Source organism: Colwellia sp. MB02u-6, assembly GCF_014077095.1.
In the GTDB taxonomy this organism is placed as follows: domain Bacteria; phylum Pseudomonadota; class Gammaproteobacteria; order Enterobacterales; family Alteromonadaceae; genus Cognaticolwellia.
In genome coordinates this window covers 173,015-230,685 of record NZ_JACGVG010000034.1, presented here as the reverse complement: position 1 = coordinate 230,685, position 57,671 = coordinate 173,015, and the positions used below count along the sequence as shown (strand labels likewise).

Here is a 57,671-nt window from a genome sequence, read left to right as displayed (position 1 = left end):
AACTCACTTAAAAGAACGCCCCGTAGCTGATGTCGAAGTCTGCATTAATCGCATGAAGTGAAAGATCAACGAAATCTTTGGTCGAACCGTTATTTTAAACTCAAACTAAGTTAACTCGAGTTAAGTAAGACTAACTCAAGTCAAATTAAGTTACTAAGCCTCAATACCCCAACCATCGTTGAAGCCTTTGAATTTTTTTGCTAGCAGCTCAAATTCAGCTTCTTGCGCGACAATAGCGTCATAACTTGGTGTCATGGTTACTGTGCAGTTTAAATCCCATACATTGGGTAACTCGTCGGGTTCTAGCGTTACAACCATGTCTGGCGCTTTTTCAGCTAAATGCGCGATCATGGCTTGCGCCTGTATTTCTTTTTCAAATAAGTGGAAAAATACTACTGGGTGCATTTCATTTAAGTTAATGCCAGCAGCTTGCATTTCAGTTAATACTTGGCCGGTTTCATCGTCGGGGAAGGTCATATCACATACAATTTATTAAAAACAATACGTTATTATATACCCAAAGCCATTCAAGATGCTCGTTTGGCTGACAATTAAAAGCGCTTTGGGCAAGACAATTATTTTTAGCGCTGGTTATATACCCGTTGCGCTATCAAAAATAATTAACGCCGCTTAAATAGCCTTTTAAGCGACGGGTGAGATGATCATCAACACTAATTGAGCGTATTTACTAGCGTGCAAATATTTTGCTGACAAGCGAGTTGGCTTTGTGGATTTACCGTTGGGCAAGTGTTCATAGTTATACGCTGCGTGGCTATTTTTTTAAGTTGTGATGCTCCTATAAGATTACTGGCTAACTTGCAGTCGATATTTTTGAATTTAACGGTAACGACTTGGCACTGTGCTAACGTGATGCAAGTTAAGTTGTTGATTAACGTGTTTTCAAACTTATTCATAATGTTAGCGTCAGTTTCTGGTTTAACAACGTCGGTAATACTGTTACGTAAAAGCGGTTTTTTTTGCTGTAGCTGAGTCTGTTGCGCCAATGGGTACTTAGCCGGCATGGTGGCTTTTTCATTTTCCGATAGAAAATAGCCCAAGCCGAGTAGAATGACCATGAAACAGGTCAAGGTAAATAATGTAATAACTAGCCACTTAATCGTCATGTAAGCTGCTCCTTTAAGTTAAAAATTTGGCTTATATTTTTGCCACGAGGATAATCGCGCAACATGCTATCAACCGCTTTACTAATTTTTTCCTGCATTTCGCGGCTATTATCTTCAGGTTTAAAACCTAACGGATAGATACTGCGCCAGACCGAACGTTGATTTTTTGGGTCGATAATATCGATAATCAAACTACCGGGGTCTAGCTTTTTTTCTAACTCTAAGCGCGTGTTTTTGCCTGCTCTTAAACAATAACCACAATATTTTACCTGCTGATCATATTTTTTAAGTTCGGCAAAATTGTTATCAAGCAGGTGATAAGCAATAAGTATATCGGCCTGAGTAAAAATTTTATAACGAAAGCCATTTTCATTAAAGCTCTGCTCAATAGCAAGTTCAATAGTGTTGCGGATAGTGTCGTTGAGGTTTTGTAAATCACCAAAGGCGGAGTTACGACCATAAGTGCTATAGCTTTCAACGGCTGAAAAATCAAAGCCATCACGAAATGACGTGGTAGCATTGTTCATAGATGAACAAGCAACAAGGTTGATTATTAACGCCAAGCAGCTAAGTAATCTAAAATTTGTCATGTTAGCTTCAAACAATAAATAATCCCCTAGGTTACCAAGCTAGTTGTAAATTACAACTTTTCCTATAATATCGCTCCCCTTTCACATCTTCATACATGGAGATGTGAATCTCGTAAGACCCTGTTCTTAAATGGATGTAAGTCATCAGAGTAATGCGGAAGCAATTATCAAGATGACTAGAAACGGCCATGTAATCTGGCATTGCCTACATGGATGAAAGTACTTGGGCTATGCCAGAAACTAATTATCAGTGCCTGCATCGATGTCAGTACTTATTTTTATTTGGAAAAACTGACTGTACTTCCTGTTGTTAAAAAACCAGTAGCAGCTACTAGCTTCTGAACAACAGGTTAATTTGAGAGAGTTTACTTAACCGTAACCTTAGCAAATTTACGTTTACCGACTTGGTATATTGCCGTTGAACCAAGGCTGATCATCAGCTTATTGTCGACAACTTTTTCGCCTTCGATTTTCGCCGCACCTTGCTTTATCATTCGCATAGCTTCAGAGGTACTAGCGACTAAACCGGCTTCTTTTAACAAGTTAGTAATGGCAATTTCACCATTTTGGGCCATCACGTCTATATCTGATATGTCGTCAGGCACAGCACCTTTTTGAAAACGGTTAATAAATTCTTGATGAGCCGCTTCAGCTGCTGCCTTGTCATGAAAACGCTCAATTAACTCTTTGGCTAAGTCAATTTTCACATCGCGAGGGTTAGAGCCTGCGGCAATATTTTCTTTATAACCATTAATCACATCAATCGGTTTAAAGCTAAGTAGCTCATAGTAGCGCCACATTAAATCATCAGAAATCGACATGATTTTACCAAACATATCATTCGGTGCGTCAGTAATGCCAATATAATTATTTAGTGACTTAGACATTTTTTGCACGCCGTCTAAGCCTTCAAGTAAGGGCATCATAAGCACAGTTTGTGGACGTTGCCCTTCTGCCTTTTGCAGTTCACGGCCCATTAATAAATTAAATTTCTGGTCGGTACCACCTAATTCAACATCAGCCTCTAAAGCAACTGAGTCCCAACCTTGCACTAACGGATACATAAACTCATGAATGGCAATGGCTTGGCCGCCGTTATAACGTTTTTTAAAATCATCGCGTTCCATCATACGCGCAACGGTTTGGCGTGAAGCTAGCTTTAACATACCTGCAGCGCCAAGTTTTTCCATCCACGTTGAGTTAAAGGCAACAGTGGTTTTTGCTGGGTCTAGAATTTTAAATACTTGTTCTTTATATGTTTCAGCATTTGCTAAAACATCTTCTTTCGTTAACGCCTTGCGCGTAACATTTTTACCGGTGGGATCACCAATCATGCCAGTAAAGTCACCAATTAAGAAAATAACCTCATGACCTAACTGCTGAAACTGCCGTAACTTATTTATTAATACGGTATGACCCAAATGTAAATCTGGTGCTGTTGGATCAAAACCAGCCTTAATTTTTAATGGTTTTCCTAGTTTTAACTTGGCCAACAATTCATCTTCTAGCAGAATTTCTTCTGCACCGCGTTTTATTTCTGCAAACGCTTGGTTTACATCTGACATTACTAGGCTCCACAAGGGCTATATACACTTTCCACTTCAAGGTGCAGGTATATAACAAATAAATTAATTAACTAATTGCCGAATTCTACTGTAATTTTAACTGTGGTGAAAACCCTATCATTGTTTAGCATGATATTATTTTGTTATAATGAAAGACAGTTGTCGCATTAGAATTCAATTTATAGGCCTTATCTTTTTGAAAAATATCAAAAATTTATATTTTGCCCTGCCCAAACAGCATCAAATAATTATTACTGCATGTGCTGTTGTAGTGTTATTTTTATTAATAATGCCGTTAAAGAGCAGTGATCAAGCAACGTTCAGTAACGATGTTGAATTTAAAGTGGGCCAGCGCTATCAAATCGCTATACCTGAGCAGACAGGTCATGTTGATCCGCCCGTTAGTATTCAACTACCTGTTCAACCCATCGAGGCGTTACAAATTACACAAGAGCCTATTAGGGATCTGCCGAGTAATATTGAAGAAGACGCGGCACAATTGCAGTGGCAATCGGTCAAGGTCAGAAATGGCGATTCGCTAGCAAAAATATTTAAACGCAATGGCTTAGATGCTACCACAACTTACAAAGTAATCATCGCAGAAGGTGAAGGTAGTAAATTGCTGAAAAAACTCAGTGTTGACGACATCATGCGCATAGGTAAAGACGCTGAAGGTAACTTAGTCTCACTTGAGTATCCGTTATCAAAAAATGAGACCTTATTCGTTAATTTACAAAATCAGCAATATCACGCTTATAAAGAGAGAAAAAGTGTTGAGATACGTGAAGCTATTGCTCATGGCGTGATTAAAGCAAATTTTTGGCTTACTGCCGCCTCTGCGGGTCTAAATGATGGGCAGATTATCAACTTAGCAAATGTTTTTGGCTGGGATATTGATTTTGCTTTGGATATTCGTGAAGGCGATAGCTTTAATGTGGTTTATGAAAACCAATATGTTGAAGGTGAATTTATTGGCACTGGCAATATAGTAGCGGCAGAATTTATTAATCAAGGTGAGACTTTTCAAGCCATTCGTTACACTGACGGTGTGTATTACTCTGCAGAAGGCAGAAGTATGCGCAAAGCGTTTTTACGGGCGCCGGTAAGCTTTAAATATATTAGTTCTAATTTTAAACTCAAACGTTTCCATCCAGTACAAAAGCGTTGGAAAGCCCACCGTGGAACCGACTATGCGGCTAAAACAGGTACACCGGTTGTTGCCGCAGGTGATGGTAAAGTCGTACAAGCGGGTTACGACAAATATAATGGCCATCACGTCTTTCTACAGCATGGCAACGGCATTGAGACCAAATATATTCACTTTTCAAAACGGGCTGTTAAAAAAGGCGCACGAGTCAAACAAGGACAGGTCATTGGTTATGTCGGCTCAACAGGCTTAGCAGCAGGGCCACATTTACATTATGAATTTTTACTTAATGGTGTACATCGCAATCCTAGAACGGTGAAGCTGCCAGACGCTGAACCTATTAGCAGTAAATATCGACAAGCATTTGACGTAATAGCGAAACAGCGATTAGCCGAGCTGATGGGTTCACGACGCATAATGCTTAGTATGCAGACAAGCGCAGAATAATATGACCAACAAAATGCGATATATTGGTCTAATGTCAGGCACTAGCGCCGATGGCATTGATCTCGCGCTAGTCGAATTTGATGGTGTTCAACCACAACAAGCCAATGGTGCAAGTTTGCTTGCAAGCTATTATCAGGCTTACGATAACAACACTCAACAAAAAATAATGAGTTTATATAACGCTAGCGCTAATGAAATTGATCGCGCTGGTAGCCTCAACATCGAATTAGCTCAGCAATTTTCTCAAGCCATTATAAAATTTTTACAGCAAGAGAAACTCTCTTCAGCAGATATCACCGCCATCGGTTGTCATGGGCAAACCATTCGACACCGCCCGATGAAAAACTCACAGATAACAACGCCTTTTACCCTGCAAATAGGCTGTTTACAAACCTTAGCCTTATTGACTGGCATTCGTGTGGTGGGTGACTTTAGAACCAAAGATATTGCTCTAGGTGGCCAAGGAGCGCCATTAGTACCTGCTTTTCACCAAGCTATTTTTGGCTCAACTGAAAAAGACGTTTTTGTGGTCAATATTGGCGGTATTGCTAATATTACCTTTCTACCAAAAAATGCCCCCCATAAAACCACGGGTTTTGATACCGGTCCAGGCAATGCCCTAATGGATTATTGGTTTGAACTGCACCAGTCAGGACGCTATGACGCTAAAGGCCAGTGGGCCAATTCAGGTCAAGTTTGCCATAAATTACTGCACGCGATGTTAAGTGAACCCTACTTCTCACAAGCTGCCCCTAAAAGTACTGGACGAGAGTATTTTAATGCCCAATGGTTAGCAAAATTTACCAACCAAAGCCGATTACAACCTGCCGATATTCAAGCAACATTAACCGCATTAACTGCCGAAACAGTCGCACAAGAAATCAACCAACTAAGTACGAAGTCTGACGTATACCTTTGTGGTGGCGGCATTGAAAATAACTACTTAGTTTCACTATTAAATCAAAAACTTAACAACCATTCAGTCGTAAATACTCAAACCAAAAATATTAATAGTGATTCATTAGAGGCCATGGCATTTGCTTGGCTAGCCTTGGCATTTGATAAAAATATTTTTGGTAACATTCCCGCGGTAACAGGGGCTAACAAGCCGGCTGTTTTAGGTATCAGTGTTAAGCCTTAAAAATAACTAGATATGAATATTTTTCTCTTTATAATAACTCGCTCCTGTCGAAAAAAAGCACATTAACTGCAGAATATTTGAACTATTTTGGCGATAGTTATTCTAACTAAATTGTAGCGTTTGCTTAATCGAATGCCCAGTTCGATATTCGACAACAAACGAGGAGAAAACACAGTGGAATTTAAAGACCTACATATTGGTATGAAATGCGGTAGTAAAAAAGGTAGCGGCACGGTGACTTGGATTGATGGTTCAACCCGCACTATTTATTTGGCAAATACCGATCACAACGACAGTTTTGCCGTTGGCTTTGAAGAGATTATTGAAGATCCTCAAGCGCACAACAAAGAAGACATCTACTACTAAATTTTTTACTTTACTTATCTAATGATAAACTTATTGATAAATTAGCTCCTATGGGAGCTTTTTTTATTGCCTGTATTACATTGCTAACCCACTGTGCTGCTATAGTTTATTGCTATCTTATATCGTTATACAGTGATCCATAAACTAAATTTTTTGGTATAACTACTATATAAAACTAATATGTCTGAGTAGGAAACAACTTATTTAGATAAGCGTTAACTCAAGGAACAATGATGAATATTCTTATTACCGGAGGTAGCGGCCTGATAGGTCGAGCACTGATCCAGCACCTAAGTGCCGAACGCATTATTGTTTTAACCCGTAATCCTACAAAAACCGCTAACATACTGCCTGATAATATTGAATTTATCAGTACACTGGACGAAATTGACTTTAATGAACTTGATGTGATTATTAATTTAGCTGGTGAAGCCATTGTTGACAAAAGATGGTCAAATGCACAAAAAAATACTATCTGCCAAAGTCGCTGGAAAATAACCCAAAACCTAGTTGAAAAAATACAAACCGCGACTAATCCGCCACATAGTTTAATTTCCGGCAGTGCTATTGGCTTTTATGGCCGCCAAGGCGCATTAGCGATAGATGAGAGCTACCAAGAGATACATGATGAGTTTAGTCATAAGGTTTGCCAAAAGTGGGAAGCAATAGCCCAAACTGCCGAGTCAGATAAAACCCGCGTTTGTATTATAAGAACCGGAATTGTCTTGGCTGAGAACGGTGGTGCGTTACAAAAAATGTTACCACCATTCAAATTTGGCCTTGGTGGACCTATTGCTAGCGGTGAGCAATTTATGTCATGGATACATATTGATGACATGGTTGCTGTTTTGTTAGCGGCAGTCTACCAAACTTCACTCACAGGTATTATCAATGCTACAGCGCCTATGCCAGTGAGTAATCAAGAATTTTCAGAAACCTTAAGTGCTGTACTCAATCGCCCGTGTCTGTTCAGAGTTCCAGCTTTCCTATTACGTGCATTAATGGGCGAGTCAGCCGATTTAGTCCTATATGGCCAAAACGTTTTACCGAGAAAACTACTCAATAATAACTTTAAGTTTCAATACCCTTCATTGGAGGTGGCACTAAAACAACTCTTAGTTGAGCCATAAAGTGACCTAAAAAACTTGGTTGTAGCTCAAAAGAAAATTTTGCTACACAGTAAGTACCTTAATATTGTTGCCAGTGAACTTTTCGCTGGTAATATTTTCCCTGAAAATACCTTCGCTTGTATGCTTTTTACTCGCGAAAATGTTGACGCTAATGCCACCGCGACAAGTACTTAATCACTATTGAGTATGGTGTTATTTAATCTGATGCCCGCCACTTTACCAACCTAATTTTAAGCAACACTCACTAACATCAAACAGATTAATCAATATATTGATTTGTATCAAAATGCTTGCGAATTCAACTTGAACGAACAGCACATTTTTACTATCGTAATAACAAATAACTTAATGGCACTGGGATCAACCCATAGCGTTTGGTATAAAACCGCAATATCAAAAGTGATGGTATAAGCGGGGATTACTTTCAGGAGAATAAAATGAAAAAACCTTTATACCTTGTTGCTGTCGATGGCAGTCAGTGGAGTTTACGAGCCGTTGAGCGAGCCATTGATTTAGCCAGTAAAACCGGAGCTAAGGTAATGTTATTAATTGTAAAAGATTGGTCATATTTGCAACCTGTGCTACTAGAAGGTACCTCGCCAATAATATTAGATCAAACCGCGGAAGAAAACGATACCAGAGCTAAAGTGTTAGTACCATTAGTTGAAAAATACCACAATATAAACGTAGAGATCACCACAGATCTAATTTGGGGTGATCCTGCCACCGTAATAAAAGAGCAAATTAAAGCATTACATGTGAATATGCTCTTTGTCGGCCGCCAAGGTCGATCTCAGATTGTGGACATATTACTCGGTAGTGTTGCTAATAAATTAGCTCATCATGTCGGTATACCCATTGTGCTAGTGCCATAGTCAATGAGTGAGTTATACCCAGTTAATTAATTATTTTTAATGCTTAAAGTAAAAAGTATCACACTTAATTAGTCAAATTGCTGTTAAACAGTCATTTTATCTAGCACTTTGGTTTTAAAATAGAAAAGGTGAGCATCAGCTCACCTTTTTTATATTCTAAACCTACTTTTATATTATTTAGAACGGAATGTCGTCATCAAAATCAATAGTTGGTTCTTGTGGATTCACTTTAGGTGCATTCTGTTGAGAGCCACCTTGTTGCTGCTGAAAACCACCAGAATGTTGCGGTGTCGACTGTTGTTGGAAGCCACCCGACTGTTGTGAAGATGATTGCTGAGTTGGTTGCTGTTGAAAGCCACCACTTTGCTGTGCAGGTTTATTATAGGCTTGCTGAGGTGCAGCTTGCTGGTTAAAACCACCGCTTTGTTGTGGTGCTTGTTGTTGCTGTTGAAAGCCACCTGATTGTTGAGAATTTTGCTGGTTAAAGTCGCCTGCACCAGCACCGCTGCCACCACGAGAATCTAACATTTGTAGTGTACCGTTAAAGCCTTGAACAACAATTTCAGTCGTATATTGATCTTGGCCTTGTTGGTTTTGCCACTTACGTGTTTGCAAAGCGCCTTCAATGTAAACTTTAGAACCTTTCTTTAAATATTCACCGGCAATTTCAGCTAGCTTGCCAAACATCACCACACGGTGCCATTCAGTTTTTTCTTTTTGTTCACCCGTTTGCTTGTCTTTCCAACTTTCAGAAGTTGCAATAGTAAGGTTAGCAACCCCGCCACCATTAGGCATAAAACGTACTTCAGGGTCTTTACCTAAATTACCTAAAATTATTACTTTATTGACACCAGCCATGAACAAAATCCTATATTTGCAGTAAAGTATTACTTTACTAATTTAGTACTTTCCAAACGTCAACTCGCTCAGAATATTTATTTTTAATAACAATAGCTAGATTCTAACACTACGAGTAAAAAATTACGCTAGGTTTGCACTATTTTTGTAAAATATTTTATTGCTAATAACCTAATCACGACCCAACAGAATATAACGCTTTTACGTTAGTAAACTGGTCTCAGATAAAAATTTTAAAGCACTTTGATTTTCATCATAAAATACTCTATAGCACCAATACCTGTGGCTTTTGTTATTTTACTTTGTCTTCACTCACAATTAATCTTATATAATAAACCTACAATACTAGGGTTCTCAGTGCCAACTTAGGCTCCTTGCCCTGATCTTTTTTTTATAAAAATCGAACGAAAGCTAGCTAAAGTCACTACCGAGATAAAAGTAAATTTTAGTCTTGATCATGCAAAAAGATGCTCATCCATCATCATGATTGTTGCGGCTAATATCTTTTGTGATTTTTTAGTTTGATGGTCAAAATGCACCATTACAGCGGTACCTGATGCGCATTTTTTATCTTTCTGCCAAGCTTCTTGATAGACATCAAACGAGCTATTACCAATGCGGCTAATATAGGTTTTTAATTCGACATCAGCGCCATATTGCAGCTCAGCATGGAACTCAACCGTCGTTTTAGCTAAAATTAATTTCCAATCTGTTAGGTTTAAATCCGGTGAGAACCATTTAAAAACTGGATCGCGCGCGCCCTCAAACCATTGTGCAACCACGGTATTATTAATGTGACCTAGCCCATCCGTTTCACAAAATCTTGGTCTTATACATTCTTTAATCATAATGACTCTCTACATCGCTTTATTATATAAATACTTAACTATTTAAATTGCTGCTATCAACACTTGAGTAGATCGATATCTCGGTATTGGGTGATTGTCATTTCATTAAGCTGAATACCCATGGCAAAAACAAGGCTTAGTAAATAAACATTGCGACACATACTACAGAGATTTTTCAGCAAGGTAATTAAATTAACAGCGCTTTGTTGTACACTAAAACCAGATGAGTAATCAGAAAATAGCTATGACAGGCTTTATTAAAGTATCCCCTAACGCACTCAGTCCAGAATTTTATCAAAAATTTGTGCTCGATTTTTACAATAGCCCACATCAAGTACCTGGCAGAACGGGTCACAGCGTTGATACCACTAAAAGCTCAGCCACGATATTTATCTCGGTCAACATGCAAAGTTTCAACCGGTATTACAAACAATATTAAAGGCCTGTAGCGAACAAATAATCGATTGTATTGGCAAATATTTTTTTAGCTTAATTGGGGGTATATCGCTAACAGTACAGCATGCTAAAACCGAGAAGGCCGTAGTATTGACTGTTGATAACTTTGAAGAATTGGACAAACCTAACTTATGTAATTTGATAAAGTATTTGTTTAACTTAGCCCCACAACGTTATGAGCAAGGTCAGGGTAATTATGGCTATTGGCACTCGGACATATTTCTGCAACTGGTTGAGAACAAAGCACTGCATCAGGTATTACTGTTTTTAATCTATTTAAATGATATGGAAGAAGGCGGTGAAACTGATTTTTATTATCAAAATAAAAGCATTAAACTTAAAGCGGGTAGTATGGTTATTGCCCCATGTAGCTTTACTCATACACAGAGGCAACATTCCTATTTCTTCCAATAAGTATGTATTAACGTCTTGGGTGAGCTTTAACCCAGCAAAGCAGGCTTATACTCCAAGTTAGCAAAAAAGTACCCACCACTAGGCTTGTACTTAACGGCCTTGTCAAAGAAAAGTCATTGTGGGAGTTATTCTAAGCCAACAATTAACGCACTACGCCCTTAGCTATAGAGGGTATCAGCTGGCTCAATTTCATCGTTTATTAGCCTCTTAGTCACTTTCACTAAAGTCAGCATTATTAATGTCACTTAGATTCAAATAATAAAAGCATAATGTTGTCATTATGCTTTTTATTCAATGAGATGAAAATTGTTAACAAAACTCAACATTCACCACTAAAGAAAGCGTTTTAGTAAGCGATCAACTTGTGTCATACGTAATCTTTTCAGTAGTTTACGAGGTTTTTCTGGATAGCTTTGTGCGCTTTCAATATCAGCTGACTTACCTACTATTTTGGTGTGATGACTAATACGTTGAAATTCAGCATTAAATTTATCCATTAGCTGACCTTTTTCGTCATCAAGTAAAATGCCATTTTCCAAATCTAAAGCCCATGCTCTTGGGTTCAAATTGCTGCCAGTTAACAAATGATAGCGTTCATCAACCACTAAGCCCTTCAAATGAAAACTGTTATTGTCGTGCTGCCATAACCTTAGCGATAAGGTGCCATTATCCAAATATTTTTGACGTCGTGATAAGAAAGTGGCTAATAAACGTTCATAAATATAAGGCACAACCTCAACCGTTGAAAATGTTGCTTCATTAGCATTATAGAAGTCATTGGCTTTTTTATCACCCACAATCAAGGTGACTTTAACACCACGTTTTAGTGCGGCGTCTAAGTCTCTTAATAAAGGTTTAGGTAAATTAAAATAAGGGGTAAAAATAACTAAAGTATCGCGACTACTGCGAACTAAGTCTCTAATGACGCGATTAAGTTGGTTGCCTCTCCGACCGCAACCAACAAACATAGACGCTTGAATATCATCAGCTTTATAGTCGCGTTGATCGACACTAAATGGACGATATGTTGATGACTTTAATAATCGCGTTAAACGAAGAATATTGCGTTTTACTATTTTGCTGTCTGGCAACTCGCCATGATTTAATCGTGGCGCCAAACTTGAGTCAATAAAGTAATCTTGCAGGTACTGGCAAAAATTATCCGCTAACACTTGGCTGTCTAAGCGATAATAGCGGTCGAGACGATAACGCCCCGCTTGTTGTAAATACACATCATTAATACTAGCCCCCGTGTAAAGCAGTACGTTATCAATCACCATGCCTTTTAAATGTAAGACGCCAAGTAATTCCTTACGTTTAACCGGCACACCGTAAATATTAATCGATACTTGATGTTGCTGTTCAAGTGCTAAATAGAGATCTCGATTACCACCAGACTCTTTTTCACCAATCAAACCGCGTTGTGCGCGATGAAAATCAACAAACAAACAAATATCTAATGTGGGGTCCTGCTGTTTTGCTTGATATAAAGCAGCTAGCACTTCTCTGCCCGCTGCATCGTCTTGAATATAAAGCGCAGAAATATAAATACGTGATTTTGCTTGGACAATTTCAGCCAAAAGCATTTGCTTAAAATCAGCAGCGCAATGGGCAATATCTATATCGGTATTTGCGATCCCAACGTTAGAATTAACGATAACCATATTAGCGGTTGCCCGCTTGAGTAGTAGCTAAATTAAGTGTTTTATTATGAGTCATTCAATCTAAGTATTATTTTTCAAGGTAAACTAGCCTGATTGTACCGCAAGATCTTCTGCGAGTTGAGACATATTAATGCCTATATGTGTAACACGCTGACTTGATAGTGATAAAATGTCGATATTTACAGCAATATCGAGCATGTTTGATGTTCAAAACCACACTAACAACGAGTGGTTTTGAACATAGAGCAAGGCTATATTTTATTTCATAAACTGAGCGATTAGCCTTTGTTGCACAGTCATGAGCCATTTTAATTAGATTTTAGCCGCCAATTCTGCTGCTTGTCTAATGGCCTGTTTTGCATCAAGTTCAGCAGCAATGCTCGCTCCACCAATTAAATGTGCCGTAACGCCTTGTACTTGCAACTCTTGATAAAGACCGCGTTCAGATTCTTGCCCTGCACAGATAATAATATGGTCTACTGTTAGCGTTTGCTGTTCACCATCAATAGAAATAACTAAACCTTCATCATTAACCTCTTGATAAGTAACACCCGCTAACATTTTCACACCATTTTTTTTCAAGGTAGAGCGATGGATCCAACCGGAAGTTTTACCTAAACCGCCGCCCACTTTACTAGCTTTACGTTGGAGTAAATAAACTTCACGGGCAGGGGCTTCTTGAACAGGTTTGCCGGATAAACCACCGTTTTCTTGATACTCTTTATCGATACCCCAGCTTTTTAACCATTTGTCAGGGTTTGTCGTCAACGACTCTTCTTCTACTAAAAATTCAGCGACATCAAACCCGATACCACCTGCACCAATAATGGCAACACGCTTACCTATCGGTGCTTTATCGCGTAATACTTGAATATAAGATTTAACTTTCTCATGTTCAATCCCTTTAATGTCCAGCGCTCTGGGCACAATGCCTGTTGCTAACACTATTTCGTCAAAGCCAGCCGCGATTAACTGTTCTGCGCTTTGTTCTTGATTTAAATGTAAGCCAATACCTAACAGTTCAATTTGCTTGTTAAAATAGCGTAAGGTTTCAAAAAACTCTTCTTTACCTGGTATTTGCTTGGCGTAGTTAAACTGGCCACCAATTTCATTACCCCGGTCAAATATCTCTACACTGTGACCACGTTGAGCCGCATAAACACTAAATGCTAAACCGGCAGGCCCTGAGCCAACCACGGCAATTTTTTTCTTGGCGGTAGTTTTTTCAAAGGTCAATTCAGTTTCATAACAGGCTGTTGGGTTGACCAGACATGACGCACGTTGCTGATTAAACACGTGGTCTAAACACGCTTGGTTACAGCCAATGCAGGTATTAATTTCATCACTTTTATTGGCCGCGGCTTTAGCAACAAAATTTTCGTCGGCTAAAAATGGTCGCGCCATTGACACCATATCAGCTTGGCCTGACGACAATATTTTTTCTGCCACTTCAGGAGTATTAATACGATTTGTGGTAATTAAAGGGATCTTGATCTCTTTTTTCATTCGCTCGGTGATCCAAGTAAATGCGGCGCGTGGCACTGAGGTTGTAATAGTTGGAACACGTGCTTCGTGCCAACCAATACCCGTATTAATTAAGGTCGCGCCTGCTGCCTCAACCGCTTTAGCCATAGTAACAACATCTTGCCAACTATTGCCGCCATCAACTAAGTCGAGCATAGATAAACGAAATATAACAATAAAATCATCACCAGCGCTTGCTCGCACCGCACGAATAGTTTCAATCGCTAAACGCATTCTGTTTTCAATGCTGCCACCCCATTCGTCGGTGCGTTTATTGACTTTTACACAGCTAAATTGATTAATCAGGTAGCCTTCAGAACCCATAATTTCAACACCGTCATAGCCCGCTCTTTTTGCGAGTTTTGCCGAATAGGCGAAGTCTTTAATCGTACCTTTGATTTGACGTACTGACATAGCTTTTGGGGTGAAGGGATTAATCGGCGACTTTACTTTACTGGCTGACACACTAAACGGGTGATATGAATATCTGCCGGCATGTAATAACTGCAAACAAATTTTTGTTGGGTATTTATGCACAGCTGTGGTAATTTTTTTGTGTTTACTCACGTGCCAAAATCTACTTAACTCACAACCAAAAGGTGTTAATCGGCCTCGGGTGTTAGGACTAATACCACCGGTAACAATCAAGCCAACACCGCCTTTTGCGCGTGCTTGATAAAATGCTGCGAGTTTATCAAAACCACCCTTTTCTTCTTCAAGGCCAGTATGCATTGAGCCCATTAATGTTCGATTAGCTAAGGAGGTAAAGCCTAAATCTAATGGCGCTAATAAGTGTGGAAAGGCAGCATTATTATTCATATTAAGTCACTTTTGTGGTTGTCATATTAATTTATCACCATTGAAATAAAGTATCGATCATTCTAAGATGGCCTAAATAATCCATACCTGCTTTGCCTGCAAAGATGCCAGTACTTATGTTTAGTCTACAACAATAAACATCTGCTTTTAATCACACACGATAGCTATTGCCACTGACTTATTTCGATGGGTATTATATCTAAAGCTAGTTCATGTTTTTTGCTCGAACCAGCGAGTGTATAAAATATCTGCTACTCAGGCAAAACTCAAGCTTTATTTTGACACCTGTCAGATAGGGATTGTTACTGCCTAAATTTACTGTCGTAAAACGTGCCCGTTTACTTTTGATATAAACTTAGTATGCTGCGCTGTAAACATTGCTATGCTGGGCTGTAATTCATAAGGAGAGCGTATTATTAACATCGACAAAAATAGCATCATTGATCAAATTACTGCGCAACTGCAACAGGAATTAGATTTGGCATTAGTGGCAGCAAATAATGCCCACAAGGCGGCGACCGACGACCAGTCGGTCGCAGAAACACAATATGACACATTGGCAATAGAGCAAAGTTACCTAGCCGAAGGCCAGTCAAGACGTGTGGACGAGATTCGCTATGCGATTAAACGCTTACAAAGTATTCCTCTAGCCGCATTACAGAAAAAACCACAAATAAACATTGGCTCAGTTGTCCAGTTGGAAAAAGACATTGATAAACAACAGTGGTTTTTTCTTGCGCCTGCTGCTGGTGGTTATCGCTGCAAGTTAGCTCTGCAGAGTAATACCATTAATATTGTTGTTATTACGCCACAGTCGCCTATAGGCGCTGCCATGATAGGAAAAGTGCTTGATGATGAAATCAATATACAAATAGCCGGAAAAAATATCGCTGATTTCATCACTATGGTAAATTAAAAGCCTTTGAGCTTGGCTTAATAACCTTGGAGATTAATGATAAAAGTACAAACTCACTATGGATTGAGCAGTGCTTTGATACCAGCAAGATCAGCGGTTTTATCATCCACTTTCAAATAAGCCACAGCCTCGTCATGCATGATAGTAATTTCAATTACGCCCGGCATTTCACTTAGTTGTTGTGCTATGTCACGCGCTTTTTCATCACTAATAATATTGGTTGCAAAACTATAAGCTTTAGATTTTTTCAACGGCTTCATACCCAAACTTAATAGCAACCAAACCAGCGCAAATAAACCTGTGACTAAAAATATAGTTTGCTCACCAAATTCACCAGCAATAAAGCCGCCAAGAATACCGCCAGCAAAAGCGCCTAAAAACTGGCTACTAGAATAAATGCCCATCACACTGCCTTTTACGCCGGCAGGAGCAATACGCGACAATATTGATGGCATGGTCGCTTCTAAGTAATTAAAGGCGGTAAAAAACATCATTACCAATACAATTAATGTCGTTATACTGGTGGGTAGGTACCAGAGTAATAATAAGGCTATCGCTAGCAAGGCCACTGCGGCGCTAAACATTTGCGTCTCTTTTTGTTTTTTCAATCCGATAATCATAAAGGGCACCATCAGAAAAAACGAGCCAATTAAGGTCGGTAAATAAAGCTGCCAATGTTGTTCCAGCGCTAAACCATTCTCAACAAACTGCTTTGGTAGAGTGACAAAACACGCGGTTAAGGCCATATGTAAAATGAATACACCCCAATTTAAACGTGACAATTGCCCGTCACGAATCAAGCGGCCAAGTTTTGAAGGTAATGCAACATTGTCACCTTTAGGAGCGGTATTAATTGAATTAGGGACAATAAATTGAATAGTTAGCATGGCGAATAGGGTTAATATCGCAATAAACCAGAACAAGCCACTCAAACCAAACGCTTGAGCGACTATTGGGCCAATAATCATAGCAACAGTAAATGAAAGTCCAATAAACATACCTATTGTCGCCATGACTTTTGGCCGTTGTTCTTCACGACTTAAATCTGCTGCTAATGCCAATATAGCACTGGCTATCGCACCCATACCTTGCAATGCACGACCTAGTACCACGCCATAAATAGTTTCTGACATCGCCGCAACAATACTACCGAGAAGAAATATCAACAATCCTACTAAAATAACGGGTTTTCGACCAAATTTATCCGATAAAATACCCATAGGAATTTGTAACAATGCCTGTGTTAATCCATAAGCACCAATCGCTAAGCCAAGCCAAATAGGACTATAACCAATAAGTTCTTCACCATAAATGGCAAAAACAGGTAAGATCATAAACAAGCCAAGCATTCGTAAGCCGAATACGGATGCTAACGATATGGCGGCCTTCTTCTCAATACTATTTAAACCAGATGCACTCATGAAGGTGTTAACTCTTAATTTGTAGGGGATATAGCTATACTCTTTCTCGGCTTACTAAAATCTGCATCTTGAAGTCGAGCGAGTATATATAAACGCACATATCTTAACACGGGTTTTGAATGAACAAAAACAGAGATTTTAGCTGAATTTGGATTAAAAAACTGTGCGATAATATTCGATTCTAACTTTATGTTCAGGTAAAACAAGGTTTAGAATAGTTTACTGTAAAAATAGCCTTGCTCGGGTCGTATTCTGTTGTGAATAATTATTTAAATCTTGCTCGAACCTAAGGTAATTTACAATCAGTCTGATCTTTGCATACAGGTATTTCGTACAATAAATCTCGGGCGCTAAACTGGTCACCATGTCATTATGAAGAAAATTGAAGTCAGGGGTGCTCGCACTCATAACTTGAAAAATATTAATGTAGATATTCCTCGCGACAAATTAATTGTTATCACCGGTCTTTCCGGCTCAGGTAAATCTTCCTTAGCCTTTGATACCTTGTACGCTGAAGGACAAAGACGTTATGTAGAATCACTTTCTGCTTATGCGCGCCAATTTTTATCCTTAATGGAAAAGCCTGATGTCGATCACATTGAAGGTTTATCTCCGGCCATCTCAATTGAGCAAAAGTCGACTTCGCACAACCCGCGTTCAACGGTTGGCACTATCACCGAAATATATGATTATTTACGCCTGCTTTATGCCCGTGTTGGTGAACCTCGTTGCCCAACACATCACCAACCGCTAGCTGCACAAACCATTTCACAAATGGTTGACCGGGTATTAGCGCTTGAAGAAGGTACTAAGGTCATGGTGTTAGCACCCGTGCTACAAGACCGTAAAGGCGAACATGTTAAGTTACTCGATAATCTTGCCGCTCAAGGCTATATTCGTGCTCGAATAGATGGCGAAATTTGTGATTTATCCGATCCTCCAAGCTTAGAATTACAGAAAAAACATACTATTGAGGTCGTCGTGGACCGTCTTAAAGTGCGTGAAGATATTCAATTGCGCCTTGCTGAATCTTTTGAAACCGCGCTTTCACTGACCTCAGGTACGGTTAAAATTGGCTTTATGGATGAGCCAAAAAGAGAGGAATTAGTGTTTTCAGCTAATTTCGCCTGCGCAAAATGTGGCTATAGCATGCAAGAATTAGAACCACGCTTGTTCTCTTTCAACAACCCCGCAGGCGCATGTCAAACCTGTGATGGCTTAGGTAATCAGCAGTTTTTTGACCAGGGTCGTGTTATTGCCAATCCTGCGTTAAGCTTGGCTGGTGGCGCTATTCGTGGTTGGGATAAGCGTAATTTCTATTATTATCAAATGTTGCAAGCATTAGCTGAGCATTATCAATTTCCCTTAGATTTAGCGTTCAATGAGTTGGATGAAAAAACTCAGCAACTGATTTTAACCGGCAGTGGTAAACAAAAAATTGAATTTAAATACATGAATGACCGTGGTGACATTGTGATTCGCAAACATCCGTTTGAAGGTATTTTAAATAATATGGATCGCCGCTACCGCGAAACAGAATCTAACGCAGTACGTGAAGAGTTAGCTAAATATCTTAATAGCCAAAGTTGCCCAGACTGTAACGGTAGTCGACTGCGCTTAGAAGCGCGTAATGTTTTTGTTGGTAATACCCCATTAACTGATGTGGCAGAATATGCCATTGCGGATGCCTTGGCGTTTTTCCAGAACCTAGAGTTAACGGGACAAAAAGGACAAATTGCTGAAAAAATTCTTAAAGAAGTCTGTGACCGCTTAGGCTTTTTGGTCAATGTAGGCTTAAATTACCTTAACTTGTCACGCGCCGCAGGCACTTTATCCGGTGGTGAGGCGCAACGTATTCGTTTAGCGAGCCAAATAGGGGCCGGTTTAGTCGGAGTGATGTACGTTTTAGATGAGCCATCGATTGGTTTGCATCAACGTGATAATGAACGCTTATTAGAGACCTTGATCCATTTACGTGATTTAGGCAATACCGTTATAGTGGTAGAGCATGACGAAGATGCGATTCGCGCTGCTGACTACGTTATTGATATTGGCCCTGGCGCTGGTGTTCATGGCGGTCATATTATTGCTGAAGGCAATGTAGATGATATTTTATCATGTGAAGAGTCACTTACCGGCAGATATTTATCAGGTAAAGAACGCATTGAAATACCTAAGATTAGAGTGCCTTTTGATAAAAATAATGTTCTTGAACTTAAAGGCGCAACAGGTAATAACTTAAAAAATGTTGATGTAGTTATTCCTAATGGTTTAATGACTTGTGTTACTGGCGTTTCAGGCTCAGGCAAATCAACGCTGATTAACGATACCTTGTATAAACTTGCTCATATTGAATTAAATGGTGCAACCACACAAGAACCTGCACCCCATAAAGAAGTTATTGGTTTACATTTACTTGATAAAGTCATCGATATTGACCAAAGCCCGATTGGCAGAACACCACGTTCTAACCCCGCTACTTACACAGGTATGTTTACCGCTATTCGTGATATTTTTGCCGCCACACAAGAGTCGCGTTCACGGGGTTATAAAGCTGGTCGCTTTAGCTTTAATGTTAAGGGTGGACGCTGTGAAGCTTGTCAGGGTGATGGTTTAATTAAAGTTGAAATGCATTTTTTACCTGATGTTTATGTACCCTGTGACGTGTGTAAATGTAAACGTTATAACCGTGAAACCTTAGAAGTAAAATACAAAGGCAAAAGCATTCATGAAGTGCTTGATATGACCATTGAAGATGCTTGTGATTTTTTCTCACCCATTCCAGCCATAAAACGTAAGTTACAAACCTTGATGGATGTTGGCCTCACTTATATAAAGCTGGGTCAGTCAGCCACCACACTTTCGGGTGGTGAAGCACAACGGGTAAAATTGTCGAAAGAATTATCAAAACGCGATACCGGTAAAACGCTTTACATTTTAGATGAACCCACCACTGGCTTGCATTTTCACGATATTAAACAGTTATTGCAGGTCATTCATCGTTTACGTGACCATGGTAATACTATTGTAGTGATTGAGCATAATTTAGATGTCATAAAAACTGCAGATTGGGTGATAGATTTAGGTCCAGAAGGAGGTTCAGGTGGTGGCGAAATATTGGTCACCGGCACGCCAGAGCAAGTGGCTCAACATAAAGACTCTCATACTGCGAGATTTTTAAAGCCCTTACTCGCTAAAGAAAAAGCAGCTAAAAAATCACGCGCTAAATAAAACATGACATCAGCATCACTATTGATGTTTTCTTAAAGGCTTGTTTTTATCACAAGCCTTTTTTGTGCCTAGTATCTCAACGCCGTTATGTTTAAGATAAATGAGTAAGCTGACAAAAACAGCGCTAATAATTAAAGTAGTGAACTAAATGACAAATGAGAATAACAATACTATAGCCTGGCAAAACCCAATGATTTATTTACTGGCCTTCTCTAGTGGCTTTTGCATTATGGGTATTGAACTATTAGGTGGCAGAATTTTAGCGCCATTTTTTGGCAGTAGTGTCCATATTTGGGGCAGCATAATCACAGTATTTATGCTGAGTTTATCTTTTGGCTATTTAGCCGGTGGTAAGTTATCGACTAAAGCAGCTTCTTTACACCGTTACGGATTAATTTTCATCTGTGCGGGTATCGCTATTTTACCCGTAGCATTTTCTTCACAAGGGATAATGGAAGCTATATTTCTTGCCATTGAAGATACCCGTTATGGTTCATTATTAGCATCAATGGCCTTGTTCTTTATACCCACCGTGATACTGGGCATGATTTCACCTTACTCGGTGCGCTTGTTAGTAACCGATAAAAACAAAAGCGGCCAAGTCGCTGGCTTTCTCTACTTTGTCTCAACACTTGGCAGTGCTTTGGGTACCATTATAACCTCGTTTTACTTGGTGTTACTGTTTGAGGTTGACGATATCATTATGGTGTTTAGCAGCGCACTTATTATGCTAGGTATTACCGCTATGATCTTTCATCGTGTCAATCAGTCTAAAAATAGCCTTAATAACCATACTAGCAATCAGCAAGGAGCTGCAGATGAATAAATTAATCACTACCCTCCTAATCGCCATCATCAGCAACGCTCTGATTAGTTCAGCCTTAAGTACACAAGCGATGGGCAAAACTATTCACAGTGAGCGTTCATTATATCGAAACATATTAGTTGAAGAAGATAGCGGTTTACGCTGCTTAAAATTCAATGTTAAAAGTGCTAAAACCCAACAAAGTTGTATGTTAGTCGACGATCCGCAACGCTTGGTTTTTAACTATACAAAAATGTTATTTTCGAGTTTATTAATTAACCCTAACCCTGAAGGTATTTTAATTATTGGTTTAGGCGGCGGCACAATGTCAAATGTCTTACACCAAATTTATCCAAAGGCGAGCATTACTAACGTGGAAATAGATCCGGCAGTCATTAAAGTTGCTCGAAACTATTTTGACTTTTTTGAAAATAAAAATATTACCGCGGTGGCACAAGATGGGCGCATTTTTGTTAAACGAGCGGTGATCAAAAAACAGCAATACGATTGGATAATTCTCGACGCCTTTAACGGTGACTACATACCCGAACATTTAATGACCCAAGAATTCTTACAAGAAGTTAAAAGCTTACTGAGCGATAACGGTGTGTTAGCAGCAAATACCTTCTCGGTGAGTAAGTTATACAATTATGAATCAGCGACTTATAAAGCCGTTTTTGGCGACTTTTTCAATGTTAAAAATGCCAACAACAGTAATCGGATTATATTAGCCAGTGTTAAGGCTTTACCTAAACCTGATATTATCGCCCAGCACGCTAAAGCGTTAAAAGAAAAGTTATCGCCATTTAATGTCGATATTACCAAAATTAGCCATAAAATGATCTCAACAGCAACGACGCAGGATTGGCCGCCAGCATCGCCACTATTGACCGATCAGTATTCGCCGGCAAACTTATTAAATTTAAAAAACTAAGTGTAAAGCGCTAAGATGATAATCAGCACATTAAAATAATAACTCAGCTTAATTTTTGTGCCTGAACTAACTTTTCTTTTTTAAACTTAAACGCTTTTTGCCTAAAGATGTTGTTGTGGGTTTTTTCACATCGATGCGGGTTAATGTCCGTGAAGCAGCCGGTGATTTCGACACTATGGTTTTACTGGCATGTTTGACATCTGTTATAACCACTTTTTCAACTTCAACATTGACCCCTACTGGAACAAGGTCATCGTCAATAACTTCTGCTTCAGTGACTTCTGCTGCAGTAAAGTTATCACCCAGTGCGGTTTTACGAGAGCCAGCCACTGCGGTGTTTATCTCCGCCATTTCACTTGTAGTTAAGTCGCGCCAATCTCCCGAACGTAAATTGCCCAGTTCAACATTCATAATACGCGAGCGTTGTAGTTCAATAACTTCATAATCAAGGTATTCACACATACGGCGAATTTGTCGATTCAAACCTTGGGTCAGAATAATACGAAAAACATATTTACTCTCATGTTTGACAATACAGGGTTTTGTAATAGTGCCTAAAATAGGGACACCTTTTGACATACGCTCAACAAAGCGCTCACTGATCGGCTTATCAACTTTGACGATATATTCTTTGTCGTGAGCATTTTCTGCCCGTAATATTTTATTAACAATATCACCGTCACTGGTCAAAAATATCAGTCCTTCTGAGGGTTTGTCTAATCTACCGATAGGAAATATGCGTTTAGTATGACCAATAGCATCAATAATATTACCTTTTACTTGCCGCTCAGTAGTACAGGTAATACCAATGGGTTTATTATAAGCAATGTAAACTCGGTCGGTATGATTACTCGCGCTGGCTTTAATCTCGTTACCGTCAATACACACCGTATCACCGGACACAACTTTAGTGCCAAGCTCTGGTACTTTGCCATTAATGGTCACACGATTGTTTTCGATCAATTTATCGGCAAATCGACGCGAACAATAGCCCGAGTCACTAATATATTTGTTTAAACGTTTTTCGTAACTTGACACTGGCTATCCTAAATAAGATCAGTAAATAACTGTAAATTCTAAATTTGATAGGTGGTATTTTACCTAAATTTTGTCACACTGTAGAGCAATGTTACAAAAAGCTGTAAAAAACTCGATAAATAAGGAATAAATATGAAAATAATCGCATTTGGTGCAAGTTCAAGCAGTAAATCAATCAACAAACAACTTGCCACGTATGCCGCTAACTTAGTCGCTGAAGTTCAGGCAAATGTTGACATTGAAATACTCGATTTAAACGACTTTGAATTACCGCTTTTTAGCCAAGATAAGGAAATAGCATTGGGTCAACCTAAAGCCGCGAAAGCCTTCTTCAATAAACTTGGTGAAAGTGACGCCATTATTATTTCATTTGCTGAGCATAACGGCAATTACAGTGCCGCCTATAAAAACTTATTTGATTGGGCCTCGCGCATTGATAAAAAAGTTTATCAAAATAAAGCCATGCTATTATTAGCCACATCTCCTGGCCCAGGCGGTGCCGGCAGTGTGTTAGCAGTAGCGACAGATTCAGCGCCTTACTTCGATGGCCAAGTAAAAGCATCGTTATCTGTGCCAAACTTTTTTGATAACTTTGACGTAGAAAATACTAAGTTAACTAATGATGAATTACATCAGCAATTGTTCAATGCCGTGAAACTTTTAATGGCATAATTTTCAGTAAAGACCTAAAATTACGCTATGATTTTTAGGTCTTACCACTGTCTTTAACTTGAGTATTAACAATAACACTCGGTTGTTTGGCCTTAGTCTCCACTTTGATTGTTCCCCCTCTATTGCCAATAGAAAAAGAACTACACCCAGAGACAGTGAATATAATGATTGATAGCCATAATAGCGCCTGATTTACTGTCATATGTTACTCATTAATTTTCTGCGATTACGCTCATTTTAGCCAGTTGACGATCATGATATTTAGCTAAGACACTAATGGCGATAATCGCCCCTATCAACGCTAATGCCATATCTGACTGGGTATCCCAAATATAACCTTGTGTACCCAAAAATGCTTCAGCATTTTCGCCTGTGGCAATAGCAACCCACCATTCTATTAATTCATAAAAGGCGCTAAAGGCCAAGCAAATAGCAACAATAATGACATTTAACCAAGCTTTGCCATTGACAATTTTTTGGCGAATAAGGATCTCACGGGCAAGTAAAGCGGGCACAAAACCTTGAAAAAAATGCCCGACTTTATCGTAGTTATTTCGCTCAGAACCCATCCAATGTTCGATCTTGTCGAATAAGGGGACTTCTGCATAAGTATAATGACCGCCCACCATTAACACGATGCAATGCAGTAATATCAAATTATAAAGTAAACACGTTAGCTTGAAACGCTGAAAACTTATCATTATCAGCACTAAACCTATCAGCGCCGGCAATACTTCTAAAAACCAAGTGAATTGATCTTTTGCCCCAATACCTGACCAAATCAAGACAACAAAAAAGCACACTAACCAGAGAACCTTCAACATTTTATTCACTCTTTAATAAATGGCTTGCTCAATAGGCCAAATAAACTTAGTAGCCATATTTGAGCTTAATCTTCTGCTAACCAAAAAAATGTTATCGCCAAACGCTTAGTTCTTTTTTCATTGCCAAAATAGCCACTGGCGCTATGAGCAATATTACCTTTAAATAAAATTAGCCGATTAAATTTATTCTCTATGGCGACATCTTCATACCAAGCATCTTTTGGTAAACTATCAGTTTTAAGCGCATCAACTAAATTTAAGTAAGGTGCTTGCACCAAGTTGCCACCCGCAGCACCATTGCCATATTTTAATCGATAAAAGCTAGTGCCTGAATGCACTGGTGGATTTTGGCTCAAATACAATACCGCGCCATAACGACATAACTTTCGATTATCAACATGTGGTCTTGCTTCACCCTCTTCAGCTCCCACCAAAATGGCCGTATTACTGTCAACCACAACACTGTCTGATTCAGCAACCCAAAAATTAGCTTTATTAACTTGTGATTTAGCCCAATCTTCAATAAATTGTAAATCACTTTTACTTAAAGCGTTTTTTGAACGCATTCCTGGCCAAAGTTCTTTAGTGTAGGGTGAGCCTAACTTCCATTTCTTTTTGTTATAGCATTTATTCGCTAATTCAACGGCCTTCTTTGCTGGGAAAAGGTCATCTTGAATCCAATAATTCACCCCCAGTTCAGGTTTTTCATAAGGTAGTGTTGGCGAGTTATACGGAATTGCTGATAGCACCATATTTTCATCATATTTTTTATACATACTAATTACTTTCTATACCCTTATCTAAATTCAACTATATCAAAATATTAACCTAAACTCATAGCCTATAATAATTACCTTTGGCAACGCTAAATATACTCATTGCTGCTTCATCTCTTCTTGTCGGTAATGGGTAATGCTAGGCTGATGACTTTCGATACAATCCCAGCGCTCAATCATCATAAATTGCTCTCCATGCTCATGATGCTTTACAAGCTCACAGGAAAGACATCCTTTAGCTGCGATATACAGGGCATAAGTATTTGTAAAAAGTATAAAGTACAGCTGACGTTTTTGCTGCAGCAGTGAATTCATTAACACGTACTATACTTATAATAAGCTCTTGACCTGATTGTTCATTATCATTAATGGCTTATGGTTAGTTTATTATAAGTCTGACTTTTTTCTAGATATACTGTCATTAAAGTGCAGTCCTCACTTTTTAAACACCCTATTTTTTAGTAATAACACTGAGCAATTCTACTATTTCATTCGGCTCATACAATGCGCCAAAACATTGGGTAAAGGCCGTAATTTGTTTAGTGCTTGGAAAAGTAAAATAATGACCTTGTCCCGCTTGAACAAGCGTTGTGATTTCACCACCCTGTTCAAGCGTCTTAATCGCTTGCTCAATCAATTGACACCCCCCGACATACAAAGACAACACATGCCACAGATAAGACTTATCCTGTTGCACTAACAATGTTGAATTAGCAATAATACCACCCGTATCTATCGTGCTGTCATCAATAAGGTGCAAACTTGTCGCCAACTGCTTATCGCCATTTAACAGCGCCCAAAACGTTGCCATAACGCCACGATAATTTGGCAATAATCCAGAATGTAAATTAATCACACCGTGTTTTGACAGCGCAATAATGGGTGGTTTTAAAATCACCCCATAACGAATTGAAATCATTAAATCAGCTGAAAATGCTTGAATTTTTGCCATACCCTCAGCTGAATTTATCTGATTTAAGGTTTCTATCTCAATAGCGTATTGCAGAGTAATTTCAGCATAACTTTTAAAATTCACTGATAGCTCGGTACTTGCCTGCACTTGCTCAAGCGTGCGATAAACCTCGTGCTGCTCAAATTGCGCTAACGCCTGCAAGGCTTGTGGACGTGTGCTATTGCCACCGACTTTACTGGATAAAAACACCTTGATATTATGCAGCTGTAATGATGGCAATAATAAATTTAACGCTACGTTACTGGCAATATCATTATTGAGCAATAAAACAATGTTCATCGTGGTCATTCCTATTGTGTTGCTATTGCATAAGACGGTTCGACTGAAGCATTAGATAATAGAATAAATCTACATTCAACTTTATTTTTATTACAGTCATAACCTTATGCACTTAACTGTTTCATCATATAATATCTGCAACCTGTTTTAGGGTAGCCTTGCTGCGTCCATTGCACTTGATAACCATGTTTTTCATAAAATGGCATGGCTTGAAAGTTAAGGGTGTCGAGTAAAGCCTTATTACAACCTCTAGCGAGCGCCGCCTGCTCTATTTGCTGTAATATTTTGCTACCCACTTGTTGGCCTCTGAGTGCATCTGATACCCATAAGGTATTAATCATTAACCAATCACCAAAGGTTCGTCCCGCAGCGCCAGCAATAACATCACCTTTGTCATCGTTTAACTTCACTGCAATAGCTTTACGTTCGCTGACTTCCCAATGCGCCCAGTTAAATTCAGCAATTTTTTCATCTAAAAAAGCGATCAACCCTGCTTCAGGATTTTCAATAACCTCAATCTTCATGTTTAATTCCTCTCAATTATATCAATTTTTTAACGCACTTTTCCTCAAGGTTAATGCCATAGTTATAGATAAATTGGTTTATAAACTATTTAATAATATTAGCTCTTTTGGCTGTGGCTTCATATCATAAGATAATCGTTTAAATAAGGTTTTAGCTATATGTCATGCTTTTATCTGAGCTGAATATGCGAACCGTGACTGTTGTTGATTAGCGTAATTCAGACGCAAGGAGCAAAATGCACTAATGCCTTGAAAGACAGAATGTCTGAGAGAGGCCTGAACATAAAAAACCCGGATATTTCCGGGTTTTTTTTATTAAAGGTTAACAAACAACGCTATTTTTCAAAATAAAATTTATCACGTTTATTATCGTAATTTCCTACTTCATTCATGGTATCGGCATTATACAAACGGCCATTAATCATGGTGTAAATCACTTTGTCAGATAAACGAATATCTTTACTGACATCGCCATCAACCACTAAAATATCGGCAAGCTTTCCAACTTTAAGTGAACCTAATTGGCTGTCTAAACCTAAGGTATGCGCCGGTGCAATGGTTGCAGTGCGAATAGCATTCAATGGCGACATGCCACCTTGTGCCATCATCCACATTTCCCAGTGCATGGCTAAACCTTCACGTTGACCGTGACCACCAGCATTAACCACAACGCCTAAATCTTGAAGCTCTTTTGCTACTTTGGCAACATTAATATGGTTGTAATGATGAAGCGGCGCTTTGGTACGACGCATTGAACGCGGATCTAAAAACTCGCTCGGTACATACTGGCTCAAACGTGGATGCTGCCATACGTCTGTCGTGTCATACCAATAATGTTCACCTGAAATACCACCATAAGCCACACCCATAGTTGGTGTGTAGGCCATTTCAGATTGTGACCATAACTGCTTGATATCGTCATAAATTTTCGCAGTCGAAATTGAATGCTCTAACGTCGTATGGCCATCAATAATCATAGATAAGTTATGTTGTAGCAGTGACCCCCCTTCTGGTACCACTAATATTTCTGCTTCACGCGCGGCTTGGATCATTTGTTGACGTTGATTACGACGCGGTTGGTTGTAGCTTTTAACACTAAACACACCGGCTTTTTTCAAACGTTCAATATGAAATTTAGCATCGGCTAAGCTATCAACATGCGAGGTATAACCCGCAACTGTGGCCCCGTATAAAATACTACCGGTAGAAAATAAACGTGGGCCAACAATATCACCAGCCTTTTGCATTTCACTCGCCGCAAAAAACTCAGTGGTGTCGTTTGACGGATCGTGAATCGTAGTTACACCTAACGCTAAACCTGCGTAATTTTTCCAGTTTTGCTGTGGAATAATTTCATTACTGCCTTGTGGCCCATGCGCATGCGCATCAATCAAGCCCGGCATAATCGACTTACCCCTAATATTAATCACCTTAGCATTTGACGGAATATCTACTTGGCCATTTTTACCCACCGCAATAATTTTATTACCCTCAACAAGCACTACACCGTTTTCTATAACTTGCTCGCCTTCCATAGTGATCACTTTACCACCAACAAAAGCGACACGGCCAGAAGGTTTATCTGCTTTTTCTTTAAAGCCTAAATAGGTTTTAAGCGGCGCGGATGTTGATGATTCTGTGGCCTGCTCTTCGTGGCTATTAGCCTCATCTTTAGCAACAGTTTTTTTATCACTTATATCAAATAAACCTGCGACACTTGCTTGATATAAATCTGGACCTAAGCTCCAATAAAGCTCATTAGACTCGCCATTCCAGTTGATACCTTCGCCAGCACGTAACGACAACTTTTTCACCGGTAAGTTTTTCGCCTTTGGACCAATATCTATCACTTGACCACGTTCAACAAATGGCGTTACAAAAACCTTAAAGCGTTCAGCAAAAGCTAAATATTGACCATCAGGTGACACCTTATATTCGGTAGCAAACTTACCCTGATAAAGCGCTTGTTCTTTGCTAGAGTTTGATAAATTATCTAAATTAATTCTCACCAGTTGCGGTATTTCACCTTTACGTAAGACATAAATACGATCATTTTTAGCACCAAAATGTGGCAGCAAACCTGATTCTGTTATCATTTTTGGCGCACCACCCTTGGCACTTACTGTATAAACGCCTGGGTTTAGGCCCCAAGTTGGATCGGTAATATAACCACCAGCCACTTTACGAAATACCACAGTTTTACCATTAGGAGAAAAACTTGGCTCTATGTACTTGCCCGGCTCTTGGGTTAGAACACTGCTTCTACCGCCACGTGATGATACTGAGCGAATTTCACCCAGCTTTTTATCATCCCAAGTGCTATAAACCACTGTTCTGCCATCACGCGAAAAACTAGGATTCAGTTCAAAGTGTGATGTTTGTTTGGTTAAACGCTTAGCTTGACCTTTAACTTGCCCATCGGCAATGGGGCGAATATAAATGTGTCCCATTGACTCGTAAACGACTTTTCGGCCATTAGGGGATATTTCAACATCACGCAACATTTTTATGTCAAAGTTGTCTTGATCAATATCTTGTTGAAAACGTAACGCTGTTTGGATTTTTTTCTCGGTTTTTACATGAAAAGGAATAATCGTGCTGGTATTACTTTCAAGATCGAGTTTATTAATTTGACCACCTGACCAAAACACCATGCCAGTGCTATTAGGTAGCCACGCCATATTAGGGTAAACACCGTGAATCGCCCACGTTTCTTGCATATCGCGATCTAAGTTTTCAAAAATCAGCTTTTCTTCGCCGCTTTTTAAGTCATACAAATATAAATTAGATTGAAAGTCGTCTCGGCTGATATAAGCTAAATATTGACCATCAGGTGACGGCACTGGCCTTATTGCTCCGCCTTTACCTGAAATAACTACTTTAATTTCACCGCTTTCAAGTGCTAAGCGTTTAATCTTATAAATGCCCTTCTCGGAGTCTTTACTGTAATGAAAAGTTTTACCCGGTGTGGCGTCTTGCGAGAAGTAAACGTATTTACCGTCAGCTGAAAATGCCGGTTCACCTAAATCTTTTTGCTCATTAGGTCGCTTGGTTAACATCACACCGTTGCCACCCGTTTTGTGATACATCCATACTTCGCCAGCACCTAGAGAACGAGAGCCCGTAAAGTGTTTACGGCCAACAATATAGTTACCATCAGGCGACCATGCCGGGCTATTTAATAAACGAAAAGTTTCACTACTGATCGCTTTACCCGCACTGCCATCGGTTTTCATGACCCATAAATTATCACCACCGTCTTCATCAGAGGTAAAAGCAATGTGCTTTCCGTCCGGACTAAAGCGTGGCTGCATTTGCCAAGCAATATCGGTCATCAAAGCGCTTGCTTCACCACCTTCAATCGGTAAAGTATAAATATCACCCAGCAGATCAAAGACTAAGATTTTACCATCTGGGCTAATATCAACATTCATCCAAGTACCTTGGCGAACGTCAATTTTGACGCTGGTAAATTCACCTTGGGGGCTGTTGACCGACCACTTTTCAGCGGCGGATTTTTTGGGTGTTTTAGCCACATCATTGTCAGCAAACGCCTGTTGGCCAGCGCCTAAAACTAAGGTAACACTAAGTGCTAGTGAAGAAATTCGAGTAGTAAATTTAGACATTAAATTCCACCTAATTATTGTTATTTGCCTACTACAACACATCAGCATTGAAAATTTAAGTCGAATGCGATAAATAGTCGCTATTTACCGTTAAACACCCATTATTAGCGTGTGGTGAATATAAATATTTATGATGATTAGCATGCATAAAAAATAGACAACTTTTTTATTTTTCAGTATGATATCTAAGCAATTCGCAACATAACAATAAACGATAAAAACAAGGAATGATTTTATGGAAAGATTAAAACAAGCACAGGCGAGCTTAGTGACTACTTATTCACTTTACAATGTCGCCAGTGAACAAAAGTTACCCCCCATTGATGCTGATGATACTAATACCCTAAAAGCGCTATTAGACGTTATTCAAAAACGTGAAGCGATTGCTTACGTACAAAAAATAAAAAAGAGCATTCCCACTGAAGTCACTGAACTAAAAAGATTACTTGCTGATGTTATGCTACTACTTGATGGTGTCGATATTAAAGTCCTGAAAGCAAAAAGCAAAATTACAGCGAATGCTGATTAGTTTATTGTCGGAAATTAATACCGTTCAAGAAGTACCTTTAACTTAAAGATATTCATTAAAAACCATTAGTGTAGAGCTATGTTATGCAGATTTATTAATTCCTACTTAGGTTAATAAATCTGCATAAGTAATTCTGCATGAGTAATATTAATCAGTTAATTAATATCTGTTCTTTCTACTAGCAAGTCTAACTTTGCAACCACTAATGGCGATTGCTAAAGTAAAATTTTTATACATAATTTCTGCTGGTATTACTATCGGTGTTGCTTGATAACCCCAGCGTAGCATAATTTTTTGTACCATATTTAACTGACAATTATAGCTCAGAAAGTGCTAACAATAGTTTTTCATGAATACCAGCAAATCCACCATTGCTCATAACGACTAGCGTATCACCTGCTTGGGCATTCGCCACAATATTGGCCACCAACTGACTAATATCTTGACTGACAAAACATGGCTGAACACAGTCAGTAATTAATGTCTCTACAGACCACTTAACTTGCTCGCCTTGATAAACAAACACCATGTCCGCATTGGATAACGATTTTGCCAAGGTGTCTTTATGCACACCTGATTTCATGGTGTTTGAGCGTGGCTCTAATATCGCCATCACCCGTCTAGTACCAACATTGGCTCGCACACCCGCTAATGTTTTGGCAATAGCTGTTGGGTGATGGGCAAAATCGTCAAAAACTCTAATCTGATTCACCTCACCTTTAAGCTCTAGTCGGCGCTTAGTATTAATAAAGCTTGTTAACGCTTCGATAGCTACTTTACTTGGCACCCCGGCATGACGCGCAGCGGCGATAGCCATTAAACCGTTGTCGATATTAAAATCGCCGATTAACGCCCAATTCACTCGCCCTTGTATTACCCCTTTAAAGCTGACAATAAATTCACTGCCATCAGCAATACATTTTTCTGCATGCCAACCCAGGAGTTTATCTGCTTCAACGACACTATATTCAGTAGGTGTCCAACAGCCCATAGCCAGTGTTTCGGTAATGGCAGGTTCATTTTTTGGTGATAAAATAAGACCATTGCTCGGCACCATACGAATAAGGTGGTGAAATTGACGTTGAATATCACTGATATCATGAAAAATATCAGCATGATCAAATTCCATATTATTGATGACGAGGGTATTCGGGCGATAATGAACAAATTTAGAACGTTTATCAAAAAATGCCGTATCGTATTCATCTGCTTCGATAACAAAAAATGGTGCATTACCTAAGCGTGCAGAACAATCAAAATTTTGTGGCACACCACCAATTAAAAAACCTGGCTCCATTCCAGCGTATTGCAATATCCAAGTTAACATCGAACTGGTAGTGGTTTTACCGTGGGTACCGGAAACAGCTAACACCCAACGATCTTTTAAAACATGCTCTAATAACCACTGCGGGCCTGAGGTATAAGCAATTTTTCTATCCAGAATGTACTCCACCATCACATTACCACGCGCCATAGCATTGCCAACAATCACTAAATCAGGCTCATCGTCTAAATGTTCAATTAAGTAACCTGATTTTAATTCGACACCCAGTTGTGCTAGCTGGGTGCTCATAGGTGGGTAAACATTGGCGTCACAGCCAGAAACTCGAAAGCCCATTTGCTTAGCAATAGCGGCAATGCCACCCATAAACGTACCACAAATGCCTAATATATGAAGATGCATAAAAACCTATTTAGATAACTCTGACGCGCGTATGCTAGTTTGAGCTAAAATTTAAATCACAATGAGGTCAATATACCTTAATCCACCAAAAATACATATTGCAAAGTCGATGCATTTTCCCCACTATCACAACGATTAACCCTAACGGAGTAATTAATTATCTACTGTAAATAATTACTCCGTCAGCATCACCATTAGTTACATCTGAGAGCGTTCATGAGCCAGGCTATGCTACAAAATATCTATGTTTATCCGATAAAGTCTAGCGCTAGTATTGAGCTATCAAATAGCTGGGTTGAAGAACTTGGCTTAGCCTTTGATCGTCGTTTTGTTGTTGCCAGCCCTGATGGGCAGTTTATCACCGCGCGTACGCAACCCACTTTATGCTTAATTCAAGCAAGTTTAACCGCAACAGGCCTAACCATTGTCGCGCCTAACATGCCAGCTTTAGTGATTGAATATCATCACCTTTGCCAAGGGTATATTGCTGTTAACCTGTGGAATGACACCATTAACGCCCAACAATGTCGAAAAAACATTAATCAATGGTTTAGTCACTATCTTCAAAAACCTTGCCTGTTACTCTTTTTTGGCTCAGATTCTCAACGTTTTGTTAAAAACAAAAATAGCCAAGTTGGCTTTGCTGACGCCTACCCTTTACTGCTTATTTCGCAAGCATCACTTGATAACTTAAATAAGCAATATAAAGCTGACACCACCACCATTTCCATGACACAATTTCGGCCAAATATAGTCGTGAATAACTGTGATGCTTTTGCAGAAGATAATTGGCAGCACATTCGCATTGGTGAAGTGGAGTTTGAAATAACCACCCCTTGCACACGCTGTATTTTCACCACTATTAATCCGAAGACTAGTGAAAAACATCAACAGCAAGAGCCTTTAAATACTTTGAAAAGCTATCGCCAATTAGCTAATGGTGACATTTTATTTGGCCAAAACTTAGTAGCGCTTAATCAAGGCCATATTAAACGTGGCGATAGCCTTGAAGTATTAAAGCGCCAAACAGCACCGGTATTTACCGTTAAAAGTAAGTCCGTTATTCATGCGACAAAAACCACCCAAGTAAAAAAGGATTCAACATTGACCGTTAAAACAAAAAAACCCGTACTCACCTTTACCAGCTTTAATAAAACCATTACCGGTAATAATAAGCAAACCCTACTTGAACAAGGCGAAGATGCCGGTTTAGTATTGCCTTATTCATGCCGCGGTGGCATGTGTGGTAGTTGCAAAGTAAAATTAGAACAGGGTGAAGTAGAACAAATTTGCCAAGATGGTTTATCCGACGAAGAACAGCAACAAGGCTATATATTAAGTTGTAGTTGTACGCCGCTTACCGACGTGGTTATTAGTCATCCCGTACGTAAACGACGTAACATCAGTGATGAATAAATAGAGCATAAAATATGAAGTTGAACTGTGATTTAGGTGAGTTTAAACATAATAACGATGCCGATATTATGCCATTGATTGATATGGCGAATATTGCCTGTGGCTTTCATGGTTCAGATCCCCTCACCATAAAAAAAACCATTAGACTTGCTCAGCAACATCAAGTGATTATTGGGGCGCATCCGAGCTACCCCGATAAAGAAAATTTTGGTCGTCAGTCTATCCAGCAATCGCAAGATGAATTAATCGCAAATATACAATATCAAATTGGTGCGTTGCAGGCACTGTGCGCGATTGAAAATGCTCAGCTTGTCTACGTAAAGCCGCATGGCGCGTTATACAACGATATGATGACCAGCTTAAGCCTATTTGATGATGTCTGTTTGGCTATTTCACAACTTAATCCTAATTATAACAAGCCACTATCTTTGATGATACAAGCTTTAGACAACAGTGATAAATTTCAGCAAATAGCGAAAAAACATCATCTTTCGCTTTATTTTGAGGCTTTTGCTGACCGAGCTTATTTGGATAACGGTTTTTTAGTGCCACGAAGTGCAGCCGGTGCGTTGTTAACCAACAATATTGATGTCGTCAGTCGTTGCCAAGATATACTTAATCAACAACCCTTACTCAGCATCAATCAACAAGCCTTGCAATTTCACATTGATACCTTATGCGTTCATGGTGACACGCCAAACGCCTTGGCAATGATTAAAGCGTTGCGCCAAACCATTAATCAGCAAAGGTCACGTTAATACGATGAGTAATAATCGAGAGAGTATTAACGCCAAGGTGAGCAATAGTACTCAAGGTTGTGTAAATTTCACCCTTGACCTAGTCGCAGAAAACGCTTTATTACTGAGCTGGCAAGCCAAAATATCGCTCACACAACACAATGAAATTATTGCCTTACAAGCTATGATTACCCAGCAGTTGGGTGAGTTAATTATAGAAACAGTGGCAAGCTATCATTGTTTAATGGTTTATTATTGCCCGCAACTTAGCTCAAGCCTGCAAGTGATCGACAAAATTAACCGCGTCGCCAAAAACGCTAGCCATAAACACAGTAATGGCTATCACCAAGATAATAATCCAAACAATAAATTAACCCATCAAGCTGACCATGGCCATCACATTAAAATACCGGTTTACTACGACCGTGAGCAACAGTGGGATTTAGCCGACGTTGCCAAGCGCTGTAATATGTCAATCGATGAGGTGATCAAACAGCACAGTGCTCACACTTACCACGGCTATGCTTTAGGTTTTACGCCAGGATTTTGTTACTTGGCCAGTTTACCTAAAAGTTTACAGCTGCCTCGCAAGTCTTCACCGCGCATAAAAGTACCTAAGGGCGCTGTGGCGATTGCTGAGCAGCAAAGTGCTATTTATCCAATTGAAAGTCCCGGTGGCTGGCATATTATCGGCCAAACCCCGTTAGCTATGTATGAAAGTCACAATGGTCAGTTCAATGCCAGCATTCAGGTTGGGCAAAATGTGCAGTTTTATGCTATTTCAAAAGCTGAATTTCTTGCACTACAACAAGGTGTAGCGGAATGAAGCAAAATTTTCTTGAAATTATCACCATGAATGGTCAAGCAAGTATTCAAGATCTTGGCCGCCTTAATGCTCAACATCTTGGTTTTAGTGCCAGTGGCGCCGCCGACGAATTTGCTTTCCTTAGTGGCAATAAAATTATCACTAAGGAAATCAGCATTAAACCTCAGCATCATATTGCCAAGATAAATAATAAACTAGGCAATGATGCAGCAATAGAAATAACCTTAGGGCAAATCAGTTTCAAAGCTAATGCCGCTTGTAACATAGCTATAACCGGCGCTGACTGCCAAGCTAAAATCAATAATATGACTATCAATAACTGGCAATGCCATCAACTACACGCCGGCGATATTATTGATTTTGCTATGCCAAAAACCCAGTTACATAGTTATCTGACCATACTGGGTGGCTTTACTTGCCAAACAGCACAACAACCCTGGTTAGGCAGCTTAGCTCAAACCGTTAATGAAATGGCCTTAGGCTTCACTGGCGAAGCGTTAAGGGTCGGGAGTAAACTTTATTTTTCAACACAAAATCAGCCAGTAGCTGAGGCCACGCCAGCACAAACAACTCAGCTAGCGTCATTAAAAGCAAATAGGCCGACAACAGCGCCAGCCTTATTTTACCCACAGCAAAAACTGACCTTACGTGTTATGCCCAGTCGCTTATTTTTACAAATGAGTAGCGCGCAACAGCAACAATTTCTAGCCACTGAATATATTATTTCACCTGATAGCAATCGCATGGGTTATCGCCTACACGTTAAGCCCACAAAAACGTCATCGCCTGATAAAAAAATACTGACTCAGCAGTTACGCAGCCAGTATTTATTATCCATGCCAGTGACTTACGGCATGGTGCAGTTTCCTGACAACGAACAACCAATTATCTTAATGAAAGAGCGACAAACCATGGGGGGTTATCCAGTACTTGGCACTGTAATGCAAACTGACTTATTTCGTTTAAGCCAAATGCGTCCTGGGGGGGAAGTGGCATTTTCCTTAATTACTCACCCACAAGCCCAGCAGCAATTACAGGCATTTTACCAAAAACTATACTGATACCTTTTTTAGCGAGAGCTAAAAATAACCTAAAGGTAGAATGGCGATCGATAAAAGCTTAGAATAGCGACCGCTTTACGATTTGGTCTTACGCAGGTACTGCTTTGTTATTAATGATCGACAATTATGACTCTTTTACTTTTAACCTAGTGCATTATTTTCAAGCGCTGGGACAAGAAGTTAAAGTCTGTAGAAACGATGAAATCAGCTTAGAGGAAATTGCCGCGTTAGCACCGCAATATATTGTTATTTCCCCTGGACCTTGTGACCCTAACGCGGCGGGTTTATCGCTAGCGATAATCGAGAGGTTTAAAGGCCAAATTGCCATATTAGGCGTATGCTTAGGACATCAATGCATTGCCCAGCACTTCGGCGCTAAAGTAGTTAAAGCTAGCAAAGTTATGCACGGTAAAACCAGCGTTATTAGTCATAATGAGCTAGGATTATTTAGCACATTAAAACAGCCATTAACCGTCACACGCTATCACTCCTTGATTGTTGATAAACAATCTTTACCTGATGAGCTAGAAATAACCGCTTGGATAACTGAAAATGGACAGCAAGATATCATGGCTTTGCAACATAAATATTTGGCCATTGCCAGTGTACAATTTCATCCTGAATCTGTGTTAACTGAACAGGGTCACCAATTATTGCAAAATTTTATTGATCAATATTCAAATAAAATAGATGATGATGCTGAGCCCAGTTAAGCTTTAAGATAAAAATATAAACCTCTAAAAATCAATAGCTCCTAATGAAATAGCTTAATAGGCCGATAACCTAGCGAGCACAAAATATTATAAATTGATAACGAATACTGATAATGAAGTCCTGATGCAAATATTTGAAAATAATAAATTAGTTTACGCTATCTATAGTCGAGCACTGAGTCTGACGATTAGTAAAGACTTTGCCAACCTAAAAAGTGGCAAAATAAATATGACTAAGCAACAAGACAGTGAGCAGTTTCACCGTCGACGTGAGTTACTGGCGGTAGAAGAAGAAGCTAACAAAAAAAAGATCATTCAAGCACATGGCCAAGAACATTTTAAAACACAAGTAAAGACTCAATTTTTTAAGCGGGTTAATGCCCAAGTTGATAAAGAGTTTAATAATAAAGCAAACCTCTACATGAATGTTTTAAAAATAGAAGATGCTGCACCTTCTATTATGGAAATATTAGCAGTAAAAGCCGCAAGTATTAATCGCATCACACCACTGGCGAAAAAATTACCTTGGTTATGTAGTGAATTAATCAATTTGGTCAACAAACCTCAGTACCGTAAACGCTCAGACATACAAGTAACAGAACCCCATTTAGCCTTAAGTTATGTTGGTTTAGACAACCTTAAATTGGTCATGCCAATATTTATGCTCAAGCATTGGTTACCCACCCACACAACACCTTACCCTTTAATGAAAAGGAAACTATGGAACGATAGTTTATCGGTCGCTTTAGCAGCACAGGTATTAGCGAAGGAGCAAGGCTTAGATGAATTCACCGCCTTCACCGCTGGTATGTTAAGTAACTTAGGCTTATTAGCGGTTACCCGTGGGTTTTTAAATACCTATAGTGAGCTTTATAATCAAGAGCTGCGCAGCGCTTATGAAAGTAAGGATAAAAAACTCCATGATGCTTTATTAACACTCGACGTGGCGCCCGAATTATTACTTGAGCAGTTACTTCAACGCAGCAGTAAAGTGGCGGCAGACATGGTTGAACTCATGCGCTTTGATCGTTTACAAATTACTGAACCGTTATTCGATCTAGCCTACGCGATTAATATCGATCACATGTGCCCAATTGCTAAGCTAGTCACCAAGGCCAAAGCTTATGTCACTTTTAGAAGCTTGGCAAAAGAAGATCTCATCAACACCGATGAAGCAAAAATACTGCTCGCAGCGGGTAAACTAACAAAAAATGACATTACCTTACTCAAGAAAAGTGATATCAACCATATAAAATTAACCTTTAATTAGCGCCTATTGACCTTTTAATGCAGTGTTTGTATAAATTTATTCTACCCTTCTAGTCACTAGTAACAGCTTATTTCCTTGCGCTTACTTTAAAATAAATGGCTATAAAGTCAGCTAAAAGCTAAATTGTGCTAATTTATTTTTGATTAATTATGAAACATTGCCAGTAATTGCAGTTCACCGTAAGTGACATAAGCCGTTAGCCACACCCATTAAATTAATGAACTCGACCATTTTCGTGAAAAAAAACAGCAAACATAGTTATGCAGTAATAATGAATAAAAACGGCTAAACCTTTACTTTACAAGGGCTTCAGCGCATTTCGACAAGACACTGTCTGTTTTTTCTGTCATAATACGTGCCTATTTTAATTAGTCCTGCGATTAAATATTGCATACTAGTTAATTCATTTAGTTTTGCTAGCGTTGATGCCCAAAGCTAATAAACAACTATTGATTACACTATCCTAAATATAAGAGGAATTTACAATGTCTAACCACTTCCCAGTAAATCGTGAGTTATTTGATGATGTTATGGTACCTAACTATGCACCGTCTGCTGTCATACCTGTTCGCGGTCTAGGTTCACGTGTTTGGGATCAACAAGATCGTGAGTTTATCGATTTTGCTGGCGGCATTGCCGTTAACTGTTTAGGACATTGTCATCCTGCATTAGTTGCCGCGTTAACCGAACAAGCTAATAAAATTTGGCATTTATCTAATGTGATGACTAACGAGCCTGCATTACGTTTAGCGAAAAAATTAACTGATAGCACCTTTGCAGATAAAGTCTACTTTGCTAACTCAGGTGCAGAAGCTAACGAAGCGGCCTTAAAATTAGCCCGTCGTTTTGCCCTTGAAAATTTTAGTGCAGAAAAATCACAAATTATTGCTTTCAAACAAGGCTTTCATGGTCGCACCTTCTTCACCGTTACAGTTGGCGGTCAAGCAGCTTACTCTGATGGTTTTGGCCCTAAACCTGGCGACATCGACCATGCTGAATATAATAACTTAGACAGTTTAAAAGCCATTATGTCTGACAAAACTTGTGCCGTAGTCATGGAACCATTACAAGGTGAAGGTGGTGTTGTTTCACCAACAGATGAGTTTGCTAAAGGTGTTCGCGAACTTTGTAATCAACATAACGCTTTATTAATTTTTGATGAAGTTCAAACCGGTGTTGGCCGTTTAGGCGAGCTATATGCCTATATGGGTTTAGGTGTTACACCCGATATTTTAACCTCAGCTAAAGCACTAGGTGGTGGTTTCCCTATTGGCGCTATGATCACAACAAATGATATTGCTCAACACCTTAAAGTAGGTACACACGGTAGTACATACGGTGGTAACCCATTAGCCTGCGCTGTCGCCGAAGCAGCATTTGATACCGTTAATACGGTTGAAGTGCTAGACGGTGTTAAAGCAAAAGCAAAACTTTATGTTGCAGGTTTAAATGCTATTAATGCTAAGTACCATATGTTTAGTGAAATTCGTGGTAAAGGCTTATTAATTGGTGCGGTATTAACTGAAGCATACCAAGGTCGAGCAAAAGAATTGTTAAATGCGGCACTGGAAGAAGGTCTAATGACCCTTATTGCCGGCGCTAACATTATGCGTTTTGCTCCTTCATTAGTTATTCCTGATGAAGATATCGTAGAAGGTTTAGCGCGTTTTGAAAAAGCCGTGGCTAAATTAGCTAAATAAGTCATTCATTATTATAGCGTTCAAATACCTTAAGATACTCAGGCATTTGAACGTATTATTGAGAGTTTTCTATGATTATTATACGCCCTATTCAAAACAGTGATTATGATGCACTTCATCGCATTGCTGTGGAGTCAGGACACGGTTTTACATCACTACCGGTCAACGAAGAACTGCTGAAAAAACGTATTTCTCACGCTGAAGTTTCCTTTGATAGCACAGTTACCCAACCTGGCAATGAAGGTTACCTCTTTGTTATGGAGGATACCGAAACAGGCGCGGTTGTTGGCACCAGTGGCATTGAAGCGGCGGTGGGTTTGGATGATGCATTTTATCATTACCATTTAGGTAAGGTTGTGCACAGCTCTCGTGAGCTTAATATATATAATACCGTTGAAACATTGTCATTATGCAATGACTATACGGGTGCCTCTGAAATTTGTACTTTATTTTTAAGCGAAAGTCACCGCAAAAATAGTAACGGACGCTTCTTATCACGTGTTCGTTTTCTCTTTATGGCAGAGCACACAGAACGTTTTGCTGAAACCGTTATCGCAGAAATGCGCGGTGTTTCAGACGAAGACGGTTCATCACCCTTTTGGAAGTGGCTAGAAGAGCACTTCTTCTCGCTAGATTTCCCGACAGCAGATTACCTTACCGGTATAGGTAAGAAAGTATTTATTGCTGAGCTGATGCCGAAATACCCGATTTATGTCAACTTGTTGAGCCCAGAAGCACAACGGGTGATTAACAAGGTACATCCAAAAACAGTACCTGCGTTAAGACTGCTTGAAGCTGAAGGCTTCTCACGCCGTGGTTATGTCGATATTTTTGATGGCGGCCCAACAGTTGAAACACAAACAGCCTTAGTGAAAACTGTCTGTCAAAGTCAACAATGCCAAGTATTGATTGGCGAAGTAGCAACCGACAATAACTATATTATTTGTAATCGCAAAGTAGCAGATTTTAGAGCAACACAAGCCGCCGTGTTATTACGTGAAACAGCGAATCAAGTCGTGGTATCACAAGCGGTTGCTGATGCGCTAATGGTTAATGAAGGAGATTGGGTGCGCCTAATCTCAAATTAATCATCTAATTAATACACTCATGAGCGATACACGCACAGAGGAATCAACTATGTCACAAAATATACAACTTATTAATGGTCGCTGGACAGCAGGTTTAGGCCATGAAATTTTTTCAAAAAACCCAGCTAAAAATCAAATCATTTGGCAAGGAAATACCGCTTCTGTAGCACAAGTTGACGAAGCGGTTCTGTCTGCGCGTGCAGCGTTCGACACTTGGTCTAATATGACTATTGACGCACGTATTGCTATTGCGGTGAAATTTGCTGAATTACTGACTGAAAACAAAGAAGCGTTCGCCACCACTATTGCGCTTGAAACCGGCAAACCACTTTGGGAAACCCGCACAGAAGTGGGCGCTATGGTAGGTAAAATAGCGATTTCAGTACGCGCTAATGAAGAACGTACTGGCACGGTTGAAAACCCAATGCCAGGTGCAAAAGCCTTTATTCGTCATAAGCCTCATGGTGTTGTCGCCGTTTACGGTCCTTATAATTTCCCTGGTCACTTACCCAACGGTCATATCGTTCCTGCACTTATTGCCGGTAATACCATCGTATTCAAACCAAGCGAATTAACGCCTATGGTTGCTGAAGAAACCTTAAAACTATGGTTACAAGCAGGTCTTCCTGCTGGCGTTATCAACATGGTGCAAGGTGAAGTTGAAACGGGTAAAGCACTAGCTAATCACCCACAAATTGATGGCTTATTTTTTACTGGTAGTTCGACGACAGGTCACTTTTTACATGAACAATTTGGTGGCCAACCCGGCAAGATTTTAGCGCTAGAAATGGGCGGCAATAACCCATTAGTCGTGAAAGATGTCAGTGATATCGATGCCGTAGTACACGATATTTTGCAATCAGCTTTCATCACAACAGGTCAACGTTGTACCTGTGCTCGCCGCTTATTTATTGAAGCTGGCGCACAAGGCGATGCTATTTTAGCTAAATTAGTGGCGAGTACAGCAGCGATTAAAATTGGTTATTTTGACGATGAAGAGCAACCTTTTATCGGCTCGATGATTTCTGAAAAAGCCGCACTAAGTTTAGTTACCGCACAGCAACAGCTGCTTGACCTTGGCGCAACATCGCTTGTGATGATGAAGCACCTTGAAGTAGGTACAGGCTTTATCTCACCAGGTATTGTTGATGTAACAAACATCTCAACAATGCCCGATGACGAACACTTTGGCCCATTACTTAAAGTGTACCGCTATAGTGACTTTGATGCTGCTATTGACGAAGCTAACAATACGTCATTTGGTTTATCTGCTGGCTTATTAAGTGACAGCGAGGACCTGTATAATCACTTCTTCCGTCGTATTCGTGCCGGTATTGTCAACTGGAATAAGCCGATTACTGGCGCTAGCAGTGCCGCACCTTTTGGTGGTATTGGCGCCAGTGGTAATCACAGAGCCAGCGCATTTTATGCTGCTGATTACTGTGCCTACCCAGTAGCATCAGTTGAAGCTGAAAAAGTATCATTACCAGCGACATTAAGCCCTGGTTTATCAATTAAGTAATCGCAACATTTTAATTGTAATGAAACTTCACTGCCCATTAAAAAAAGCTGGGATCCGTCCCAGCTTTTTCAAAAACATCGATCAAATATAGCCACCTGCTCTGAGTGGTTATCTAGTGTGCTGTCCTAAAAATTATTTACCTATCGAGTTAAATGCTTAATTAAAAATTGAGTTAACTACTTGTTAAAAAAATTTTTAAATAATAAATAGCCTTACATACCATTCAGCCAACTTAAACTACTGACACTAATTTACTTAATGCATTAAGGATTTTCACATGACACCCGTTAAAAATTTATTTAATAACATTTGGCAAAACTACTTAGAAGTCACGCCTTCAGCTCATAAATTGCACCAGCTTTTAAGTACCGGTGACGATTTAATCAACGACCATGTTGCTTATCGCACCTTTAATATTTCGAAAGTAAATATCGCTAAAATTTCCACACACTTGCTTAACTTAGGTTACAAAGAATGTGGTGAATACCACTTTGTAGCAAAAAAACTATACGCAAAACACTTTGAGCACTCAGACACTAATTTACCAAAAGTATTTATCAGTGAACTGTTAGTAGAAGAGTTTTCATTGCCCGTACAAGCTATTATTGAGAAAATGGTTGCTGGTATTAATGAAGTGGATATTAATCTTGATAGCTTTTTATATTCAGGCACTCATTGGCAAGTTAGCCACCAAGAATATCTAGACTTGTTGGCCGAAAGTGAATACGCAGCATGGGTTGCTGCCTGGGGCTACCGCGCCAACCATTTCACTGTTAGCATTAATCACTTAGAAAACTATGACTCAATTGAAACTGTGAATGCCGCAGTTAAAGCCAACGGTTTTACGCTCAATAGTGCCGGTGGAGAAATCAAAGGTGATGAAACTGTTAAACTAGAGCAATCTTCAACCATGGCTGATCATGCTTTAGTTGAGTTCTCAGATAAAACTATTGCCATTCCAAGCTGTTTTTATGAATTTGCCAAACGCTACCCGATGGAAAACGGTGAACTTTACACAGGTTTTGTTGCTGCATCTGCCGATAAAATTTTTGAAAGCACTAATGCTGCGGCTTAATACCTGAGATTATAATGACGCCTTTGGTTAACACTATAGGTGTCAACTCTGCACCTTATTGAACGCTAAGCTAAGGCTTGTGGGCTTCGCTTCTTTTTAACTGTCTTATCATAACAATTGATTACTGTAAAAAAGCCTCTTGATTATCAGCTTAATTTACGAGTAAAGTAGGGTTACGATAAAGTGAGAGATATATAAAATGGTTACCAATACTGACGGTTATATTCATATAATTGAATATTTAACCGCTCATTTAAACTTGTTTGAAAATAGCGTCCATAACACACAGGCCAAAAGCTCAGTGTTAGAGGTAATAGAACAAGAAATGAGTGAACAAATTATTACCTTATGCAACCAAAACAAGACCCTAGCCTTTAATCAACGAAATACTATTATTCGAGAAGCCGATGCCATTGTTTATGACTTACAAGAAATATTGTCTGGTGTCGTCAATAACTCTGTGACAAACGAGCAGTTAGTATTTATTAAAGAGTTTACGATGTTAATTAAAAATTTATTTGATACTGAACTCCACAGTTAGCTTATACCTTTGCCGTGCGGTTGAGTTTTATGAAAAATAGCTACGTTAACGTACTGCTTTTTCAGCTATGGGGCTCAGTAATCAGCTGTTATTAACCTGTTAATCACTTAGACCCTATAATTACAAGTAGACCTATGTTATCTGAATTACCACAAAACCATTTATGTAGCGTAACCCTCTTGGGTAACTTGGTAAATAAACCTGATATTCGTTATCAAGCCAATCCGGTTATTGCTTCTGCTGAATTTACCTTAGCCACGCACAGTCGTTGGTTCGATAAAGCCAGTAATAAATTTAAAGAATGGACCCGCTATCATACGGTAAAAGTTATTGGTGAAATTGTTGAACGTGCGCTTATTCACGCCGATAAAGGTGACATTATATTAGTGCAAGGCTACTTAATTAATAGTAAAAAAAATAACCGTGAAATTATCCACGCGAGTTATGCACAAACCTTCCCTAAAGGTTACGCACAATCTATCAATCAAATTCATTACAGTGGCCATATTATTTCTGATATTAAAGTTCTTACCACAGAGCACAATAAAACCTTAACTGAAGTCATTGTGGAATCGAAACAACATATATTTTCCACTATTACTCCGCAAAGCCATGTGGTGACAATACAACGCCCAGTCCATGTTTGGGGTAAACAGGCACTTTATCTTGCTAAACATGGCAAAAAACATGATCAAATAATAGTTGACGGAAAGTTAAGCTATCTTAATAATAAGGACAAGAATCAATTTATAGATGCACAGCAAGCAGTTTTACTTGCTAAGCACTAAACGCATGGACTGCTTATTATTAATTTATATGGAATTCAATATTTTATGGACAAAAATGACAGAATAAATCATTTTAAGCTGTATTTTATTTACGCACTGGTCGCCGTTTTCAGTCAAGTGGTACATGCCATAGCGCCAATCGCCAATGATTTGGAATTATCAGCGATAGCTAACTTGAGTAAAGTGGCATTAAAAAATGACCAATGGCTTAGTGTATTACCTGTTATAGGGAATAAAAATCAATACTTTATAGCCACTAAAGCGGGGAGGATTTATCAATTAAATAATAATGAAATAGCTCAATCCGCTTTTTTTGATTTAAAATTAGCTTTAGAAAATCCCAGCATTATTGCACTAACTGCGATTACCTTAGATCCAAATTTCTCCTATCGTGACCGTGATGGCTACCATACTTTTTACACTGCCCATACCGAAGCCAGCCAAAAAACAACCTCAAAGTTAAGCCCCAAAAATATAAAAATTAACCTCCCTTTTGATACGGTTATAATGCGCTGGCAAATATCCAGTGTACGAAACACTATTCCTAAACTGATTCAACAAGATGAAGTTATACGTATTGCCATTGCTCAGCAGCAAGAGAATATTCCTCAATTAAGTTTTAACCCTTATCTTCCCTCTTGGCACAATGATTTTGGTTTACTTTTTATTACCCTTGCGCGCAGTGATACTTTGAAAAATGAAGCACTTTACGATGGGGCAATACTGCGTATCAAACCAGCAGAACAGGGTTTGAATAGCTATACCATTCCTGCCGATAACCCTTTTACAAACACCGCTGATATTCACAATGAAATTGTTTTTATCGCAGGGGGAAAAACTGAAAATTTTGACTGGATAAAAAATAATACGCATAGCTTACTGGTACAATTTAACCAACCCGATGCTAATGTACTCATCGCAGCGAACATTGGTGATGACTGGCGGAAAGCTATCCCACAAGCACAAATAAAAAAACACTTACCTGCGGTAAGCACTCAAGGTAAAACCTTACTTTATCATGGAAGAGAACAAGAAAATTTGCGGGGTAAAGCCTTGCACTTACGCGACATAGAAAACAATTGGCAATTGCAAGCCATAGTATTACCTTCAGTTTTGAGTAGCGAAGATAAAAGTCAAGATACCCGGCATAAACTCATCAGACCAAATGCAAACGAACCAGCCAAATTTAGTTTACATCAAAGCCACAATGGCGAGCTATTATTGCTTGAACATAACCAACAGCGCTTATATCGCATTAAAGTGCCTAAAATTGTCAGCAGTAAAACTGCTATTACGGATTATGCATTAAGTACTTCGAATAACAGCAGTGCTTTTGCTTTGATGTTTTTATTAAGCTTTATTGTCGCTGGCTATTTTTGGTATTCTAAAAAACATACCATTAAGAAACAAAGGGTTTTGCATGAGCAATGGGCCAACTTTGAGCTTGATAAGACAAAAAAATCAATCTCTCTGTACAAACGTCACGCCAAAGCGGCTGAACTAACCCTTAACCTATCAGCAATAACTTGCAGTGAAGTATTATTGAACGATGAAGTTATTTCAACCATCAGTGCTGATTCAACACCCACCTTCTCAAATGATCTGGAAGATCAAGTACTGACTGCTTTTGCAAAAGAGCATAGATTTAAAATGGTTAATGAAAAACAGAGAACCATTCAATTACGCTTAACTGATGATCAGCAAAACCGCTACCTATTTTGCTTGTATTTTCGGGTTGATGATACCCGTCATACCAAACTTAAATACAATAAAGTTATTGATAATGTGATCGACTGGCAGTGGTTATTTGCCCAACATGTCAACCCAGATAAAACCTTTAAGCGAAAAATTAAAGTTCAGATTCCCCGTGAAAATTCCGCTAATAGTGTGGCAAAACAGTCAACTTTGGCACAAAAATTACGCGCCAAAATATTTGAAGATGATTCAACACAAGTAAAACACAGCCTGGATATTTCGCTTGATAGCTCAGCTGAAGATAACCTTGTAGTGAATACAGATTCGCAAAATAGCGAAGCAGAGGCAAGCAATATTGACACTAAGCTAGTTCTTGCTTTAGACAAACTAGTGATGATGAAAAAACAAGGCTATTTAAATGAGCGTGAGTTTACTATTGCCAAAACAAAAATTTTAAAAAACTTAGCTAACAACTAAGGCCGAATACTTAATGCAATACAAGCGGTTTCAACCATAGGTGAACTAGTTAACAACGCTTGTATTTACTCAGAAAGCAGCGCAAAATGCGGCCAGTTTTTTGTATTGGGTTGCTTTATAGCAATCTTATCGCTAAGATTTTTCCTGTTAGTATTAATACTTTTTTAAAATTATTGCCCACAACTAAACATTATAAACATCAGTCGCATGACTAATGTTTATAATGGCGATAACTTTTATATTGATATCGATCAACAGCTCCTACTTATTGGTATCAATAAAAAAAAGTTGTCACCGCTCATCTTTCAGGCAAACTTTTACTACTATGGGTTTAATATTTAACTAAGGCAAGGCAATCAATTGTTTAAAACAAAGTCAGCGTTAAGGTTAAGCCTTTTTGCCAGTATAATATCGTTACTTTTGGCGCTTACCTTAGCGATGCTATTACTCGGTGACTATGGCATTAGTATGCAAAATTATTTGCATACTTTAATTCCATCCACCTTATTGGGTGGCTTAATATTTACCTTACTTTTTACACCCGCAATGGCACTTGGCCTCCCTCGACAAGTTGCTGCGTTAAGCGCCGGCTTTTTATTCAGTGCTGGCTATGGCATGGTCTTAGCAACAGTAGCTGCCGTTTTGGGCTGCTTGATAACCCTGGTGCTAGCGCGAAAACTATTTGCGAATAAAGTGCAAGATTATTACCCTCAGAAATTAGCGAAAGTTAGCAAATTCTTTTGTCAGAACACTTTTTTAAAAGCCCTGATTATCCGTCTCTTACCGGCTGGGTCAAACTTCCTCACTAACATTCTGGCAGGTACCGCAGGTTCGCCTATAAAGCCTTATGTCTTAGGCTCAGCACTCGGCTTTATGCCGCAAATGACTATATTTGCATTAATGGGCGCGGGCTTACAAGTTAATGGACAACAGCAACTGATTATCAGCATTGTCTTATTGGTCATTGCCCTACTACTAAGTAGCTACTTGTATCGAAAAACTCGACACAACTTAACTTTGAGTTAATTCATTTGGTAAATTGAATGCGTAGATTCACTTAGTAGATTCAGCTAAAGCCTGAAAAATAGCCACAAGTAACTCAATATTCAGTTATTTCTGAGCGTTTTCATTCAGTATTCCACAGCTGATTTGATGATAGAAATGTAACGGTACTTAGTTAAGCCCTGTACTTTTCTGTCATTTTTATGCAGCTAAGTTTGTTTAAGATTATCAAACTGACGCTTCGACTTTGATTTCAGTTCAGCAGGGGACATTGTTTAGGGTTATTGCATTATTATACTGAGCATAATAGACTGACATTGTACTGTTGAATTTATCTTCTCCCCCATTTAATTCCAGGCTATCAAGGCCGCTCCTAAAACAGTAAAAACAAGGAAAAGTATTTGTCGATACTTTTTGGTAGTAGTAACACAATATTGACTTTGCCAGTGCATACGCAAATGTCAGCACTACTCATCAGATGAGATACACTTAGATAGCGTGTTACAGATACTAAGTACCCATATTAACTTTACCAAGGTTTGTCACTGGCTAAGTTCAAAGCCAACAATAGCGTAACAATATTGGAGTGACAGGTAGCTAGGCTACTAGGCAGAGCCAAAAGTTAATGCTCAACTAAAGTGACAAAATCACTTTTATACACACTACTATCTATACAACTCATAATTATAAGAAACGAACCTTATGACGTATACCAAACAATGCCTGTTTATTCTGCTACTTTTTGTTGTGTCTAGCGCACAAGCAGAACTGCCGCCACAATTATCCCCCCCCCTAGATAACCTGACGATTTATTCCAGCGCGGCTATCACTATGGGTGCCAGTTCAATCGTCGGTGGTAATATTCAAGTAGAGGCTGCTGCCACGATAGGTGCAAGCTCAACCGTCAGTGGCCACCTTATCGCTGGAGCGGCTGTAACACTTGACGCCACTGTAACAATTGGTGACTTTGTTGAGGCCCGTGATGCGGGTACGATCGGCGCAGACTCAACGGTTGGTGGCCACTTTACCACCGGAGATGCAGCAACACTTGGCGCCACGACTATTGATGGCAATATTATTGTTGGTGGCGACCTTACGGCTGGCGCTGCAATACTTGTCGGCACCAAGGCAATAATCGGTGGTAATGTTAGATCAGGAGCTACCACATCCACAGACTTTGGCGCAGATACAATAGTTAAAGGCGATGCGACGGCCGGAACCGCCTTAACACTGGGTGCTGATGTCGTCATTCAAGGCAATGCTCAGGCTGGGAGTGGTGCTATAGCGCTTGGTGTGAATTCAGCTGTAGCAGGTAATGCTAGAGCCGGAACCAGTGTTACACTAGCCGCAAATGCAACTGTTGGGGGTACAATTACAGAAGGGAGTATTGAGCAATTTACTAATGCCCCCAAAGAGCCAATAGATGATCAGAGTCCGCAACTTCTCGCTATACAAGCAGAGCTAGCGGCAATGCAAGCTCCAGCAGAAAATCAACTCACTACCGCGATGACCATAAGTACAACACTTAAGAAGGGCGTTTATCATACAACAGCACTAACAACCACTGCGGGCATCACAATTACCTTTGATGGCGAAGGCGTAGATGGCCATTGGCTTATCAATAGCGACTCCTTTGTTGCCTTTGGTGCCAGTACGGTAATTGAATTACTCAATGTAACCCCCAACAGCACCATCACCTGGAATGCAGGAGGCTACATATCTGCAGGCGCAAGTGTCAATCTAGTAGGGTCTTTTTTTGCGGGCTCCTACATTCTCACTGGAGCAAGTACCACGCTAAAAGGCGTCAGTGATAGTTGTGGTGGTTTTTTCACCACGACTGGCGCTGTCACCTTAGGCGCCAGTAACTTAATTGGCACGATTGGTTGTACTGCAACTCCTGCTGATATCCCTGCTATTCACCATTATGAAATTGCTCATGATGGCCAAGGGTTAACCTGTGACGCTGAGACTGTGTTAATTAAAGCTTGTACCAATGAAAGCTGCTCAGAGTTAAGTACTGAATCAGTAACACTTGATTTTCTTGCTAACGGTGCTGTTATTAGTTCTCCAAGCTTTGTCGGCAGTACTGACGTGACTTTTAATCATAGCGTTGAAGAGACCCTGACTTTTTCGCTCGACGCCACCATTGCAGCAGACAACTCTTTAGTATGTGACGATAGCAATAACACTGGTTGTGACATGGAATTTACCAATGCGGGTTTCAGGTTTCTCTATGGTGACAGTAATAGCACCACCTTGCCCAATCAAACTGCAGGTTCAGTATTTGGCGAAACTTTAAAGCTACAGGCAGTGCAAAACAGTGATGGTGTCTGTACGGGTTTATTTAACAAGAAGACCAAGGTCGATTTATCGCAGGAAAACCTTGCACCTAATGGCACTAGTGGTCTCAGTTTTAGTATTGATGGTAATGATATTGCAAAACACTCAGGCGTCACCCCTACCGAATTAATCTTTGGCGCCGACAGTATTGCAATAATACCGACACCCTTATATCACGATGCGGGACAAATTCGTCTGCATGCCAATTATGACCTAGACGGCGTAACACTATTTGGCAGTAGCGATCCGTTCTGGGTTAGCCCAGCCGAGCTTGTGGTCAGTGCTACATTAGGAATAAGCCACTTAGATGGCGCTACGGCAACCGCCAGCCCAACTCATGCTGCAGGCGAGAGTTTTACGCTAACCGTAAGTGCCTTCAATAGCCTTGGCGTCATCACACCAAACTATTCACCTGCACTTAACGCAATACAGCTTAAGCTTGAGCGCACAGGTCCTACCTTAAATGATAGTGTCGACGGTGACTTAACTTATGCCGCAGAGAGCTCGCTAGCAACTAACATTAGTCCTGTATTCAAAAGTGTGACGCTCAATAACTTTTCTTCAGGGCAGTCGGTTTATACTGACGCGCAATATTCAGAAGTGGGCTTACTAAATCTAGACCTTCAAGACAGTAATTATGGCAATGAAGGTATTGTGATTGATGCTACTGATATAAATATTGGACGTTTTACGCCAGCTTATTTTAAGCAAAGTGTTAGGGAAGAACATAAAGGTGATTTTAATGCTTACCCTTACCCTGACGAAACAGAGCTTTGTAGCTTTTTTGATTGGGCTTATACTGGACAACGCAAGACTGATAATGAAGGCGCTATTACCGACGAAGGTGCCATTGCTTATAGTCTAAAGCCAAAAATAACCATTACGGCATTTAATGCCAATGACGCCATCACCAAAAATTATACTTTGGGCGAACCTGAAGGTTTTATGAAGTTGTTGCCCAGTAGTGTCAGTATTAGTGTACCGACACATGATAAAATGCAGCAAGTTGTGGGCAGTAGTACTGACGATGTTCATGATCCCGTTGCTATTAGTGCCGTTATGCACCCAGGTAGCTTAAGTGCCAGTCTTGATGATAGTGATGACTTTATTGCAGGTGAATGGCTTTATACTTTTTCGCCCGAGGATCATTTCACTTATGACCATAGTGGTAGCAGTCTATTACCGCCTTTTGGTGCAAAAATCCCCTTTGTTACTGAGCAAATTATTGATACAGATGGCATAACATTAGCCATAACATCAGCTACTGAAGCTTTTGTTACCGAGGGGGTACAAATTCGATTTGGCCGCTTAGTGTTACAAAACAGCTTTGGACCTGAAACGTCAGACTTGCCACAACCGATGCAAATTGAACATTTGACTGCCGATGGTTTTATTGTCAGCTCAGATAATAATTGCGCCCGTTATGATAGCAGCAAGATTACACCTAGCGATATTAGTTTAGACCCTGCATTAACCCGTGCACTACCAGACCCGCCAGCAGCAATGGGGAATTTCCTTGCGGGTAAAACACGGACCATTAAATTGGCCGCACCTGGTGCTGGACATCAAGGAAAAATCGCTGTGTCATATAAAGCTTATGATTGGTTTAAATATGATTGGAACGTTAATGGTGTCTATGTTCACCCTTCAGCGGTTGCCTCGTTTGGCCAGTTTCGAGGTAATGACAGAATCATCTCTTGGAAGGAAGTGTTTAATCAGTAATAGTCAGTAACCTTGAAATAATGACACTAAGGACTATTTCAAGGTTTTCTAACAACGAGAATACTAGTTATTAAGTCTACTGCTTAGAGGGTTGTTTTGTCGGTCGAACTTCAGTCCGTCAACCGTTTAGCGGACTAATTATTGTCATGGGCCAACAATCATCTGCAGCGACTATTATTGGGTTTGTCCGCATTAATGCCAAACACGGTTAAATTGCATTTAACTTGATGGACTAAAGTCCAACCTACATGGGGCAACTGTTAAATGGGAAATTAATCTGATGGATTAGCCATTTTTTGTAGGTCGGACTTCAGTCCGTCAACCGTTTAGCGGGCTAATTAACGTCATGGACTAACAAACATCTGCAGTGGCTATTATTGGGTTTATCAGCCTTAATGCCAAACAAAGATAAATAGCGATGTTAATTTCAGCTTAAACAATGATAATCAACTACCAAAGAGCGATTAACAATGGCCTAATGCTAATAAACTAAATTCCCTTTTTAAATTAAAAAGACTTGCTTTAAGCCATGCTACAATACCTATTGTGTAGTGTTCTAGGGTTATTACCCCTGAACACTATGACTTGTATTTAACATTGTCTCCCCCTCCCAGTTTATTATTAACTAGCTAAAATTCAGAGATATAAGAGTATTATGCCAGAATTACCAGAAGTTGAAGTTTGTCGTTTAGGTATTACACCCCATATTTCAGGGCAGGAAGTGGCCCACGTGGTGGTTCGCAATGCCAAATTACGCTGGCCTATACCTGATGAAGTGCATAGTGTTGTTGGGCAAACCTTAGAGAAAATAGAGCGTCGATCTAAATATTTATTGCTCAGGTTTTCTAGTGGCACCTTGTTATTACATTTAGGCATGTCGGGGTCAGTGCGTATTCTTGAACATAACACTCCTGCGATAAAGCATGACCATTTTGAAATATTATTTGTGAACGACAAAATGTTGAGATTAAATGATCCGCGCCGTTTTGGTGCTGTATTGTGGTTTCCCGAACATCATGACTTGCAAGGCTTATTGACCAAATTAGGCCCAGAGCCACTAACAGATGACTTTACTTATGGGCATTTATTTGCCAAAGCCGGTAATCGGAAAGTGCCGATTAAAACCTTCTTAATGGATAATCATGTCGTGGTAGGCGTTGGTAATATTTATGCCAATGAAGCACTATTTATCGCCAGCATTCATCCTGCTTCGCTAGTGAATAGCATCAGTGAAGCGAAGTTTAATGAATTAACCGATATTATTAAGCGGGTACTCGCTGCGGCCATCGCACTCGGTGGAACCACTTTAAAAGACTTTACACAGGCAGACGGTAAGCCAGGTTATTTTGCCCAAAAACTTTTTGTTTATGGCCGTGCTGGTCAGCAATGCGATGGCTGCCAAACCGTATTAGAAGAAATTCGTCAATCTAATCGCAGCTCAGTGTTTTGTCCACAATGCCAAGTATTACCAGAAAACACCCCTAAAGATGTACAGAATAAAAAACTGAAAGCAAAAGCGAAAACTACCACAAAGCAGCTTGCCGTTAAGAAAAAAGTGGTTAAAAGCAAAAGCGCTAACCAATAACGGCTTAAAAAATTTCAGGACTCCCTAATCGTAATAAAGCCTGACCATAGTAGAGAGGGTCTCATGTTTATTATTAAACTTAAGGCTATGAACTAAAGTCTGTAAAGTAAAGATGGTAAATTAACCTTTTATTTTATCAATTTTATACAAATAAACTGGTGATTTATAGAAATCATCAAGCCGTATTATTTTTTCAGGCTGGCAAGATGGCAAAGCAAAATTATTGCTGATCAGAAAGTCAACCTTGGGTTGTTTGGCCAGTAGTTGATGCTTGATTTTGTGCATTGCTTGCGGATATAAATAACAAACAATGACTGCTGTGGCTGGTAAGTTTACCTGATGAAAGTTTTGTCGATACAAGGTGAGATTCTTTAAACGCGCTATTTTTTTAAGTAATGTTGAGCTCAGCCATGGCAGCAAAGACAACTCATAGCCAATAACTTGTCTTTGGGGATTACGCTTAGCCATCGGTATCACAAAGTTGCCCCAACCACTACCAAAATCAACAATAGGGCCAGTACCCGTCTCATCCGCTAATGCTAGCATTGCATTATAGGCCTTTTTTGAGCTTGGCATCGGGGATATACCCAATTTTATGGTGCTGTATATCAATGACATGGCAATAAAAGCCATTGCGATTAACAGTAAAAAATCAAATATTATCAAGGGTTAATTCCATAACGGGCAGCCATCGCTATTTTAGCCATACGTTAACCATGATTTTTTGTTTATGCAATGCCTTTTGCTGTTTTTACTTGGCTAATCATTGCGATAATGTTAAATAACATTGCCAAGTAAATAAAAGCGATTAAAGCAGCCCAGAGCAGACTGCTCTAATCTTGAGCCAATAAAACAAGATAATCTATTGTATTTAAAGGATAATCAATACCGATGTGATTGAATTAACTTATGATAAAAGCTGGTGTGGCTAGCAATACTTTACAAAAAATGAACCGTTTCATAAAGTATTGGCATTCAAAAGCTATTTACTGACTTTCATTCACTGTACAATAGTGTTTTATACAGTGTGGTTATACTGATTTTGGCACTTATACTTTTAACAAAAGTATTTTTATCGCTTGTAAAGTGAACGCCACGAATAAATTCAGATAATCCGGTAAAAGATGAGTAACTTGAGCTGTCGATAAATTAATTGTCTATAAGGCACTTCTAACGCCTACTGGTGTTATTTTATTAGTATTAGAGCCTATTATTTTATAAAATGCCTGATAAGCGCTAAAGTTTCATTATTGGGATTATAAATCAATGCATATGGCAGGTTTTTAGTTGTTTACAGAACTCTTATTCAAATATCAGGTTAAATAACTTAATGAAATCTTATGAAAATATTGCCGAATTAATTGAAAACTTAACGTTAGAAGTTAAATCAATTAACGATGAAATTGCTACCCTGCAAGCAGAGCCCCAGAGCTTTAATGAACAAATTATTTTTCAATATATTTCGACAGGCAGTACCGGTAAAACAAAAGATTTTGTGCGTTCGTTAGGCGTAAAGTCTGAGCGTGGTTCACTATTTTCTTCGGGTGATGTCAGCAAGTTAATAAAAGCGGGTAGCGATGATATTTCATCTGAATTACTTGCTATAGCGCGAAAGGTCGCTAACACTAAAAATAAAAATGGTAAGCTACGTTAAAACGTAACCTGTTTTTTGCTAAATAGCACAAATAATTTTAAGTTCTGATTTGTAATGGTGATAGCAAGTCAGAATTATATTTTTCACCGAAGACAAAGAGAATAATATGAGCAAAGGTATAGTTAAGTGGTTTAATGCAGATAAAGGTTTCGGCTTTATTACTCCAGAAGATGGCAGCAAAGATTTATTTGTTCATCATTCAGAGATCCAATCTGGTGGTGAATACGCAACATTGGCCGACGGCCAAGCTGTTGAGTTTGAAGTTGGCCAAGGTCAAAAAGGTCCATGTGCTAATAAAGTAGTTGCTGTTTAAGCGCTAGCACATAAGTAACCTGAGCTAAGAATAAGCAAATGACCTGATCTCGATATAACGTCGTTATTGGTTATAAAGTTAATTCATATATTTAAATTTTAAGTACTATGAAACACTTATCCGGCATAAGGTTAATAAGCGAGTGCGTAATACGTACTCGCTTATTTATATTTGTTAATAGAACATTTGGCTTTTATTACCCTTTCATTTCCACTTTCCCTTGTTACCTGCGCCTTTACTGCTACTGACGAGATAAGCATAATGCCTTTATATTTTGTACTTGTGGCTTTAATCAACTGATCAGTACATTGAACGCAAAAGTACCAAATAAGCGACTGTTGTTCATTTGCCTACATGACAATAAACCACAGAACGTAATATTGTACTTATTGTTTTATATTTTTTCGCATACTGCTATCAAGTGCTTGTTTTACAATCGGGTGAACAAACTCGCTGACATCACCATTGTGCAACGCCACTTCCTTAACTAACGTTGAAGATATAAAAGAATTTCTCTCGGCGGGTGTTAAGAATACCGACTCTAAATCCGGAGCTAAACGTCGATTCATATTGGCTAACTGAAATTCGTAGTCAAAATCAGAGACCGCTCGTAAACCACGAATTAGCACCTTTGCTTGATGCTCTTTAGCAAAATTTATCAATAAACCACTAAAGCCTGCGATGGTAACGTTCGGTAAATGTTTGGTGACTGCTTCAAGTAAAGCAACCCGTTCGGCTAAATCAAAATGTGGCTGTTTACTCGGGCTAGCGGCAATACCAACAACAACCTCACTGAATAAGCGACTTGCACGTTCTATTAAATCGGTGTGACCGTTGGTGACAGGATCAAAGGTACCTGGATAAATCGCTTTAACTGACATAATTTTAGCTATTTTCAAATGAGTAAAAATCTATTGTAATTGTTGAAGCCACTAATTTCAAAGCA

Annotated in this window: 51 protein-coding genes; 32 read left to right on the top strand and 19 right to left on the bottom strand. The window is 39.3% G+C overall.

Going from position 1 to position 57,671, the window contains the following annotated elements; translation table 11 throughout:
- Window positions 1-153 precede the first annotated feature (153 nt).
- The 4 genes from H4J46_RS09690 to tyrS all read right to left on the bottom strand — a co-directional run bounded on the left by H4J46_RS09690 (window position 154) and on the right by tyrS (window position 3,279).
- Window positions 154-477, bottom strand: coding sequence for a ribonuclease E inhibitor RraB (locus H4J46_RS09690; protein WP_182233290.1), 324 nt, complete (start codon window positions 475-477; stop codon window positions 154-156).
- Between the two features lie 194 nt (window positions 478-671).
- Complete coding sequence (locus tag H4J46_RS09685; RefSeq protein ID WP_182233289.1) at window positions 672-1,124, bottom strand: hypothetical protein; 453 nt, start codon at window positions 1,122-1,124, stop codon at window positions 672-674.
- Entirely contained in the window at window positions 1,121-1,714 is a 594-nt protein-coding gene (locus tag H4J46_RS09680) for a DUF4136 domain-containing protein (protein ID WP_182233288.1), read from the bottom strand. Before H4J46_RS09680 ends, H4J46_RS09685 begins: the two co-directional genes overlap by 4 nt.
- 365 nt (window positions 1,715-2,079) lie before the next feature.
- Window positions 2,080-3,279, bottom strand: coding sequence for a tyrosine--tRNA ligase (tyrS, locus tag H4J46_RS09675; RefSeq protein WP_182233287.1), 1,200 nt, complete (start codon window positions 3,277-3,279; stop codon window positions 2,080-2,082).
- Between the two features lie 148 nt (window positions 3,280-3,427).
- On the opposite strand from tyrS, the gene H4J46_RS09670 reads away from it, so the two are divergent.
- The 6 genes from H4J46_RS09670 to H4J46_RS09650 all read left to right on the top strand — a co-directional run bounded on the left by H4J46_RS09670 (window position 3,428) and on the right by H4J46_RS09650 (window position 8,385).
- Window positions 3,428-4,873, top strand: a complete 1,446-nt coding sequence (locus H4J46_RS09670) for a peptidoglycan DD-metalloendopeptidase family protein (RefSeq protein ID WP_182233286.1) — start codon at window positions 3,428-3,430, stop codon at window positions 4,871-4,873.
- 1 nt (window position 4,874) lies between these two features.
- A complete protein-coding gene (locus H4J46_RS09665; RefSeq protein WP_182233285.1) occupies window positions 4,875-6,014 on the top strand; it encodes an anhydro-N-acetylmuramic acid kinase in 1,140 nt (379 codons plus the stop codon).
- A 174-nt stretch (window positions 6,015-6,188) separates the two neighbouring features.
- Window positions 6,189-6,380 carry a hypothetical protein gene (locus H4J46_RS09660; protein WP_182198934.1) on the top strand — a complete coding sequence of 64 codons (192 nt, stop codon included), beginning with the start codon at window positions 6,189-6,191 and terminating at the stop codon, window positions 6,378-6,380.
- A gap of 233 nt (window positions 6,381-6,613) precedes the next feature.
- A complete protein-coding gene (locus tag H4J46_RS09655; protein ID WP_182233284.1) occupies window positions 6,614-7,510 on the top strand; it encodes a TIGR01777 family oxidoreductase in 897 nt (298 codons plus the stop codon).
- A 39-nt stretch (window positions 7,511-7,549) separates the two neighbouring features.
- A complete protein-coding gene (locus tag H4J46_RS17250; protein ID WP_259365774.1) occupies window positions 7,550-7,684 on the top strand; it encodes a hypothetical protein in 135 nt (44 codons plus the stop codon).
- Between the two features lie 263 nt (window positions 7,685-7,947).
- Complete coding sequence (locus H4J46_RS09650) at window positions 7,948-8,385, top strand: universal stress protein (RefSeq protein ID WP_182233283.1); 438 nt, start codon at window positions 7,948-7,950, stop codon at window positions 8,383-8,385.
- A gap of 177 nt (window positions 8,386-8,562) precedes the next feature.
- Here H4J46_RS09650 and ssb read toward each other — a convergent pair whose 3' ends face one another.
- Both ssb and H4J46_RS09640 read right to left on the bottom strand, forming a co-directional pair.
- Complete coding sequence (ssb, locus tag H4J46_RS09645) at window positions 8,563-9,243, bottom strand: single-stranded DNA-binding protein (protein ID WP_259365773.1); 681 nt, start codon at window positions 9,241-9,243, stop codon at window positions 8,563-8,565.
- 455 nt (window positions 9,244-9,698) lie between these two features.
- Entirely contained in the window at window positions 9,699-10,091 is a 393-nt protein-coding gene (locus tag H4J46_RS09640; RefSeq protein WP_182233281.1) for a thioesterase family protein, read from the bottom strand.
- A gap of 244 nt (window positions 10,092-10,335) precedes the next feature.
- Here H4J46_RS09640 and H4J46_RS17245 point away from each other — a divergent pair, with 244 nt between their 5' ends.
- Both H4J46_RS17245 and H4J46_RS17240 read left to right on the top strand, forming a co-directional pair.
- A complete protein-coding gene (locus H4J46_RS17245; protein WP_259365772.1) occupies window positions 10,336-10,530 on the top strand; it encodes a hypothetical protein in 195 nt (64 codons plus the stop codon).
- 107 nt (window positions 10,531-10,637) lie between these two features.
- On the top strand, window positions 10,638-10,961 hold the full coding sequence (locus H4J46_RS17240) for a 2OG-Fe(II) oxygenase (RefSeq protein ID WP_259365770.1): 324 nt from the start codon (window positions 10,638-10,640) through the stop codon (window positions 10,959-10,961).
- Window positions 10,962-11,293: 332 nt separating this feature from the next.
- Here H4J46_RS17240 and pssA read toward each other — a convergent pair whose 3' ends face one another.
- Both pssA and H4J46_RS09625 read right to left on the bottom strand, forming a co-directional pair.
- A complete protein-coding gene (pssA, locus tag H4J46_RS09630) occupies window positions 11,294-12,625 on the bottom strand; it encodes a CDP-diacylglycerol--serine O-phosphatidyltransferase (protein ID WP_182233280.1) in 1,332 nt (443 codons plus the stop codon).
- A gap of 312 nt (window positions 12,626-12,937) precedes the next feature.
- On the bottom strand, window positions 12,938-14,968 hold the full coding sequence (locus tag H4J46_RS09625; RefSeq protein ID WP_182233279.1) for an NADPH-dependent 2,4-dienoyl-CoA reductase: 2,031 nt from the start codon (window positions 14,966-14,968) through the stop codon (window positions 12,938-12,940).
- Window positions 14,969-15,455: 487 nt separating this feature from the next.
- Between H4J46_RS09625 and H4J46_RS09620 the strand changes: the two genes are divergently transcribed.
- Window positions 15,456-15,884, top strand: a complete 429-nt coding sequence (locus tag H4J46_RS09620; RefSeq protein ID WP_310650227.1) for a hypothetical protein — start codon at window positions 15,456-15,458, stop codon at window positions 15,882-15,884.
- A 56-nt stretch (window positions 15,885-15,940) separates the two neighbouring features.
- On the opposite strand, the gene H4J46_RS09615 is transcribed toward H4J46_RS09620, so the two are convergent.
- Window positions 15,941-17,305, bottom strand: coding sequence for an MFS transporter (locus H4J46_RS09615; protein ID WP_182233278.1), 1,365 nt, complete (start codon window positions 17,303-17,305; stop codon window positions 15,941-15,943).
- A gap of 372 nt (window positions 17,306-17,677) precedes the next feature.
- Here H4J46_RS09615 and uvrA point away from each other — a divergent pair, with 372 nt between their 5' ends.
- The 3 genes from uvrA to H4J46_RS09600 all read left to right on the top strand — a co-directional run bounded on the left by uvrA (window position 17,678) and on the right by H4J46_RS09600 (window position 22,275).
- Window positions 17,678-20,536 carry an excinuclease ABC subunit UvrA gene (uvrA, locus tag H4J46_RS09610; RefSeq protein ID WP_182233277.1) on the top strand — a complete coding sequence of 953 codons (2,859 nt, stop codon included), beginning with the start codon at window positions 17,678-17,680 and terminating at the stop codon, window positions 20,534-20,536.
- Between the two features lie 148 nt (window positions 20,537-20,684).
- A complete protein-coding gene (locus tag H4J46_RS09605; protein WP_182233276.1) occupies window positions 20,685-21,362 on the top strand; it encodes a fused MFS/spermidine synthase in 678 nt (225 codons plus the stop codon).
- A complete protein-coding gene (locus H4J46_RS09600; protein ID WP_182233275.1) occupies window positions 21,355-22,275 on the top strand; it encodes a fused MFS/spermidine synthase in 921 nt (306 codons plus the stop codon). The genes H4J46_RS09605 and H4J46_RS09600 overlap by 8 nt, the downstream gene beginning before the upstream one ends.
- 66 nt (window positions 22,276-22,341) lie before the next feature.
- Here H4J46_RS09600 and rluF read toward each other — a convergent pair whose 3' ends face one another.
- Window positions 22,342-23,313, bottom strand: a complete 972-nt coding sequence (gene rluF, locus H4J46_RS09595; RefSeq protein ID WP_182233274.1) for a 23S rRNA pseudouridine(2604) synthase RluF — start codon at window positions 23,311-23,313, stop codon at window positions 22,342-22,344.
- Window positions 23,314-23,445: 132 nt separating this feature from the next.
- Here rluF and H4J46_RS09590 point away from each other — a divergent pair, with 132 nt between their 5' ends.
- On the top strand, window positions 23,446-23,985 hold the full coding sequence (locus tag H4J46_RS09590; RefSeq protein ID WP_182233273.1) for an NADPH-dependent FMN reductase: 540 nt from the start codon (window positions 23,446-23,448) through the stop codon (window positions 23,983-23,985).
- A 212-nt stretch (window positions 23,986-24,197) separates the two neighbouring features.
- Here H4J46_RS09590 and H4J46_RS09585 read toward each other — a convergent pair whose 3' ends face one another.
- From H4J46_RS09585 to H4J46_RS09560, 6 genes are all read right to left on the bottom strand, one after another.
- Complete coding sequence (locus H4J46_RS09585; RefSeq protein WP_182233317.1) at window positions 24,198-24,806, bottom strand: DUF2238 domain-containing protein; 609 nt, start codon at window positions 24,804-24,806, stop codon at window positions 24,198-24,200.
- 68 nt (window positions 24,807-24,874) lie between these two features.
- Window positions 24,875-25,585 carry a DUF6445 family protein gene (locus tag H4J46_RS09580; protein ID WP_182233272.1) on the bottom strand — a complete coding sequence of 237 codons (711 nt, stop codon included), beginning with the start codon at window positions 25,583-25,585 and terminating at the stop codon, window positions 24,875-24,877.
- Window positions 25,586-25,684: 99 nt separating this feature from the next.
- Window positions 25,685-25,900 carry a hypothetical protein gene (locus H4J46_RS09575; protein WP_182233271.1) on the bottom strand — a complete coding sequence of 72 codons (216 nt, stop codon included), beginning with the start codon at window positions 25,898-25,900 and terminating at the stop codon, window positions 25,685-25,687.
- A 136-nt stretch (window positions 25,901-26,036) separates the two neighbouring features.
- Window positions 26,037-26,837 (bottom strand): formyl transferase, encoded by an 801-nt coding sequence (locus H4J46_RS09570; protein ID WP_182233270.1) that lies wholly within the window; start codon window positions 26,835-26,837, stop codon window positions 26,037-26,039.
- Window positions 26,838-26,941: 104 nt separating this feature from the next.
- Window positions 26,942-27,361 carry an N-acetyltransferase gene (locus tag H4J46_RS09565; protein WP_182233269.1) on the bottom strand — a complete coding sequence of 140 codons (420 nt, stop codon included), beginning with the start codon at window positions 27,359-27,361 and terminating at the stop codon, window positions 26,942-26,944.
- A gap of 335 nt (window positions 27,362-27,696) precedes the next feature.
- Entirely contained in the window at window positions 27,697-30,987 is a 3,291-nt protein-coding gene (locus H4J46_RS09560) for an amidohydrolase family protein (protein WP_182233268.1), read from the bottom strand.
- Window positions 30,988-31,222: 235 nt separating this feature from the next.
- On the opposite strand from H4J46_RS09560, the gene H4J46_RS09555 reads away from it, so the two are divergent.
- On the top strand, window positions 31,223-31,516 hold the full coding sequence (locus tag H4J46_RS09555) for a hypothetical protein (protein WP_182233267.1): 294 nt from the start codon (window positions 31,223-31,225) through the stop codon (window positions 31,514-31,516).
- A gap of 316 nt (window positions 31,517-31,832) precedes the next feature.
- Here H4J46_RS09555 and mpl read toward each other — a convergent pair whose 3' ends face one another.
- Entirely contained in the window at window positions 31,833-33,200 is a 1,368-nt protein-coding gene (gene mpl / locus H4J46_RS09550; RefSeq protein WP_182233266.1) for a UDP-N-acetylmuramate:L-alanyl-gamma-D-glutamyl-meso-diaminopimelate ligase, read from the bottom strand.
- A 216-nt stretch (window positions 33,201-33,416) separates the two neighbouring features.
- Here mpl and H4J46_RS09545 point away from each other — a divergent pair, with 216 nt between their 5' ends.
- The 16 genes from H4J46_RS09545 (at window position 33,417) to mutM (ending at window position 54,758) form a co-directional block, all read left to right on the top strand.
- Entirely contained in the window at window positions 33,417-34,616 is a 1,200-nt protein-coding gene (locus H4J46_RS09545) for a YcbX family protein (RefSeq protein WP_182233265.1), read from the top strand.
- A gap of 14 nt (window positions 34,617-34,630) precedes the next feature.
- Window positions 34,631-35,374, top strand: a complete 744-nt coding sequence (locus H4J46_RS09540; protein ID WP_182233264.1) for a 5-oxoprolinase subunit PxpA — start codon at window positions 34,631-34,633, stop codon at window positions 35,372-35,374.
- Between the two features lie 4 nt (window positions 35,375-35,378).
- Window positions 35,379-36,179, top strand: coding sequence for a 5-oxoprolinase subunit PxpB (pxpB, locus tag H4J46_RS09535; RefSeq protein WP_182233263.1), 801 nt, complete (start codon window positions 35,379-35,381; stop codon window positions 36,177-36,179).
- Window positions 36,176-37,240 (top strand): biotin-dependent carboxyltransferase family protein, encoded by a 1,065-nt coding sequence (locus H4J46_RS09530; RefSeq protein ID WP_182233262.1) that lies wholly within the window; start codon window positions 36,176-36,178, stop codon window positions 37,238-37,240. Before pxpB ends, H4J46_RS09530 begins: the two co-directional genes overlap by 4 nt.
- A 104-nt stretch (window positions 37,241-37,344) precedes the next feature.
- A complete protein-coding gene (locus H4J46_RS09525; protein ID WP_182233261.1) occupies window positions 37,345-37,953 on the top strand; it encodes an aminodeoxychorismate/anthranilate synthase component II in 609 nt (202 codons plus the stop codon).
- Window positions 37,954-38,077: 124 nt separating this feature from the next.
- The gene (locus H4J46_RS09520) at window positions 38,078-39,223 is read left to right on the top strand and encodes an HDOD domain-containing protein (protein ID WP_182233260.1); all 1,146 of its coding nucleotides are present in this window, start codon (window positions 38,078-38,080) and stop codon (window positions 39,221-39,223) included.
- Between the two features lie 485 nt (window positions 39,224-39,708).
- The gene (locus H4J46_RS09515) at window positions 39,709-40,923 is read left to right on the top strand and encodes an aspartate aminotransferase family protein (RefSeq protein WP_182233259.1); all 1,215 of its coding nucleotides are present in this window, start codon (window positions 39,709-39,711) and stop codon (window positions 40,921-40,923) included.
- Window positions 40,924-40,994: 71 nt separating this feature from the next.
- A complete protein-coding gene (gene astA, locus H4J46_RS09510) occupies window positions 40,995-42,011 on the top strand; it encodes an arginine N-succinyltransferase (protein ID WP_182233258.1) in 1,017 nt (338 codons plus the stop codon).
- A 49-nt stretch (window positions 42,012-42,060) separates the two neighbouring features.
- Window positions 42,061-43,533: a succinylglutamate-semialdehyde dehydrogenase gene (astD, locus tag H4J46_RS09505; protein ID WP_182233257.1), complete on the top strand. Its 1,473-nt coding sequence runs from the start codon at window positions 42,061-42,063 to the stop codon at window positions 43,531-43,533.
- A gap of 277 nt (window positions 43,534-43,810) precedes the next feature.
- On the top strand, window positions 43,811-44,608 hold the full coding sequence (locus H4J46_RS09500; RefSeq protein ID WP_182233256.1) for a DUF1338 domain-containing protein: 798 nt from the start codon (window positions 43,811-43,813) through the stop codon (window positions 44,606-44,608).
- 199 nt (window positions 44,609-44,807) lie between these two features.
- Window positions 44,808-45,149 carry a DUF3802 family protein gene (locus H4J46_RS09495; RefSeq protein WP_182233255.1) on the top strand — a complete coding sequence of 114 codons (342 nt, stop codon included), beginning with the start codon at window positions 44,808-44,810 and terminating at the stop codon, window positions 45,147-45,149.
- Between the two features lie 134 nt (window positions 45,150-45,283).
- Window positions 45,284-45,937, top strand: coding sequence for a single-stranded DNA-binding protein (locus tag H4J46_RS09490; protein ID WP_182233254.1), 654 nt, complete (start codon window positions 45,284-45,286; stop codon window positions 45,935-45,937).
- A gap of 45 nt (window positions 45,938-45,982) precedes the next feature.
- Complete coding sequence (locus tag H4J46_RS09485) at window positions 45,983-48,109, top strand: hypothetical protein (protein ID WP_182233253.1); 2,127 nt, start codon at window positions 45,983-45,985, stop codon at window positions 48,107-48,109.
- Between the two features lie 360 nt (window positions 48,110-48,469).
- Entirely contained in the window at window positions 48,470-49,135 is a 666-nt protein-coding gene (locus tag H4J46_RS09480; protein WP_182233252.1) for a TVP38/TMEM64 family protein, read from the top strand.
- A 678-nt stretch (window positions 49,136-49,813) separates the two neighbouring features.
- Window positions 49,814-53,173, top strand: coding sequence for a DUF6701 domain-containing protein (locus H4J46_RS09475; protein ID WP_182233251.1), 3,360 nt, complete (start codon window positions 49,814-49,816; stop codon window positions 53,171-53,173).
- Window positions 53,174-53,828: 655 nt separating this feature from the next.
- A complete protein-coding gene (mutM, locus tag H4J46_RS09470; protein ID WP_182233250.1) occupies window positions 53,829-54,758 on the top strand; it encodes a bifunctional DNA-formamidopyrimidine glycosylase/DNA-(apurinic or apyrimidinic site) lyase in 930 nt (309 codons plus the stop codon).
- Between the two features lie 120 nt (window positions 54,759-54,878).
- On the opposite strand, the gene H4J46_RS09465 is transcribed toward mutM, so the two are convergent.
- The gene (locus H4J46_RS09465) at window positions 54,879-55,424 is read right to left on the bottom strand and encodes a class I SAM-dependent methyltransferase (protein WP_259365767.1); all 546 of its coding nucleotides are present in this window, start codon (window positions 55,422-55,424) and stop codon (window positions 54,879-54,881) included.
- A 664-nt stretch (window positions 55,425-56,088) separates the two neighbouring features.
- On the opposite strand from H4J46_RS09465, the gene H4J46_RS09460 reads away from it, so the two are divergent.
- Window positions 56,089-56,412, top strand: coding sequence for a hypothetical protein (locus H4J46_RS09460; RefSeq protein WP_182233249.1), 324 nt, complete (start codon window positions 56,089-56,091; stop codon window positions 56,410-56,412).
- 106 nt (window positions 56,413-56,518) lie between these two features.
- Entirely contained in the window at window positions 56,519-56,725 is a 207-nt protein-coding gene (locus tag H4J46_RS09455; protein WP_081150364.1) for a cold-shock protein, read from the top strand.
- 386 nt (window positions 56,726-57,111) lie between these two features.
- On the opposite strand, the gene coaD is transcribed toward H4J46_RS09455, so the two are convergent.
- The gene (gene coaD, locus H4J46_RS09450; protein WP_182233248.1) at window positions 57,112-57,606 is read right to left on the bottom strand and encodes a pantetheine-phosphate adenylyltransferase; all 495 of its coding nucleotides are present in this window, start codon (window positions 57,604-57,606) and stop codon (window positions 57,112-57,114) included.
- Between the last annotated feature and the right edge of the window lie 65 nt (window positions 57,607-57,671).

Excerpts from the sequence above, each read along its gene's own strand:
- H4J46_RS09690 (WP_182233290.1), bottom strand. The coding sequence starts at position 477 with ATGACCTTCCCCGACGATGAAACCGGCCAAGTATTAACTGAAATGCAA.
- H4J46_RS09685 (WP_182233289.1), bottom strand. The coding sequence starts at position 1,124 with ATGACGATTAAGTGGCTAGTTATTACATTATTTACCTTGACCTGTTTC.
- H4J46_RS09680 (WP_182233288.1), bottom strand. The coding sequence starts at position 1,714 with ATGACAAATTTTAGATTACTTAGCTGCTTGGCGTTAATAATCAACCTT.
- tyrS (WP_182233287.1), bottom strand. The coding sequence starts at position 3,279 with ATGTCAGATGTAAACCAAGCGTTTGCAGAAATAAAACGCGGTGCAGAA.
- H4J46_RS09670 (WP_182233286.1), top strand. The coding sequence starts at position 3,428 with ATGAAAGACAGTTGTCGCATTAGAATTCAATTTATAGGCCTTATCTTT.
- H4J46_RS09665 (WP_182233285.1), top strand. The coding sequence starts at position 4,875 with ATGACCAACAAAATGCGATATATTGGTCTAATGTCAGGCACTAGCGCC.
- H4J46_RS09655 (WP_182233284.1), top strand. The coding sequence starts at position 6,614 with ATGAATATTCTTATTACCGGAGGTAGCGGCCTGATAGGTCGAGCACTG.
- H4J46_RS09650 (WP_182233283.1), top strand. The coding sequence starts at position 7,948 with ATGAAAAAACCTTTATACCTTGTTGCTGTCGATGGCAGTCAGTGGAGT.
- ssb (WP_259365773.1), bottom strand. The coding sequence starts at position 9,243 with ATGGCTGGTGTCAATAAAGTAATAATTTTAGGTAATTTAGGTAAAGAC.
- H4J46_RS09640 (WP_182233281.1), bottom strand. The coding sequence starts at position 10,091 with ATGATTAAAGAATGTATAAGACCAAGATTTTGTGAAACGGATGGGCTA.
- H4J46_RS17245 (WP_259365772.1), top strand. The coding sequence starts at position 10,336 with ATGACAGGCTTTATTAAAGTATCCCCTAACGCACTCAGTCCAGAATTT.
- pssA (WP_182233280.1), bottom strand. The coding sequence starts at position 12,625 with ATGGTTATCGTTAATTCTAACGTTGGGATCGCAAATACCGATATAGAT.
- H4J46_RS09625 (WP_182233279.1), bottom strand. The coding sequence starts at position 14,968 with ATGAATAATAATGCTGCCTTTCCACACTTATTAGCGCCATTAGATTTA.
- H4J46_RS09615 (WP_182233278.1), bottom strand. The coding sequence starts at position 17,305 with ATGAGTGCATCTGGTTTAAATAGTATTGAGAAGAAGGCCGCCATATCG.
- uvrA (WP_182233277.1), top strand. The coding sequence starts at position 17,678 with ATGAAGAAAATTGAAGTCAGGGGTGCTCGCACTCATAACTTGAAAAAT.
- H4J46_RS09605 (WP_182233276.1), top strand. The coding sequence starts at position 20,685 with ATGACAAATGAGAATAACAATACTATAGCCTGGCAAAACCCAATGATT.
- H4J46_RS09600 (WP_182233275.1), top strand. The coding sequence starts at position 21,355 with ATGAATAAATTAATCACTACCCTCCTAATCGCCATCATCAGCAACGCT.
- H4J46_RS09590 (WP_182233273.1), top strand. The coding sequence starts at position 23,446 with ATGAAAATAATCGCATTTGGTGCAAGTTCAAGCAGTAAATCAATCAAC.
- H4J46_RS09580 (WP_182233272.1), bottom strand. The coding sequence starts at position 25,585 with ATGTATAAAAAATATGATGAAAATATGGTGCTATCAGCAATTCCGTAT.
- H4J46_RS09575 (WP_182233271.1), bottom strand. The coding sequence starts at position 25,900 with ATGAATTCACTGCTGCAGCAAAAACGTCAGCTGTACTTTATACTTTTT.
- H4J46_RS09570 (WP_182233270.1), bottom strand. The coding sequence starts at position 26,837 with ATGAACATTGTTTTATTGCTCAATAATGATATTGCCAGTAACGTAGCG.
- H4J46_RS09565 (WP_182233269.1), bottom strand. The coding sequence starts at position 27,361 with ATGAAGATTGAGGTTATTGAAAATCCTGAAGCAGGGTTGATCGCTTTT.
- H4J46_RS09560 (WP_182233268.1), bottom strand. The coding sequence starts at position 30,987 with ATGTCTAAATTTACTACTCGAATTTCTTCACTAGCACTTAGTGTTACC.
- H4J46_RS09555 (WP_182233267.1), top strand. The coding sequence starts at position 31,223 with ATGGAAAGATTAAAACAAGCACAGGCGAGCTTAGTGACTACTTATTCA.
- mpl (WP_182233266.1), bottom strand. The coding sequence starts at position 33,200 with ATGCATCTTCATATATTAGGCATTTGTGGTACGTTTATGGGTGGCATT.
- H4J46_RS09545 (WP_182233265.1), top strand. The coding sequence starts at position 33,417 with ATGAGCCAGGCTATGCTACAAAATATCTATGTTTATCCGATAAAGTCT.
- H4J46_RS09540 (WP_182233264.1), top strand. The coding sequence starts at position 34,631 with ATGAAGTTGAACTGTGATTTAGGTGAGTTTAAACATAATAACGATGCC.
- pxpB (WP_182233263.1), top strand. The coding sequence starts at position 35,379 with ATGAGTAATAATCGAGAGAGTATTAACGCCAAGGTGAGCAATAGTACT.
- H4J46_RS09530 (WP_182233262.1), top strand. The coding sequence starts at position 36,176 with ATGAAGCAAAATTTTCTTGAAATTATCACCATGAATGGTCAAGCAAGT.
- H4J46_RS09520 (WP_182233260.1), top strand. The coding sequence starts at position 38,078 with ATGCAAATATTTGAAAATAATAAATTAGTTTACGCTATCTATAGTCGA.
- H4J46_RS09515 (WP_182233259.1), top strand. The coding sequence starts at position 39,709 with ATGTCTAACCACTTCCCAGTAAATCGTGAGTTATTTGATGATGTTATG.
- astA (WP_182233258.1), top strand. The coding sequence starts at position 40,995 with ATGATTATTATACGCCCTATTCAAAACAGTGATTATGATGCACTTCAT.
- astD (WP_182233257.1), top strand. The coding sequence starts at position 42,061 with ATGTCACAAAATATACAACTTATTAATGGTCGCTGGACAGCAGGTTTA.
- H4J46_RS09500 (WP_182233256.1), top strand. The coding sequence starts at position 43,811 with ATGACACCCGTTAAAAATTTATTTAATAACATTTGGCAAAACTACTTA.
- H4J46_RS09495 (WP_182233255.1), top strand. The coding sequence starts at position 44,808 with ATGGTTACCAATACTGACGGTTATATTCATATAATTGAATATTTAACC.
- H4J46_RS09490 (WP_182233254.1), top strand. The coding sequence starts at position 45,284 with ATGTTATCTGAATTACCACAAAACCATTTATGTAGCGTAACCCTCTTG.
- H4J46_RS09485 (WP_182233253.1), top strand. The coding sequence starts at position 45,983 with ATGGACAAAAATGACAGAATAAATCATTTTAAGCTGTATTTTATTTAC.
- H4J46_RS09475 (WP_182233251.1), top strand. The coding sequence starts at position 49,814 with ATGACGTATACCAAACAATGCCTGTTTATTCTGCTACTTTTTGTTGTG.
- mutM (WP_182233250.1), top strand. The coding sequence starts at position 53,829 with ATGCCAGAATTACCAGAAGTTGAAGTTTGTCGTTTAGGTATTACACCC.
- H4J46_RS09460 (WP_182233249.1), top strand. The coding sequence starts at position 56,089 with ATGAAATCTTATGAAAATATTGCCGAATTAATTGAAAACTTAACGTTA.
- H4J46_RS09455 (WP_081150364.1), top strand. The coding sequence starts at position 56,519 with ATGAGCAAAGGTATAGTTAAGTGGTTTAATGCAGATAAAGGTTTCGGC.
- coaD (WP_182233248.1), bottom strand. The coding sequence starts at position 57,606 with ATGTCAGTTAAAGCGATTTATCCAGGTACCTTTGATCCTGTCACCAAC.